Source organism: Hydrocarboniphaga sp. (assembly GCF_028291725.1).
Lineage (GTDB): Bacteria > Pseudomonadota > Gammaproteobacteria > Nevskiales > Nevskiaceae > Hydrocarboniphaga.
This window is the reverse complement of record NZ_JAQGNT010000110.1, coordinates 1-42238: the sequence shown is the minus strand read 5'-3', so window position 1 is coordinate 42238 and position 42238 is coordinate 1. Positions and strand designations below refer to the sequence as shown.

General features: G+C 65.1%; 41 protein-coding genes. 19 read left to right on the top strand and 22 right to left on the bottom strand.

Features of this window, described 5'->3' with window-relative positions:
* Positions 1 to 106 precede the first annotated feature (106 nt).
* Together JWQ90_RS28110 and JWQ90_RS28105 are read right to left on the bottom strand one after the other, a co-directional pair.
* Complete coding sequence (locus JWQ90_RS28110) at positions 107 to 1276, bottom strand: amidohydrolase family protein (protein WP_299698406.1); 1170 nt, start codon at positions 1274 to 1276, stop codon at positions 107 to 109.
* A 10-nt stretch (positions 1277 to 1286) separates the two neighbouring features.
* Complete coding sequence (locus tag JWQ90_RS28105; RefSeq protein WP_299698405.1) at positions 1287 to 2114, bottom strand: class I SAM-dependent methyltransferase; 828 nt, start codon at positions 2112 to 2114, stop codon at positions 1287 to 1289.
* Between the two features lie 84 nt (positions 2115 to 2198).
* On the opposite strand from JWQ90_RS28105, the gene JWQ90_RS28100 reads away from it, so the two are divergent.
* The 5 genes from JWQ90_RS28100 (at position 2199) to JWQ90_RS28080 (ending at position 6004) form a co-directional block, all read left to right on the top strand.
* Positions 2199 to 2933, top strand: coding sequence for a TorF family putative porin (locus JWQ90_RS28100; RefSeq protein WP_299698404.1), 735 nt, complete (start codon positions 2199 to 2201; stop codon positions 2931 to 2933).
* A 103-nt stretch (positions 2934 to 3036) separates the two neighbouring features.
* Positions 3037 to 3651, top strand: coding sequence for a sigma-70 family RNA polymerase sigma factor (locus tag JWQ90_RS28095; RefSeq protein WP_299698403.1), 615 nt, complete (start codon positions 3037 to 3039; stop codon positions 3649 to 3651).
* Positions 3635 to 4297, top strand: coding sequence for a zf-HC2 domain-containing protein (locus JWQ90_RS28090; RefSeq protein WP_299698402.1), 663 nt, complete (start codon positions 3635 to 3637; stop codon positions 4295 to 4297). The genes JWQ90_RS28095 and JWQ90_RS28090 overlap by 17 nt, the downstream gene beginning before the upstream one ends.
* Positions 4294 to 5607: a S8 family serine peptidase gene (locus JWQ90_RS28085; RefSeq protein ID WP_299698401.1), complete on the top strand. Its 1314-nt coding sequence runs from the start codon at positions 4294 to 4296 to the stop codon at positions 5605 to 5607. Before JWQ90_RS28090 ends, JWQ90_RS28085 begins: the two co-directional genes overlap by 4 nt.
* 76 nt (positions 5608 to 5683) lie before the next feature.
* Positions 5684 to 6004, top strand: coding sequence for a high-potential iron-sulfur protein (locus tag JWQ90_RS28080; RefSeq protein WP_299698400.1), 321 nt, complete (start codon positions 5684 to 5686; stop codon positions 6002 to 6004).
* Positions 6005 to 6037: 33 nt separating this feature from the next.
* Here JWQ90_RS28080 and JWQ90_RS28075 read toward each other — a convergent pair whose 3' ends face one another.
* The gene (locus JWQ90_RS28075) at positions 6038 to 7024 is read right to left on the bottom strand and encodes a diguanylate cyclase (RefSeq protein ID WP_299698399.1); all 987 of its coding nucleotides are present in this window, start codon (positions 7022 to 7024) and stop codon (positions 6038 to 6040) included.
* Positions 7025 to 7179: 155 nt separating this feature from the next.
* On the opposite strand from JWQ90_RS28075, the gene JWQ90_RS28070 reads away from it, so the two are divergent.
* Positions 7180 to 9105, top strand: coding sequence for a WD40 repeat domain-containing protein (locus JWQ90_RS28070; protein ID WP_299698398.1), 1926 nt, complete (start codon positions 7180 to 7182; stop codon positions 9103 to 9105).
* A gap of 471 nt (positions 9106 to 9576) precedes the next feature.
* Here the strand turns inward: JWQ90_RS28070 and JWQ90_RS28065 are convergent, their stop codons facing one another.
* Entirely contained in the window at positions 9577 to 11796 is a 2220-nt protein-coding gene (locus tag JWQ90_RS28065; RefSeq protein WP_299698397.1) for an acyl-CoA dehydrogenase, read from the bottom strand.
* Between the two features lie 349 nt (positions 11797 to 12145).
* Between JWQ90_RS28065 and JWQ90_RS28060 the strand changes: the two genes are divergently transcribed.
* The 6 genes from JWQ90_RS28060 to JWQ90_RS28035 all read left to right on the top strand — a co-directional run bounded on the left by JWQ90_RS28060 (position 12146) and on the right by JWQ90_RS28035 (position 17260).
* Positions 12146 to 13603 carry a DUF3500 domain-containing protein gene (locus JWQ90_RS28060; RefSeq protein WP_299698396.1) on the top strand — a complete coding sequence of 486 codons (1458 nt, stop codon included), beginning with the start codon at positions 12146 to 12148 and terminating at the stop codon, positions 13601 to 13603.
* The gene (locus tag JWQ90_RS28055) at positions 13603 to 14934 is read left to right on the top strand and encodes a HupE/UreJ family protein (RefSeq protein ID WP_299698395.1); all 1332 of its coding nucleotides are present in this window, start codon (positions 13603 to 13605) and stop codon (positions 14932 to 14934) included. Before JWQ90_RS28060 ends, JWQ90_RS28055 begins: the two co-directional genes overlap by 1 nt.
* Positions 14935 to 15623: 689 nt before the next feature.
* Positions 15624 to 15887, top strand: coding sequence for a type II toxin-antitoxin system RelE/ParE family toxin (locus JWQ90_RS28050; protein ID WP_299698394.1), 264 nt, complete (start codon positions 15624 to 15626; stop codon positions 15885 to 15887).
* Positions 15887 to 16180, top strand: coding sequence for a helix-turn-helix domain-containing protein (locus JWQ90_RS28045; RefSeq protein ID WP_299698393.1), 294 nt, complete (start codon positions 15887 to 15889; stop codon positions 16178 to 16180). The genes JWQ90_RS28050 and JWQ90_RS28045 overlap by 1 nt, the downstream gene beginning before the upstream one ends.
* Before the next feature lie 331 nt (positions 16181 to 16511).
* Complete coding sequence (locus JWQ90_RS28040) at positions 16512 to 16811, top strand: hypothetical protein (protein ID WP_299698392.1); 300 nt, start codon at positions 16512 to 16514, stop codon at positions 16809 to 16811.
* Positions 16812 to 16828: 17 nt separating this feature from the next.
* On the top strand, positions 16829 to 17260 hold the full coding sequence (locus tag JWQ90_RS28035; protein ID WP_299698391.1) for a type II toxin-antitoxin system PemK/MazF family toxin: 432 nt from the start codon (positions 16829 to 16831) through the stop codon (positions 17258 to 17260).
* 683 nt (positions 17261 to 17943) lie between these two features.
* Here the strand turns inward: JWQ90_RS28035 and glmS are convergent.
* Positions 17944 to 19779, bottom strand: coding sequence for a glutamine--fructose-6-phosphate transaminase (isomerizing) (gene glmS / locus JWQ90_RS28030; protein ID WP_299698390.1), 1836 nt, complete (start codon positions 19777 to 19779; stop codon positions 17944 to 17946).
* A 195-nt stretch (positions 19780 to 19974) separates the two neighbouring features.
* Between glmS and JWQ90_RS28025 the strand changes: the two genes are divergently transcribed.
* Genes JWQ90_RS28025 through JWQ90_RS28010 form a run of 4 tightly spaced genes read left to right on the top strand, consistent with a single transcriptional unit; the run spans position 19975 to position 24607 of the window.
* Positions 19975 to 20511 carry a MarR family transcriptional regulator gene (locus JWQ90_RS28025; protein ID WP_299698389.1) on the top strand — a complete coding sequence of 179 codons (537 nt, stop codon included), beginning with the start codon at positions 19975 to 19977 and terminating at the stop codon, positions 20509 to 20511.
* 13 nt (positions 20512 to 20524) lie between these two features.
* A complete protein-coding gene (locus JWQ90_RS28020) occupies positions 20525 to 21619 on the top strand; it encodes an HlyD family secretion protein (protein WP_299698388.1) in 1095 nt (364 codons plus the stop codon).
* A gap of 41 nt (positions 21620 to 21660) precedes the next feature.
* Complete coding sequence (locus tag JWQ90_RS28015; RefSeq protein WP_366919621.1) at positions 21661 to 23151, top strand: DHA2 family efflux MFS transporter permease subunit; 1491 nt, start codon at positions 21661 to 21663, stop codon at positions 23149 to 23151.
* Positions 23135 to 24607, top strand: coding sequence for an efflux transporter outer membrane subunit (locus JWQ90_RS28010; RefSeq protein WP_299698386.1), 1473 nt, complete (start codon positions 23135 to 23137; stop codon positions 24605 to 24607). The genes JWQ90_RS28015 and JWQ90_RS28010 overlap by 17 nt, the downstream gene beginning before the upstream one ends.
* 47 nt (positions 24608 to 24654) lie before the next feature.
* On the opposite strand, the gene JWQ90_RS28005 is transcribed toward JWQ90_RS28010, so the two are convergent.
* Positions 24655 to 25878, bottom strand: coding sequence for a serine hydrolase domain-containing protein (locus JWQ90_RS28005; protein WP_299698385.1), 1224 nt, complete (start codon positions 25876 to 25878; stop codon positions 24655 to 24657).
* Complete coding sequence (glmU, locus tag JWQ90_RS28000; protein ID WP_299698384.1) at positions 25878 to 27254, bottom strand: bifunctional UDP-N-acetylglucosamine diphosphorylase/glucosamine-1-phosphate N-acetyltransferase GlmU; 1377 nt, start codon at positions 27252 to 27254, stop codon at positions 25878 to 25880. The genes JWQ90_RS28005 and glmU overlap by 1 nt, the downstream gene beginning before the upstream one ends.
* A 151-nt stretch (positions 27255 to 27405) precedes the next feature.
* Between glmU and JWQ90_RS27995 the strand changes: the two genes are divergently transcribed.
* A complete protein-coding gene (locus JWQ90_RS27995; protein ID WP_299698383.1) occupies positions 27406 to 27942 on the top strand; it encodes a hypothetical protein in 537 nt (178 codons plus the stop codon).
* Here JWQ90_RS27995 and JWQ90_RS27990 read toward each other — a convergent pair.
* The gene (locus JWQ90_RS27990; protein ID WP_299698382.1) at positions 27939 to 28748 is read right to left on the bottom strand and encodes a class I SAM-dependent methyltransferase; all 810 of its coding nucleotides are present in this window, start codon (positions 28746 to 28748) and stop codon (positions 27939 to 27941) included. The two genes, JWQ90_RS27995 and JWQ90_RS27990, sit on opposite strands and share 4 nt — an antisense overlap.
* A gap of 307 nt (positions 28749 to 29055) precedes the next feature.
* Here JWQ90_RS27990 and JWQ90_RS27985 point away from each other — a divergent pair, with 307 nt between their 5' ends.
* Positions 29056 to 29934 (top strand): alpha/beta hydrolase, encoded by an 879-nt coding sequence (locus JWQ90_RS27985; protein WP_299698381.1) that lies wholly within the window; start codon positions 29056 to 29058, stop codon positions 29932 to 29934.
* Between the two features lie 124 nt (positions 29935 to 30058).
* Positions 30059 to 30511 (top strand): MarR family transcriptional regulator, encoded by a 453-nt coding sequence (locus tag JWQ90_RS27980; RefSeq protein ID WP_299698380.1) that lies wholly within the window; start codon positions 30059 to 30061, stop codon positions 30509 to 30511.
* Positions 30512 to 30591: 80 nt separating this feature from the next.
* On the opposite strand, the gene JWQ90_RS27975 is transcribed toward JWQ90_RS27980, so the two are convergent.
* The 14 genes from JWQ90_RS27975 to JWQ90_RS27910 all read right to left on the bottom strand — a co-directional run bounded on the left by JWQ90_RS27975 (position 30592) and on the right by JWQ90_RS27910 (position 42093).
* The gene (locus tag JWQ90_RS27975; protein WP_299698379.1) at positions 30592 to 31014 is read right to left on the bottom strand and encodes a F0F1 ATP synthase subunit epsilon; all 423 of its coding nucleotides are present in this window, start codon (positions 31012 to 31014) and stop codon (positions 30592 to 30594) included.
* Between the two features lie 63 nt (positions 31015 to 31077).
* Positions 31078 to 32484, bottom strand: a complete 1407-nt coding sequence (gene atpD / locus JWQ90_RS27970) for a F0F1 ATP synthase subunit beta (protein WP_299698378.1) — start codon at positions 32482 to 32484, stop codon at positions 31078 to 31080.
* A gap of 44 nt (positions 32485 to 32528) precedes the next feature.
* Positions 32529 to 33389, bottom strand: coding sequence for a F0F1 ATP synthase subunit gamma (gene atpG, locus JWQ90_RS27965; RefSeq protein ID WP_299698377.1), 861 nt, complete (start codon positions 33387 to 33389; stop codon positions 32529 to 32531).
* A gap of 219 nt (positions 33390 to 33608) precedes the next feature.
* Positions 33609 to 35165, bottom strand: coding sequence for a F0F1 ATP synthase subunit alpha (gene atpA, locus JWQ90_RS27960; RefSeq protein WP_299698376.1), 1557 nt, complete (start codon positions 35163 to 35165; stop codon positions 33609 to 33611).
* A gap of 113 nt (positions 35166 to 35278) precedes the next feature.
* Positions 35279 to 35815 (bottom strand): F0F1 ATP synthase subunit delta, encoded by a 537-nt coding sequence (locus JWQ90_RS27955; protein WP_299698375.1) that lies wholly within the window; start codon positions 35813 to 35815, stop codon positions 35279 to 35281.
* 18 nt (positions 35816 to 35833) lie between these two features.
* Complete coding sequence (locus JWQ90_RS27950; RefSeq protein WP_299698374.1) at positions 35834 to 36307, bottom strand: F0F1 ATP synthase subunit B; 474 nt, start codon at positions 36305 to 36307, stop codon at positions 35834 to 35836.
* A gap of 56 nt (positions 36308 to 36363) precedes the next feature.
* Complete coding sequence (gene atpE, locus JWQ90_RS27945) at positions 36364 to 36636, bottom strand: F0F1 ATP synthase subunit C (RefSeq protein WP_299698373.1); 273 nt, start codon at positions 36634 to 36636, stop codon at positions 36364 to 36366.
* Between the two features lie 92 nt (positions 36637 to 36728).
* Entirely contained in the window at positions 36729 to 37535 is an 807-nt protein-coding gene (gene atpB / locus JWQ90_RS27940; protein ID WP_299698372.1) for a F0F1 ATP synthase subunit A, read from the bottom strand.
* The gene (locus JWQ90_RS27935) at positions 37535 to 37882 is read right to left on the bottom strand and encodes an ATP synthase subunit I (protein WP_299698371.1); all 348 of its coding nucleotides are present in this window, start codon (positions 37880 to 37882) and stop codon (positions 37535 to 37537) included. Before JWQ90_RS27935 ends, atpB begins: the two co-directional genes overlap by 1 nt.
* Positions 37883 to 38039: 157 nt before the next feature.
* On the bottom strand, positions 38040 to 38903 hold the full coding sequence (locus JWQ90_RS27930; RefSeq protein WP_299698370.1) for a ParB/RepB/Spo0J family partition protein: 864 nt from the start codon (positions 38901 to 38903) through the stop codon (positions 38040 to 38042).
* Between the two features lie 16 nt (positions 38904 to 38919).
* Positions 38920 to 39720, bottom strand: a complete 801-nt coding sequence (locus tag JWQ90_RS27925) for a ParA family protein (protein ID WP_299698369.1) — start codon at positions 39718 to 39720, stop codon at positions 38920 to 38922.
* Positions 39717 to 40346, bottom strand: coding sequence for a 16S rRNA (guanine(527)-N(7))-methyltransferase RsmG (gene rsmG / locus JWQ90_RS27920; protein WP_299698368.1), 630 nt, complete (start codon positions 40344 to 40346; stop codon positions 39717 to 39719). Before rsmG ends, JWQ90_RS27925 begins: the two co-directional genes overlap by 4 nt.
* Before the next feature lie 133 nt (positions 40347 to 40479).
* Positions 40480 to 40692 carry a DUF3185 domain-containing protein gene (locus JWQ90_RS27915; protein WP_299698367.1) on the bottom strand — a complete coding sequence of 71 codons (213 nt, stop codon included), beginning with the start codon at positions 40690 to 40692 and terminating at the stop codon, positions 40480 to 40482.
* Between the two features lie 57 nt (positions 40693 to 40749).
* Entirely contained in the window at positions 40750 to 42093 is a 1344-nt protein-coding gene (locus JWQ90_RS27910) for an ATP-binding protein (RefSeq protein WP_299698366.1), read from the bottom strand.
* Positions 42094 to 42238 lie beyond the last annotated feature (145 nt).

Genomic DNA, 42238 nt, shown 5'->3' with positions numbered 1-42238 from the left:
CCCAAAGAGGGCGCATTGCGGCGTCTCTCCCTCCTTGTGTACGTCGAGTACACCGCGTCGGTCGATCCTTGCACTGCGCCCTCTTTGGGGCCAGCGCAGCGACCAATTAAATGTCAACAGGCCCTAGCCCGGGCTCCAGCGCGATCAGCGCCGCATCGGCCATGGACTTCGCCAGCAGCTTCGGCTTTCCGTCCAGTGTCACGCTGACGGTTTGGATGCCGCAGGCGGCGAACCAGTCGGCGAAATCGGCATCCGCGACCATCGGCAGGCCGCCGCGAACCACCGCGCGAATCTCGCCGCGGCCGATGCCGACCAGGCTGCGATAAGGATCGCCGCCGCGATCCCCGACGATGACCAGATCGGCCTGTTGTCCCGGCGCCAGGCCGCCCACTGTCGGCAGGCGCAGTATCCGGGCTGCATCGGTGGTCACCAGGCGCAGCAGATCCTGCGCCGCCAGATCGCTGTGCTCGCTCGCAAGGATCAGCTCCTGCAGCAGATCGCTTGCACCGCTGAGCCGCGAGTCGCTGCCCAGCGCGAGGCAGCCGGCCGCGAATAGCCGCCGCGGAGCCAGCGTGCGCCCGAGCAGGGACAGGTTGCTGCCCGGGCACCAGACCACCGCCGCGTTCGCCGCGATCACGCGCCCGACGTCCGCATCGCCCATGCCGACTCCGTGAATCAGCACGCTGTTCGCGGCCAGGCATCCGGCTTCGGCGAGTTGCCTCAGCTCGGCCGCCGCCGTCGCATCGGTGCCTTCGGCGAGATGCACCAGCCAGGGCCGATCACGGGCGGTGGCATGGAAGCTCTGCCGGATCGGCGGGCCGTAAGCCCGCCACCCCGGCGCATAACTCCAGCCGTAGTCGCGCAGCAGGCCCACCGGAAAATCCGCGGCGTCGAGCGCGGCATGCCAGGGGTCGTGATGCGCAACGCAGGTGGTGCCGGCGAGCAGGTTTTTCAGGCCGCCATGGCGGTGGCGCAGTGCCTTCGGAACCGACAGTGCGGCGATTACGGCCGGATCGTCGAAATGCGCCTGGAACGCGGCGATCCAGGCGTAGCTGTTCGGAAACGGCGCAGCCGACTTCAGCGGCGGAATGGCGTTCTGGTGCAGATGCTCGTGTGCATTGATCAGGCCGGGAAAAATCAGGTGATCGCGCAGATCGACCTGATAGCCACCAGCGACGGCCGCGGCCGCAGCAATGCGGCCTTGCGCCAGATGCAGCGGCGCTCGCGACACGCGCTGCGGCGATACTAGGGCCGCATTGACCAGGCGGGCGTCCATCAGGCGCCGCTCATCGCTTGCGCATGATCATCAGAAAGTGATCGCCCATGTCGCGTACCAGCGGCAGGGCGCCGAAGCGATCGTCGATGCGCCCGAGCCGCTCGCACAGACCGCGGCGGCGCTCGTAGAAATCCAGCAGATACGGCGGCGGCAGGAACAGGCTCAGCGCGCGGTAATGGTCCAGCGAAAACAGTGCCGAGAACGGCCGGTAGAACTCACGCGGCAGGTAGTAGTAGGTCCATATCGTATGGCGGTTCATGCCGACCGCAGTCACGCCCCGCGCGGCGCGCACGCTCGCCCGCCTGATGCGCCCGCGCAGCGCGTAGTGCCAGACTTCCCAGGGACACAGGCGGCCGATCACCGAGAACACCAGCCGGCCGCCGGGCTTGAGCAGGCGCGCGCATTGGCTGGCGACCGCGGCCAGGTTGGGCGCGCAGTTCAGCGGACCGAAATTGGAGTAGATCCCGTCGAATTTCTCGCCCCCGGGATCGAGTTGGTCGAGTTGCTGGATGCCGACATGGGCCACGGCCAGGCGCTCGTTGAGCCCGGCCGCGGCAGCGCGCGCTCGAGTGCGCTCGACCATCTGCGGCGACCAGTCGGTGGCCAGTACCGAATGCCCGCGCCGCGCCAGTTCGGCGGCGTCGATGCCGGTACCGCAGCCGAGATCGAGCAAGCGCGATCCGCCGGTAAACGTATCCTCGATGGTGTCCCACATCGTCGTCCGCATGCGCTGGATCAAGGCGTTGTTGCCCTTGGGACCGTCGTAATCGGCGGCGACACTGTCGAACGCGCGCTGCGTAGCCAGCAGCTGCGCATCCAGGCCCCCATTCAGACCCACATCCAGACCCCTATCCAGGCCGGCACCGTCGTTTGGCTTTAGAGTTGAGGCCGGCAATCGATTGCGGGTCATCGGGGAGGCTCGATGTTGTTTTCTGCTGTGACCGGCCCGCGTAGGCGAACCGGACTGTTTGCGATGCTGGCGCTCGCCGCATCGCCGTGCGCGCTGGCCGACAACTGGGGCGGCGCGATAGGAGTGAGTACCGACAATGTCGTCCGCGGTTTAACTGCGAGCGACGGAAAGCCGTCGCTGCAGATCGACGCGCACTACTCCGCCGATGCGCGATGGTTCGCCGGCGCCGGCGCGGCGACACTCGACCTCGGCGCCGACCGGGGCACCTCGTCGCAGCTCAGCGCCTACCTGGGCTACGGCTGGACGCTGCCTGCGAACTGGGGCGGCTGGTTGTCACTGAACCATTACGACTACCCGATGGACACACCGCGCAGCCTCTATAACTACGACGAGCTGTCCGGCACGCTGGCCTGGTCGAACCGGGTTTTCGTCAGCATCGCCTGGTCGCCGGACAAGGGCGCACCCACCCGCGACGGCCCGATCAGCGGCGAGAACGCGCTGTCCTACGACCTGGTGGTGCATCAGCCGCTGCTGGGCTCCTTGTCTGGCAATGCCGGCATCGGCTACCACCAGCTCCAGGGTTTCAGTGGCGACGCCTATACCTACTGGAACGCCGGCCTGAGCTACGCGCTCGGCTCGTTACAGGTCGAGCTGAGCTTCATCGGCACCGACCACCAGGCCAAGGCGCTGTTCTACGGCGACACCGCCGAAGACCGCTGGGTCGGCACGGTGCTGTGGCATTTTTGAACACCGGGCACAACTTTTTTTGCGCGCAGGGGCACTAACCGTCTAGCCAGATCATTTCAGATCATTTTTCGGAGTGCGTTCAAATGCAAGCGAGCCTCGCAGCATGAGTTCGGCGACGCCGGAGTTGCCGGCGGAACAGCAGGCCGAACGCGACATTGTCGATCGCAGCCTGCTGCGGGCGATCGCGCAGCAAGACCGGCCGGCGTTCGAGAAGCTGTACCGGGACTATCATCGCCGGCTCGGGCGCTTTCTGGCCCGCGTCACCCAGCGCGACGATCTGATCGAGGAGGTGGTCAACGACACTTTCTGGATCGTCTGGCGAAAGGCCGAGGAATTCCGCGGCCAGTCCCTGGTGTCGACCTGGATCATGGGCATCGCCTATCGCTGCGCGCTGAAGGCGCTGCGGCGCGCCGGGCCACCGCCGCTGGCCGACCCGGTACTGCCGATCGAAGACGAAACCCAGTGGGACGATCCGCTGGTTCAGCAGGATCGGCGCAGCTGGATCATGCAGGGCCTCGAGCGCCTGCCGCCCGATCAGCGCACGACGCTGCTGCTGGCCTACTACCTGGGGCATTCCTGCGAAGAAATCTCGGAAATCATGGCCTGCCCGGTCGGCACGGTGAAGGCGCGCATGTTTCACGCGCGCATCCGGCTGCGCAATCTGCTGCCGACCCTGGGTGGTATGAACGACGGAGCAGCTTATGAAGTCCACAGATGAGAGCGCCTCGCTGCACCCGAAGATCTGGGAACTGATTCCCTGGGTCGTCAACGGCCGCGCGACCCAGGCGCAGCGCCTCAGCGTCGAAACCCATTTGAAAGACTGCGCCGATTGCCGGCTGGAGCTGGAGTCGCAGCGTCGTCTGCAGGCGGCGCTGCGCCACGACCCGGCACCAGCGCAGGCCGACACCGATCCGCTGCCGTCGCTGGAGCGCCTTTGGCGGCGGATCGATGCGGAGCTGGCTGAAGACGAGGCGCCGCCGCGAAAAAAAGCCAGGCGATCGCCGCGCGTCTGGCTGCTGCCCGCCCTGGCCGCGGCGCTGATCGTCGAAACCGTCGGCATCGCCGCGCTGGCCGGCGCCATATGGCAGCGCTCCGCGCCGGTCTATCGCACCCTGAGCGCGGCCCCGACAATGCCGGCGACGGCGACGATCCGCGTGGTGCTGGCGCCGTCGCTGTCGCTCGGCGAGTTCCAGGCGCTGCTGTCGCAATCGCAATTGCAGATCGTCGGCGGTCCCGGCGAGGCCGGGGTCTACTCGCTGGCGCCGCTGGTGGCGCGCGACGCCGCGGCCGGGCAGCTCGCATTGCAGCAGCTGCGCGCCGACCCGCGCGTGCGTTTCGCAGAGCCGGTCGGCACCGCGCAATGATCGTGAATTGTTGGCGGGCCGCAGCCTGCTGCTGGTCGGCTGCGCTGCTCGCGGCCTGCGCCGGCGTTCCGACGAACCCGAGCGCGCTGGCACAGCAGGCGCAGATGCGGGCAGCGCCGGAGCGGCTGATCGTGCTGGCGGTGTCCAACCCGTCCGAACCGGTCGCGACGCATGCGGGCTCGACTCTGCGCGGCTACGACAGCCTGCCGCGCTATGCCGAGGGTGACGCAGCGCATATCGCACTGGCGGCGCTGGCCGCGGCTTATGGCCTGCACGAAGTCGCCGCCTGGCCGATCGCGCCGCTGAAACTGCACTGCGTGGTGTTCGAGATCCCCGAGCACAGCTCGCGCGACGCCGTGCTGGCCGGGCTTGCTCACGATCCGCGCGTGCGCCTGGCACAGCCGCTGCAGACCTTCAGCACACTGGGCAGTTCGTACAACGATCCTTATGTCGAACTGCAGCGCGGCTTCGCCGAAGTCGACGCCGCTGACGCGCACCAGTGGTCACGCGGCGACGGCGTGCGCGTCGCGATCATCGACACCGGCGTCGACGTTTCGCATCCGGATCTGCAGGGGCGGCTGTCCGGCCAGAAAAACTTCGTCGACGACAACGCGCAGACATTCAGGCTCGACCGTCATGGCACCGAAGTCGCCGGCGTCATCGCAGCGGTGGCGAATAATCGTGTAGGCATCGTCGGCATCGCACCCAATGTGCAGCTGCTGGTGTTCAAGGCCTGCTGGCCGCTGAAACCGGGCGAAGACGCGGCGCAGTGCAACTCCTACACGCTGGCCCAGGCGCTGGTCGCGGCGATTGAATCCGGGGCCGAGATCGTCAATCTCAGCCTCGGCGGCCCGGCCGATCCGCTGCTGGAGCAACTGGTGCACTACGGGCTGGACAAGGGGCAGATCTTTATCGGCGCGGTCCCGCCGAGTGGCCGCACGGCCGGCTTCCCGGTCGACATCGAGGGCGTCATCGCGGTGGATACCGAAGATCGTCCGGCTTCCGCTGCGGCGGTACTGCGTGCGCCTGGTCGCGAAATACTGACACTGACTCCGGGCGGCCACTACGACTTCGCTTCCGGCTCTTCGCTGGCGACGGCGCACGTCACCGGCGTAGTGGCGCTGCTGCTGTCCGAACATGCCGGTCTCGACGCTGCGTCTGCCCGGCAGATACTCAGATCCACCGGAGATTCGATCGATGCCTGCCGGGCTCTGGCCAGCGAGGCAGTACGTGTCCATTGCGATCGTTCCGCCAGCCGGCTCACGGTCGGCGGCAGCAATGAGCACGCACCCATTTCCATACCCAGATAGCAGTTCCCCTGCCCCTGTTCCGGGCGGAACCGGGGCTGTGGGAACCCCCTACAGAAGCAAGCATGGAGCAAGCAGCATGAACCCCGTTACCGACCCTTTCCGTCGCCAGTTGCTGGGCTCCGCGATCGCGATCTGCCTGATACCAATGGCCGGCATCCGCTCGAGCACGGCGTTTGCCGCCGACCTGCCGCTGGTGACCGCCGACGATGCGACAGCCAAGGCCGTCGGTTACGTCGACGATGCCAGCCTTGCCGCCAAAGCCAAACCCGGCAGCCGCTGCGGCAGCTGCATGCTCTACCAGGGCGCCGCGGGATCGTCGCAAGGCGGCTGTCCGCTGTTCTCAGGCAAGCAGGTCCGGGCCACGGCCTGGTGCACGTCCTGGACCGCGAAGTCCTGATTTTGTGCCGATAGGCCGGCCGCACCGCAGCGATCAGGCGATCGCGGCAGTCGGGCCGGCGGTGGCGGCAGCCGGCCGCTCGAACGGCCGCAGGCAGACGCGATTGCGGCCCTGGCCCTTGGCATCGTAGAGCGCGGCATCGGCGAACTTGAAGAGGTCGGCGGAATTCAGGCTGCGGTCCGGAATGCAGACGGTGACGCCGAGGCTGATGGTGACATGGGAGGCCACATCGGAATCCGCGTGCACCAGCGCCAGAGCTGCCACGGCCTCGCGCATCGCCCGCGCCACCGCCATCGTCACGGCTTCGTCGGCGTCGGTCAGCAGCATCACGAACTCTTCGCCGCCGTAACGCGCCAGCACGTCGGTGCTGCGGCGGGTGAGCTTGGCGATGGCTTCGGCGACGGCGCACAGGCAGGCATCACCCTGGGCATGACCGTAGCGATCGTTGTAACGCTTGAAGTAGTCCACGTCGCACAGAATCATGCCGAGCGGGCGGCCGCTGCGCTGGGCGCGATACCACTCGCGCTCCAGTCCGCCGTCGAAGGAGCGGCGGTTGGCGACGTTGGTGAGCGCGTCGATCTGCGACACCTTGATCAGCGCCCGATTGGCCGCCTGCAGCTCGGTGCTCAGCTCCAGCAGCCGGCGGCGCATGTCGGTGATGCGCTTCATCGCCTTGAGCTTGGCGCCGAGCACGATCGGGCTGACCGGCTTGAGGATGTAGCCGTCGCCGCCGGCTTCCAGGCCCTTGGCGATGTCCTCGTCGCCGACGCAGCCGCTCAGGAAGATGATCGGCACCCAGTCATCGATGCTGTCGTTGCGGCGGATCTCGCGCGCCAGCGTGTAGCCATCCATACCGGGCATCTCGACGTCGGTGATTACCAGGTCGGGGCGATCGCGCCTATAGATTTCCAGCGCTTCGATGCCGTCGACCGCCTCGGTGAGCGGGTAGCCCATCTCGAGCAGGTAGGCGGAGGTAACGCAACGCGAGGAACGGGAATCGTCGACGAGCAGGATCTTCATGGTGCGTCCCAATGCGCGGCCGCGCTGTACAGGTTGTAGGCAGCTATCGGCAGCCGGGCCGCAAAATTGAGACGCGGAGCACAACAGGCCCTAATGAACCGGATCGCGCTTTTTCGGCACTCACCCGAGGTGTATACCTGCTGCCGGAGCTGATCATGATGACAAGTCTCGTAGCGGCACGGCGCCTGGCCGCCGCTCTGTCGCTGGTACTGCTGACACTGACGGCACCGCCGGTGCAGGCCGCGGCGCCCGACATCGCCTGGTTCGGCCCCGGCCACCGCGCGCTCAATGCGGTGGCGATCTCGCCCGACCACCTGACGCTGGCCACCGGCAGTGCCGACGACTACACCGTCAAGCTGTGGCGCACCTCCGATGGCAGCCTGATCCGCACGCTCGCCGCCCACGACGGCGGCGTGGACACGGTCGCGTTCTCGCCCGACGGGCAAACCCTGGCGTCGTCGGGCGAATTCGTCGCCGGCGATCCGGCCGGCAATATCAAGCTGTGGCGCGTTGCGGACGGCACGCTGATTCGCAGCATCGACGGGCCGACGCAGATTTTCTCGCTGACGTTTTCGCCCGACGGCAGCACGCTCGCCAGCGGCGATCAACTCAAGACGGTGCGCCTGTGGCGGGTGTCGGACGGCGTGCAGATCAAGGTGCTCAACGGCCATACCGGCACGGTGTTCTCGGTGGCGTATTCGCCTGACGGCCAGTGGCTGGCCTCCGGCAGCGCCGACCAGACGGTCAAGCTGTGGGCGGCGCCGAACTGGACGCTGACGCGGACGCTGCGCGGGCACTCCAATTTCGTCTCCGGCGTGGTGTTTGCGCCCAACAGCCAGACGCTCTATTCATCCAGCTGGGACCGCACGCTACGTGCCTGGCAGGTCAGCAGCGGCAGCAGCACCCACGTGTTCCGCGGCCACCTGAGCATGGTCAGCTCGGTGGCGGTCAGCGCCGACGCCAAGACCCTGGTCTCGGGCAGCTACGACAATACCGCGCGGCTGTGGGATCTGCCTTCGGGATCGCAGAGCAAGGTGCTCAAGACATCCGGCCAGTCGGCGATCTTCTCGGTAGCCGCCGCCTCGGACAATGTCTCGGCGTTCTCCGGTGGCGCCGACAGCCATCCGCGGCAATGGAAACTCGCCGACGGCAGCCTGAAGCGCACCTACGGCCAGCATGCCGCCAACGTCGCCTCGGTCAAGTTCTCGCCCGACGATCAATGGCTGGGCACCGGCAGCATGGACTTCACAGCCAAACTCTGGCGCGCCAGCGACGGACGGTTTCAGCGCAGCTATCTGGGCCTGGACGACATCATCAACGAGGTCGCGTTCTCGCCGGACGGCGCGATCATCGCCGCGGCCGCCGGCTCGCCGCCACCCGACACGCGCGACAACCGCATCATGCTGTGGCGCGTCTCCGACGCCACCCAGTTGCTGGTGCTGGCCGGCAACAACGGCAGCACCCAGGCGGTCCGGTTCACCAATGACGGCACGCAGCTGATCTCGGGCGGCTACGACACGCTGATCAAGTTCTGGCGCGTATCCGACGGCACGCTGCTGAGGACGCTCAACGCCGGCGTGCAGTTCGCGGTGCTGTCACTGGCACTGTCGCCGGACGGCGCGACGCTGGCGGCGGCCTACGGCGACACCCGTATCCGGCTCTGGAACGTGTCCGACGGCAGCCTGCTGCGCATCATCGCCACCCCTGCGCTGCCGCGTTCGCTGGCGTTTGCGCCCGATGGGCTCAGCCTGATCGCGGGCGAGGAAAGCTACGGCAACAACATCCAGCGCTTCCGCATCGCCGACGGCGCGCTGCTGCAAACCTATGCCGGCGACCCCGACGGCTTTGTCGGCTCGGTCGCTTTCGCCCCCGACGGCCAGACCCTGGTCTGCGGCTCGGGCTACTCGCGCAAGCTGATGGTCTGGGGCGCCGCCAGCGGCGCGCTGCTGGCGACTTATGACCAGGAAACCGGCTGGGGCCGCACGCCGGTCACACTGTCCACCGCCTACTCGCACAGCGGCGACTCGCTGGCCTACGGCCGCACCGATGCGACGCTGGTGCTGGCGCGGTTTCCGTACTAGTACCGTGGCGCAGAGGTTTCGCAACAAAGGCGCGAAGGGATGGGGGCGCGAGACCAGGCGCGAGGAGGAGTCATAGCCGTCGCTATGGCGACGACGAGCAACGCAGTATCGCGGCACCAGACCGAGCGAATTTGTTTCGAAACCTCTGTGCCACGGTACTAGTCCGCTGGATCATTGGAATTGGCGGTGAGGGACGCCCGAGGCGGGATGCGGTGCAAGGCGCAAAGCACAGCGATACCCGTAGGTATCGCGAGCATTTGCAACGCAGCAGCGCGCCCGCATCGGGTGGACAGCACTGCCGATTTCAGTGATTCAGTGGACTAGGGCCTGTAATCGCTGAAAAGCATTTCCCGGCAACGGTAGGTCGGCAATCCCTTGCCGACGTGAGGCCTCGCTTGCACATCCGAGGGTACACGTCGGCAAGGGATTGCCGACCTACGTTGTCTTCAGGCACTGGACGCCGAAGCCGCCTCAGGCCCGGCTGCGCGGCAGGCCCAGGCGCCTCTCGGCCACCATGCTGCGCAGCACTTCGCTGGTGCCGCCGTAGATCGAGGTCGCGGTCGAATGGCGGTAGCCCTTCTCCACCAACCCCAGGCCTTGCTGTCCGCGCAGCAGCGAGCGCGGCGCGGCCACGTCGAGCAGCTCGGCGGAATCGACGATGAAGGCTTCGGTGGAGAAGACCTTCGAGGCGGGGCCGAAGGCAAGATCCGGGATGCCGGCCAGGCGCGAGCCGAGCACCCGGCCCGACAGCACTTCGCTGATGCGGCTGTCGGCATAGGCCTTGGCGATGCGCGCGAGCAAGTTGGAATCCTCGATCAGCGGCCGGCCGTTGCGCTGCTCGCCGCGCGCCCATTCCGCCACGGTGTCGGCCATCTCGCGGATCAGCAGGTGGTAGTAGCCGCCGCCCTGTTCCATCGTCAGCGCGGCCGCCAGCACCTTGGCACCGCCATTGATCTCGCCGAGGCGATACTTGTCCTCGACCCGAACATCGGAATAGAAAGTCGCGTTGGTGCGCTCGTCCATGAAGGTATGCACCGGCGTGATCTCGATGCCGGGCTTGTTCATCGGCACCAGGAACACCGTGATGCCCTTGTGCTTGGGCACGTCGGGATCGGTGCGCGTGATCAGGATCACGTAGCTGGCGAGCTCGGCGCCCGAGGTGAACATCTTGGCGCCGTTGATGATCCACCCCGCGTTCGGGTCATCGCCGTCGCGGACCGCGCGGGTCTTGGCGGCGAACACGTCCGAACCGCCGGAGGGCTCGGTGTAGCCGAGGCAGGCGCTGATCTCGCCGCGGCCCATGCGCAGCAGCACTTCTTCCTGCAGCTCCGGCTTGGCGGTCTTCTGCACGACGTGGCCGATCATCGAGGTGGTGCTGCGCGGCAGGCCGGCATAGCCGACTTCCTGCCACACGGTGAGGCTGGCGCGCGTGGAATCCGCGTCGGCGCCGCGTCCGCCCCACTTCACCGGCCAGTCCGGGTACAGCAGGCCGGCTGCGCCGATGGCACGGTGCACGTCCCAGTCGTGGGACTCGAAGTTGTGATCAACCAGGTTGTGTTTTGCCGGATCGAGGATGCGCTTGAACAGCGCGCGCGTCTCGTCGGCCAGCTCCTTGCCTGCCGTGGGCGGATAGAAGTCCACATCGACCAGCCCCGGGTCCGGCAGCGTCGCCGTCTCGCCCAGCAGCAGGCGACGGCCGGCGCGGACCAGCTCCGCCTGCGGATCGCCCAGCACCAGCGCCCAGGCCTTGGCGCGGCGGTGATACAGCTGGATGTCGTATTCGACCGACAAACCATAGCCGCCGAAGGTGTGCAGCGAATGCGCGACGCAGCTGGTGGCCGTGCGCACGCTCCACCAATAGAGCATCGACACCGTCGCCGCCGCGTCGGGGGCGCCGTCCGCGATCGCGCGCAGCGTCCACCACAGCAGCATGCCGCCGCCATCGGCATCGATCACGTCGATCGCCAGCGGATGGGCAATGCCCTGGTTCGCACCGATGGGCTGACCAAAGGCAATGCGCTCGCAGGCATAGGCGGCCGCCATCGCCAGCGCTTCCTTGGACAGGCCGATCAGCGCGGCCGAGGTCAGCAGCTTCCACTCCTCGATGCCGGCGGCCCAGATCTTGGCCGCGTCCGCACCGCTGGAGATGACCAGCCGCTGGCCCTTGCCGGGCTCGAACACGCCGATGGCCGAGCCGCCGAGCGTCGCAGGCGCGGCCAGCGGCGCAGCGGGGATTTCAATGGCAAGCTCATTGCCGTCGAAAGTCAGCACGGCCTTCGCCACGGCGCCGCCGGGCACCAGCTGCGCCACGCCCGGCTTGGCCTCGCGGAGCGCCAGGGCGAGCACCGTCTCGCCGTCGCGGATCTTGTCGATCCACAGGCGCGCCGCATCCCCGCCGAGTTCGCCGAGTATCCGCAGCGCGACCACCGCCTCCGCCAAGGGAGCGGAGGCCAGCCTGCGGCCGGCCTGGTCCATCATCAGGCAGGTATCGAACAGGCTCATGCCGCCGCCACCCGCATCCGCCGACAAGCGCATGAAGGGCGCCTCGATCGCGACCAGCTCGCGCCACAGGGCCGCATCGAAGCCCAGCGGCTCGGCGGCGCGCACGCGGACGGGCGTGGACTCGGCGGCGAAAAATCCCTCGAACATTTCCTGAATGGGCAGGCTGTCGTCCGGCAGACCAAGCTTCATACCATGGCTCCTCGATGCTCTATTGGTTGATCCATCGTGTTGGTTCGCCGCAACCGGCGGGACGCGCGCTCTTTGCTGCGCTGCGGTCCCGATCCAGGCCCGGCGAGCCCTCATCGAGTCCTCATTGTATGAGCTGCGGCGGTCTGGCGTCCTGATGAGCATTACTGTTGACTACTAAGATCCGTGAACCTGCGGGCGCCGCGAATTGACCCAGACAGCCGAGCTTTGTAAATCCCTTGTAAAGAATCCCGGGCGCTCCATCCCCAGCTCCTAAGCTTCGACACAGGTATCCGACCCGCTGCGCGGGATCCATCTTGTATTCGAGCTTGGCGCGAGCCAGGGGGCAACGATGCTTGTCAACACACGGCGTTTTTCGCTGGTTATTTTGCTTCTCCTGGGTCTTGCGGCTGTGACGGCCTGTGGCGGCGGCGGCAGTGACAGCTCCGACTCCAGCGGCACCGTTACCGCCCCGACGATCACGACGCAGCCCTCGTCTCAGACGGTTACCGCCGGCAGCGCGGCGAGCTTCACGGTCACCGCGAGCGGCAGTGGCACGCTGAGCTACCAGTGGTACAAGGCGTCCAGCGCGATCTCCGGCGCAACGTCTTCGACGTATACGATCGCAAGCACCGCGACCAGCGATGCGGGCAGCTACTACGTCACCGTCTCCAACAGCGGCGGCACCACCACCAGCAGCACCGTGACTCTGACGGTTTCGAGCAGCGACACGGCATCCTGCGATACCACCTACGTCGACAGTGTGCTCAGCGCCGTCAGCACTTTCGAAGCCGCACTCGGCAGCTCGCTGACGGCATCGACTCTCTACAGCGACTCGTCGTACTCGAGCTCGCAGCTCAATGTCTACAAGACCAACTGGTCCAACCTGCCGCCCGGCGCGATCAGCTTCAGCAGGCCCGGCATCACGCTCGCGGAGGTGAGCACGTCGAGCCAGATTTCCGCGTTCAACGCCCTTGCCAAAGTCGCGCTCAGCAGCGCGGGATACGCCGATTTCCAGGGTGTGATCGCCGCTGACGATTACCTGGGCTACACGAAGAATGCGAACGGCTATGGCGCGGATCTGTACCACGTCGCGTTCATCGGCACGCCCTCGCAAACCGGCTCGTGGACGCTGATGCTGGGCGGCCATCACATGGCGTTCAACATCAATTTCAACGGCGCCTGCGCCTATCCGACGCCTCACCATATCGGAGTCGAACCGAGGACCGCGTTCACTGCCAACGATCACACCAGCTACAGCTTCTATGATTCCGGCACCTATACGGTGCTCGCGGACAAGGCCGCCGCGATGGTGGCGATCTTCAGCAGCATGAGCAGCTCGGAACTCACCAGTGCCTTCCTCTCCGGGCAGACGTTCTCCGACGTGCTGATCGGCCCGGTCGAGGCCAACACCGGCAGCTACGCCAACGTCACCACCAAGTTCAACGCCATCGCCAGCAGCAGCGATCGGGGCTTGCTGGTATCGAGCCTGTCGACAACGCAGCAGGCATTGGTGATGGCCGCCATCGAACAATTTACCGATGACTACGACAGCACGACGGCGAGCCGCCTGCTGAGCGACTACGAGGCGGACTACGGCAGCACCTATGTGGCATGGGCGAATGCCTCCGGCTCCGTCAGCAGCTCGGGCCCGGATGTCTCCGCGAACGGCACGTACATGCGTGTCGACGGCCCGCGCGTGTGGATGGAAATCGCCGTGCAGAATGGCGTCGTGATCTCGGGTCAGACTCACTACCACATGATCTACCGCGACAAAACCTACGACTACTACAACCAGCTGAGCAACTGATGCGCTTGCGTGCAGCCTGTGCGGCGATGCTCTTGCTGCTGTGCGCGGGTGTGCCGCACCCGGTTCTGGCACACGATGTTCCACCGAGCATCGTGATGCTCGACATCGGCCGCAACGCGATCGATGTCGAACTGCAGCTGCCCGTGAGCGAGCTGGGAGCGGCCCTTTTGCTCCCACTCGCCTCAATCCCGGGCTCGGTGGTAGCGCAGCACGGGCCCCGGATCGAGCGGTACATCGGGGACCGCTTGCTGATCCGCAGCCAGGACGGCCGGAGTTATGCCCTGCACATCGAGTCACTCGCCATGAAGGCGACGGACAACGTCAACTGGACGAGCAACGACTGGCTCAGCGTGCAGGCCAGGCTACAGGCGCCGGCCGGCGTTTCGACGGAGGTCTTCGCGCTCGACTACGAGGTGATTCTGCAACAGGTGGTCTCGCACCAGGCGCTGATCTACGTCAGGCGCGACATCCGCAACGGCTTGCTCGGCGACAAGCCGATGCTGATCAGCACGGCCGGCTTCGGCAACACACACATCCAGGTCGACGGCTCCGACGGCAGCTGGTGGCAGGGCTTCCGCCATATGTTTTCGCTGGGCCTGCATCACATCGCCGAGGGCCCGGATCATCTGCTGTTCCTTCTCGCGCTGCTGCTGCCGTCGCCGCTGATCGCCAGCGCCGGGCGCTGGCGCGCACGCAAGAGCCTGGCGGCGAGTGCAAGGACCATCGTCGGCGTCGTCAGCGGATTCACCGTCGGCCACTCGATCAGCCTGGCGCTGGCCGCGATGGGCTGGGTCGTGGCACCGACTCGCATCATCGAGATACTGATCGCCGTCTCGATCCTCGTCTCCTGCGCTCACGCCTGGCGCCCGCTGTTCGCCGGCAAGGAGATCTGGATCGCCTCGGCATTCGGGCTGGTTCACGGCCTTGCGTTCGCCGAGGTGTTGGCGGGCCTCAACTTCGACGGAGCCACGCTGGCACTGAGCCTGGTCGGCTTCAATCTCGGCATCGAGGCCATGCAGCTGCTGGTGATCACGGCGACGCTTCCATTGATTCTGCTGCTGAGCACAACGAGAGCTTATGCGGTCATCAGAGTCGCGGGCGCCGCGTTTGCGGCCGCCTGCGCTCTGGGCTGGATACTCGAACGCGCTTTGGGACGGGCGAATCCGCTGCAGCTCGTCGCGGACTGGATGGCGCCGCCGCCGCTGTGGTTCGCAGTGACGGTATGCCTGGCGAGTACCGCGGCTCTTTGCGTGCTGGCTGGGTTGGTTCTTCGCCAGAGCCGAGGAGCCCATCGGCTAAGTGGTCCTTTCCACAAATACCGCCCCGTATAGGAATCCCTTCTCCCGCTTGCGGGAGAGACCACCGCAGCTTCATAGAAGCCAGCTTGATCCCCGGAATCGGCCAGCTCCTTCCCCCGCATGCGCGGGAAGGTTGGGATGGGGGCGAGACGATAGCGCCGCGCCTGCTCGCCCCCAGCCGCGTTTGGCTTGGTCCTGGGTAGCCCGGTGTTCCTTACGGACCTGCTCACGGGCCATGAACCGATGAATGTAGGTCGGCAATCCTTTGCCGACGTGTGCGCCCTGATCGCTTGAGCACGTCGGCAAGGGATTGCCGACCTACGTCGTTTGCGGAACAGAGCCGGGGCAGGGGTGAGAGGCTTTTCTGGCGCTGTACGAACGTCATCCGGCGCTTCGCGCGACCTTCTCCCGCAAGCGGGAGTAGGGGTTCATACGTCAGCGCAGTCACGAGGGCGTACTAAGCCGGAGGAGGGGCCGACGGCTCATCGCGGGGATGCAGGCGGATGCCGTAGGCCACGAACATGCCATTGCGCACGTCGATCCAGGTGCGCTTCTTGCCGACCGGCGCGCGCGGATATACCAATCGGCGCTGCGGCGATGGAGGCCGGCTATCGATTCCGAGTGTTCGGCGCGGAGCTGATCGTGAAGGAAACGAGAGAAGATCGCATGGTACGTAAACCAGTTATCGAAACCCGGCTTTCACCGAAGACCTCAAAGAGCTGATGCCCGATGAGTCGTACTCGGAGCTTCAGGCGCACCTCGCCCAGCATCCCGATGCCGGCGACATCATTGAGGGCTCCGGCGGGATTCGAAAGCTGCGGCGGAAGTTACCCGGCACCGGCAAGCGCGGCGGCGTTCGCGTCATCTACTTCTGGCGAGTTGCCGAAGCTCAGATCTTGATGCTGACCGTCTACCGAAAGGCGGATAAAGACGATTTGACCGAGCCTCAGAAACGGTTGTTGAGGCGTATCGTGGAGAACTGGTAATGGACAAGAAACTCTTTGCGCGACTCATGGAGAGCGTGACTCAGGCGGACGAGGTTGTTCGCGGCAAGCGCGCCCCGTCTCGCGAATTCGTCGTTGACGCCGCTCAGGTGCGCGCCGTTCGCGTCGCGACGGGTTTGTCCCAAGCCCAGTTCGCTCGATTGATCGAAGTGAACGTTGGCACGTTGAGAAACTGGGAGCAGGGCCTTCGAACCCCAACCGGTCCGGCTCGGGCTCTCATTAAAGCCTTGAAATCGAAGCCGGCCGAAGTGATTGAGGCTTTGAGGGCCGCTTAAAAAATATCGAGGCTCCGCGGTGGGGTCAGGGAATGATCAGGCCAGAGCAGCGTCAAGCCGGCCTGGACCTCGGGGAAGTCACGTAGTGCGCTGCCTTAGATGCAGGCGAGGGTTGTCGCCGAGTCCGCCGGCAGACCCGCGATCCTGGCCCGACCGAGGTCTCCGGCATCAGCTATCAAAAAGCTAGCTCCTGCGCTATCTTTTTGATATAATACTCACATGGGCAAATTCGCCCGCCCCGTTGAATCGAAATATCGGCCTAGGAGAAATGAAAATGTAGCCGACGTTAGCCCAACTTATCGACTCTTAGTCATTAATAGTGAAATTAATCATGAAAACCGCGAAAGCAGGCCCGCCTTTGACCATCAAACCGCCCACCACGCTGTTCAGGTGGAGGGCAAAGGATTCGACCTTTGGACTCACAAAAACAACTGCAGAACGAGCAGCCGAACTGCTCGGCATTAATGAAACCCAGCTCATACACCGCGCATTGGCTGAGTTCGTCTCACGCGAAGTCCCTCACTACGATCCGGATTTCGACGAACTCACCGACGAGCACTATGCAGCGATTCGCGCCAGCGTGCCGCAGCAGCTCCGCGGGAAAGTCATCGGGTCCTTCCTGGACGACTGATTTCGCCGGGGCCGTGCATGTCTAATCGCACGACCCCCACCCTCTACCCCAGGCCGAAGCCTGGCGATGTTGTGCTCTGCCATTTCCCGCAGAATTTGGCCCTCCCCTTGCCGGGACCTAAGCCTCGTCCCGCTTTGATCCTGGCGGCCAGCGAACTTGAACGCGGCGGCTACGACGTGACGGTGTGCTACGGCACAAGCCAAGCGCACCGCAGCTATCCGTGGGACTTCATCCTCGATCCTATCGACAACCCCTCGGCGTTCAAGCGCACCGGCTTGGTCAAGCGCACTCGCTTCGACCTGTCTCAACTGGTGACCTTGTCGTACGACAGCACATGGTTCCTAGTGCCGGAGCTCAAGCCTTACGGCCTGACGCCCAGACTTGGCGAACTCCAGGCTGATGTGGTGCCTGATCTGATGAAGGCGATCCAAGCCGCAAAGAGGAAATAGCCGGACAGCGGCGTGCATCAGCAACCACCTGGTACACGCCGCCTCCTTTAGCGTGCGAGCCCAACTCGAACGACCGGTTGATACCGCTCGATGACTTGGTCGATACACGGTAAGCGCATACCGGGAGAGGCTCCAACGCTGTTCAGTCTGCCCAGGTGCATGGCAGTTCGGAACGGTCAACTTGATGAGCTAACCAATAAGCGACTGACAGATCGCTTTGCGTTCTGCTTCGCTTAGTATTCCAGCCATCGGAGATGCTTGGCGTATGCATTCTCCGCCATCCGTGAGATGGGGCTATCCTCTGGATGCCGGGCAAAAAATAAACTTTTGTCCAATTTTTGCCAAATAGCGAATTTTCTTACGCAATTAAAAGTTACGCTAGGTAATCAATCGATCATAGTGCGAGCGGCATCGATGTACCGAGCGGGGCAGCATTTGCCGGACCGCACACGCACACACCTACCGCAGAGGCGACGCCACGACAGGGTTTTCTTACACTCTTTATAACTACTAGCCTAAAACCACCGCCGTCCGGCTTTCGTCGCACTTGTCAGTGCGCGTTGCGTAGCGTGATTTTTCATATAAATTCTTTATTATTAGTTACTTACCTTATTCTTACACCCCTAGTACAACGCTGACACCCTTTCTTCGAATTATCAAACCTCGTATCAGGTGACCGAACGCTATTCGACAGTCACCGACTTCGCCAAATTGCGCGGCTGATCCACATCGGTGCCACGCAACACCGCGACGTGATACGCCAACAGCTGCAGCGGAATCGTGTAGACCAGCGGTGACTGCACCGCGTCGATGTGCTCGGGCATCAGCATCACTTCGATGCCCTCTTCCGCCTTGAAGCCGGTATTGGGATCAGCGAAGACGAACAGTCTGCCGCCGCGTGCGCGCACTTCCTGCAGGTTGCTCTTGAGCTTTTCGAGCAGCGCGTTGTTCGGTGCGATCGCGATCACCGGCATGTCGGCGTCGACCAGCGCAAGCGGGCCATGCTTGAGTTCGCCGGCCGGGTAGGCTTCGGCGTGGATGTAGGAGATTTCTTTTAGCTTGAGCGCGCCTTCGAGGGCGACCGGATAGGTCGGCCCGCGGCCGAGGAACAGCGCGTGGCGTTTGTCGGCGAACTGCTTGGCCCACTCCTTGATCTGCGGCTCGAGCTTGAGTGTGCGCTCGACCATTTCCGGCACGTGCGCGATCTGGCGCACGTAGGCGGCCTCGGTGCTGGCGTCCATGCCGTTGTGACGCGCGAGCACGATGCCGAGCAGGCTCAGTGCGGCGAGCTGCGTGGTGAAAGCCTTGGTCGATGCGACGCCGATTTCGGGGCCGGCGCGGGTCATCAGCGTCATGTCCGCCTCGCGCACCAGCGAGGACTCCGGCACATTGCAGATCGCACAGGTGGCGAGGTAGCCAAGCTTGCGTGCTTCGCGCAGCGCGGCGAGCGTGTCGGCGGTTTCGCCGGATTGCGAGATCGCGACGAACAGCGTGTTCGGCGGCACCACCGGATTGCGATAGCGGTACTCGCTGGCGACTTCGACCGTGCACGGCAGCTTGGCGCCCTGCTCGATGTAGTAACGCGCGATCAGGCCGGCGTGATAGCTGGTGCCGCAGGCGACGATGTGCACGTTCTTGACGCGCGGCAGCAGCAGCTCGGCCTTGGGGCCGAGCGCGGCCTCTAACACGCGCTTGCCGGTGATGCGTTCGGCCAGCGTGTCGGCGATCGCGCGCGGCTGCTCGAAGATCTCCTTGAGCATGTAGTGCGCGTATTCGCCGCGCTCGACGCTCTCGGCCGACAGGCTGGATTCGCGGACCGGGCGCTCGGCCGGGTGGCCGGCATGGTCGAAGATGCGGATGCCCGCTTGGGTGATTTCGGCGACGTCGCCTTCTTCCAGAAACTGGAAGCGGCGCGTCACCGGCAGCAGCGCCTGCACGTCGGAGGCGACGTAGTTTTCACCCTCGCCATGGCCGACGACGACCGGCGCGCCAGCGCGCGCTGCGACGATGCGGTCCGGGTCGCGCGGCGACATCACGACGATCGCGTAGGCGCCGTGCAGGCGCCGCACCGCGGCCTGCACGGCGGTCAACAGACTGCCGCTCTGCTTGAGGTATTCGTTGATCAGGTGAGCGACGACCTCGGTGTCGGTCTCGCTGCTGAAGTGGTAGCTCTTGGCGCGCAGCTCGGCACGCAGCTCGTCGTGATTCTCGACGATGCCGTTATGCACCAGCGCGACCTGGTCCTCGGACACATGCGGATGCGCGTTGCGCTCGCTGGGCACGCCGTGCGTGGCCCAGCGGGTATGTGAGATGCCGCGAAAGCCCGCAATCGGGCTGGCGGCAATGTTGTCGACCAGCTGCTGCACCTTGCCCTGGGCGCGGCGGCGCTCGAGCCGGCCGCCGGCCGTCAGCAGCGCGACACCGGCCGAGTCGTAACCACGATATTCGAGGCGGCGCAGGCCCTCGACCAGGATGGGGGTGACGTCGCGCGCGGCGACAACTCCGACGATGCCGCACATGTCAGGCGGTCCGGCGCGGCGAGGCGCTTCTGCTGATGGCTGATTTCATGCCCGATTGTATCCGTGAGAGTGAGTTTGGCTCACGCCAGCTGCGGATTCCCGCCTACCTTCGCGGGAATGACCGATCGACCGGTATCAGTAGCACAACAATAAAAACATTTGATATGATATCGCCAGTTATCACTGGGCCATGTCGTGGATCGCAGTCGCATCTTCGGGTTTCTGGTCAAGGACGTTGCCCGCCTGTCCTCGAAGAACTTCGAGCGCCTGGCGAGCGGCCTGAACCTGACGTTGGCCCAGTGCAAGGTGCTGCACGGCATCGAGCGCAGCGAAGGCCTGTCGCAGGTGAAGCTGGCAGAGCTGGCCGATACCGATCCGATGGCACTGGTCCGGATTCTCGACCGCATGGAGCGCGACGGCTGGGTCGAGCGCCGCGCCGATCCGGCCGACCGCCGCGCCCGACAGTTGTTCCTGACCGCGGCCGCGGCGCCGGTGATCGCCGAGATGTGGCAGATCGCCGACCAGTCCCGCGCCCAGGCGCTCGCCGGCCTGTCCGAGGAACAGCGTGCGCAGTTGCTGGATCTGCTGCTGCACGTGCAACGCAATCTCAGTCAGCTGGTCCCCACCACCGCCGATGACGCTTGCGCGCCGCCGGCCTCCGAGGCGGCGGCGCCAGCCACCACTCCCGACGCTGCGCAGAACCCGCGCGCGGCGCGCCGCAAACCGACATGAAGGTTTCAACAATATGAGCACCGCGACTTCATTCCCCGCCGACGACTCGATCGGCAACGACAAAACCTTGGGCGAGCGCCTGCGCGTGCCGCTGATGATCGCCGGCGTGCTGGTCGTCGCGGTATTCGCGTTGGCGATGTATCTGCTCGGCGGCCGCTATATGTCGACCGGCAACGCCTACGTGCAGGCGGCGCGCGCGTCGATCAGCAGCAACGTCGCCGGCCAGGTCGCCGAGATTGCGGTGCACGACAACCAGCCGGTACATCGCGGCGACGTACTGTTCAAGCTCGACGACCAGCCCTACCGCATCGCGGTGGATGCGGCGCAGGCCAAGCTCGGCAGTGCGCGCCTGCAGGTCGGTGCCGGCAAGGCCGCCTATCGCCAGCAGATGGCCTCCGTGCGTTCGGCGCAGGCGACGCTGGCCTATGAGCAGAGCGAACTCGAGCGGCAGAAAAAGCTGCTCGCCTCGGGCATCTCGTCGCAGGCGCAGTTCGCAAAAGCGCAGAACGCGCTCGATACCGCGCGCCAGCAACTGATCGCCGCGCAGCAGCAGGCCGACAGCGTGCTGGCGATGCTGGCCGGCAATCCCGATCTGGACCCGGACCAGCATCCGAGCGTGCTACAGGCCAAGGCCGAACTCGATCGCGCGCTGCTGAACCTGAGCTACACCACGATCAAAGCGCCCGACGACGGCATCGTCACCAAGGTCGAGCAGTTGCAGGTCGGCGACTTCATCAATCCGGCGAGCCCGGTGTTTGCGCTGATGTCGACGCGTGATGTCTGGGTCGAGGCCAATTTCAAGGAAGACCAGCTCACCTACATGCGCCCCGGCCAGACCGCGACCGTGGAAATCGATACCTATCCGGGCCGCAGGTTCGACGCGAAAGTCGCCAGCGTCGCGCCGGGCACCGGCTCGCAGTTTTCGGCGCTGCCTCCGGAGAACGCGACCGGCAACTGGGTCAAGGTCGTCCAGCGCGTGCCGGTGCGCTTGCGCCTGGAGCCGGCCGGCAATAGCGATCTGCCGCTGAGTTCGGGCCTGAGCGCGACCGTGGAAGTCGACACCGGCCATAGCCGCACCGCGTTGGGCGGAGCGCAGGCCGCGCAGTGAACGCCGCCGTGACCAGCAGCAAGCCTGCGTTGAACCGGCGGATGATCACCGCGACGGTGATGCTCGCGTCGATCCTGCAGACGCTGGACAACACCATCGCCAACGTTGCGCTGCCACATATGCAGGGTTCGCTGTCGGCGACGCAGGAGCAGATGAGCTGGGTGCTGACCTCGTACATCGTCGCCGCGGCAATCATGACGCCGGTCACCGGCTGGCTGGCTTCGCAGTTCGGCCGGCGCCAGCTGTTTCTCGGATCGATCCTGGGTTTCACCCTCGCGTCGGTGCTGTGCGGCATCGCGCAGTCGCTGCCGGAGATGGTGCTGTTCCGCTTCATACAAGGCGTCGCCGGTGCCGCGCTGGTGCCGATGTCGCAGGCGGTGCTGTTCGACATCAACCCACCCGAGCGGCATGGCAAGGCGATGGCGGCCTGGGGCCAGGGCGTGCTGCTGGGGCCGATGCTCGGCCCGATTCTGGGCGGCTGGCTGACCGACAATTACAGCTGGCGCTGGGTGTTCTACATCAATGTGCCGCTGGGCATCATGGCCTTCGTCGGGGTGCTGCTGTTTCTGCCGAAGGACGAAACGCGGCCTTCGCAGTTCGACCTGTTCGGTTTCACGCTGCTGAGCCTGGGCATCGGCGCGCTGCAGATCATGCTCGACCGCGGCTCCACACTGGACTGGTTCGGGTCACGCGAAATCTGGATCGAAAGCATCGTCGCCGGCCTGGCGTTCTACCTGTTCGCGGTGCACTCGGCGACCAGCAAGAACCCCTTCATCCCGCCGGCGCTGTTCAAGGATCGGAACTTTTTGACCGGCAACGTCTTCATCTTCGTCATCGGCGTGGTGCTGTTCGCGACGCTGGCGCTGTTGCCGACCATGCTGCAGGTATTGATGGGCTATCCGGTCTACTACGCCGGGCTGCTGACGGCGCCGCGCAGTCTCGGCACGCTCGCGGCGATGCTGATCGTCGGTCAGCTGGTCGGGCGCTTCGACTCGCGGCTGATCATCGCGTCCGGTTTTGGGTTGACGGCGATCTCGCTGTGGCAGATGACGCAGTTCGACATGCAGATGGATGCCAGCCCGGTGTTCTGGTCGGGCATTCTCCAGGGTCTGGGCACCGGCATCATCTTCGTGCCGATGGCGGCGATGACGTTCGCGACCCTGCCCGGCAATCTGCGCAACGAGGCCTCGGCGATGTTCAGCCTTGCGCGCAACATCGGCAGCAGCATCGGCATCTCGGTGGTGCAGGCGCTGCTGATCAGCAACACCCAGGTCATGCACGCTTCTCTGAGCGAACTCGTCAGCCCGTTCAACCTGGCCAACCGCAATCCGCAACTCGCGGCACAACTGACGACGCACGAAGGTAGCGCCGGCCTCAACGCCGCGATCACCGGCCAGGCGTCGATGGTGGCGTATATCGACGACTTCAAACTGATGTTGATTCTGACGCTGCTGGCGCTGCCGCTGTTGCTGCTGGTGCGCGCGCCGCAAAAAGCCAATGCCGAGGATGCACCGCATGTCGCCGCCGAATAATGCCTTGCCGCTGCTGGCTGCCGCGCTGCTCGCGGCCTGTGCCGTGAGCCCGGACTATCAACGCCCGGCCACCACCCGCTCGACGATCTACGGCGACGAGTCGCTGAGCAGCCTGCAGGCCAATGCCGAACAGCAGCTGCTGCCCGGCCAGAATCCGGCGCCGGACTGGTGGACGCAGTTCCAGTGCGAGCCGCTGAATGCGACGATGCAGCAGGCGCTGGCCGGCAATCGCAGTCTTGCCGCCGCGAGCGCGTCGCTGGCGCAGGCGCGTGAAGCGGTCACGGCCAGCACCGGCCAGCTGTATCCGCAGCTCACGCTGGACGCCGGCGCCGGCCGGCAGCAATACGGTGCGCAGTTCAGCGGCCCGAACCGCGCGCCGCCGTTCAACTACTTCTCGGTCGGCCCCAGCGTCCGCTACCTGTTCGACTACACCGGCGGCCAGCATCGCGCGGTCGAGCAGCAGCAGGCGCTGGCCGAATCTCAGGCGTTTCAACTGCAGGCCGCGCAGCTGAGCCTGACCGGCAACGTCGCACAGCAGGCGTTGATGATCGCCTCGATGCGCGCGCAGATCGCGACGCTGGAAGGCCTGCTCGAAGAGGACCAGAAAAATCTGACCCTGGTGCAGTCCGCCTTCGATGCCGGCTCGGTGTCGCGCGTCGACGTGCTCAGTGCGCAGAGCCAGCTCGCCACCGACCAGACCCTGCTGCCGCCGCTGCGCCAGCAGCTGAGCCTCGCACGGCATGCGATGTCGGTGCTGGTAGGACACGCGCCGGGGGACTGGGCGCCGCCGGATTTCGAGCTCGCCGATCTGCAGCTGCCAGCCTCGCTGCCGCTGAGCCTGCCTTCGGAGCTGGCGCATCGCCGGCCCGACATTCTCGCCGCAGAATCGCAGTTGCACGCCGCGACGGCCGGCGCCGGCGTGGCGACTTCAAATTTGTATCCGCAGATCAACCTGACGGCGTCGGTGAGCCAGCAGTCGACCTCGTTATCGCATCTGTTCGACGGCGACAGCCTCGCCTGGGGTTTCGCCGGCGGCCTGACCGCGCCGCTGTTCGACGGCGGCAGCCTGCGTGCGCAGAGCCGCGCTGCGCAGAACGCGCAGCAGGCGGCGCTCGCGCAGTATCAGCAGGTCGTGCTGCAGTCTTTCGGCCAGGTCGCCGACGTGCTCGCCGCTCTGGATCACGACGCCGAACAGCTCACCGCACAGCGCAACGCGCTCGACACCAGCGAAGCGAACCTGAAGCTGACGCGCGAAAGTTATGCCGCTGGCAACGTCGGCGTGCTGCAGGTGCTGGATGCCGGGCGACTGTCGCAGCAGGCGCGGCTCGGTTATGTGCGTGCGCAGGCGCAGCGTTATCAGGACACCACGCAGCTGTTCGTCGCGCTGGGCGGCGCGGTGATACCGGTCAGCGCTGAGCCCGTAGGTCGGCAATCCCTTGCCGACGTGAGGCCATGATTGCGCATCGGGTGTACACGTCGGCAAAGGATTGCCGACCTACGGGCTCAGCCGGGCTCGTCGCAAGGCAAATGATGCTGATCCCGCGCCGACGGCTCGCGCAGTTCCGGATGGTCGTAGGGAATGTAGTTCTGCCAGAACCACGGCAGGCAGGTCGGACCCAGCAGATCGTCGGCCAGATATTTGAAGATGCCTTCGGCGTTGGAGCTGTTGGACAGCAGCATCAGGCAGGCCTGCCGGTTCTCGATGCATAGCACATAGTTGTTGGTGCCGTCGTCATGGCCTTCCTTGAAATACGCCGGCCCCTGCGACGAGCGGAACAAACCCCAGCCGAGGCCGTATGCCAGGGCGATGCCGCGATTGTCGGTGGTGCTGTCGGTCAGCTGCGGCGGAAACTGCTGGACGGAATCGATTTCGATCTGCGGCCGCAGCATCTCTTTTTTCGACGCGGCGCTGATGCCCTCGCCGCGCTGCAATCCGGCGAGGAAGCGCGCGTAATCCGCCGGCGTGGTATCCATCGAGCCAGCGGCGCGCGTCGAGCCGCGCCGCTTGTGTCCCAGCGCCTTGCCGGCTTCGTCGTAGCCGGTCGCGTTATCGGCGGCGAAATCATCGCGCCAGGTCGTGCTGCTGCGCCGCATGCCGAAGCGGTCAAAAACGCGCTGCTGCATCAGCTGCCCGACATCGAGTCCCAGACCCTGCTCGATCACAAACTGCAGCAGATTGATGCCCTCACCGGAATAGCTGAAGCGCGCGCCGGGCTCGAACCAGAAACTCAACTTTGCGTCTTGCCGATACACACCGTCGCGCGTGAAGAAGCGAAAGTTCGGAAAGCCCGCGGTATGGCTCAACAGCATGCGTGGCGTGATCATGCGCCAGCGTTCATCGCCAGCCAGGTCCGAATACTTCTCGTACTCCGGCAAGGGCTTCGGCAGGTACGCGGCAATGGATTGGTCGAGATCGATGCGGCCATCGTCGACCAGCTGCATCACCAGGTACGCGAACGTCGCCTTGGTCAGCGACGCGCCGTACATCACCGTATCCGGATTCAGCGGTGCCGCGCTTTCGACGTCGCGCAGGCCGTAGGTTTTCAGATAAGCAAGCTGTCCGTGCTCGACCAAGGCCACGGCCAGGCCGGGGACTTTCGCCGCGCTCATCAGCCGCTGCACGCTTTGGTCGATGTGCGGCCCAGCCGGTGCCGGACGCAAGCCGCTGCATGCCCCTGCGAGCAGAGCGCACAGCAGCAGTGATGCAGCAACGCCTGCGCGGCGCATTACTTCGGCTTTTTTTGCGGCCGTTTCCAGCCGGTGATGGTCCTCTGATCGCGAGCCCGGCAGATCGCCAGTGCGTCGTCGGCAACGTTGCGGGTGATCGTCGAACCCGCCGCAATGAAGGCACGATCACCGACCGTAACCGGTGCGACCAGCTGCGTATCGGTGCCGATGAAAGCACCGTCACCGATCGTGGTGACGTGCTTGTTGGCGCCATCGTAGTTGCAGGTAATCACGCCGGCGCCGATGTTGACGTCGGCGCCTACCAGCGCGTCGCCGATGTACGCCAGATGCCCGGCCTTGGTGGCGCGGCCGATGCGGCTTTTCTTGATCTCGACGAAGTTGCCGATATGCACCTCGTCGGCGAACTGCGTGTCCATGCGCACGCGCGCAAACGGCCCGATGCGGCAGTCCGCACCGGCGTCCAGATTCTCGAGCACGCAGTGCGACAGCACCTCGCTGCGCAGGCCGAGCTTGACGTTCTTCAAATGCGAATACGCGCCGATGCGAACGCCGTCGGCGAGTTCGACGCGGCCTTCGATGATCACGCCGACGTCGATGAAGACGTCGCGTCCGGCGAGCAGTTCGCCGCGCAGATCGAAGCGTGCCGGGTCGGCCAGCTGCACGCCGGCGCGCATCGCGCGCTCCGCTTCGCGCAACTGGAACAGGCGCTCGGCGCGGGCCAGCTGCACGCGGTCGTTGACGCCTTCGACTTCCGCGGCGTTGACCGCAAGCACGGTCTGCACGCTCACGCCTTCGGCCACCGCCAGCGCGACCACGTCGGTCAGGTAGTACTCGCCGCTGGCGTTGTGGTTCTGCACCTGCGCGATCCAGCGCTTCAGGCTCGCGGCCGGAGCGGCCAGCAGGCCGGTATTGATTTCGCGGATCGCGCGCTGCTCGGCGCTCGCGTCTTTCTGCTCGACGATGCCGATGACGCGGCTCTCGGCGTCACGCTGGATACGGCCATAACCGGACGGGTCGTCGAGTGTCACCGTCACCAGCGCCAAGCCCGAAGAAGCCGCGCTTTGCAAAGCGGCGAGCGTGCCCGCGCCCACCAGCGGAACGTCGCCATACAGCACCACCACCAGCGCATCGTCCGGCACCTCCGGCAACGCCTGCTGCACCGCGTGTGCGGTACCGAGCTGTTCGGCCTGCACCGCGATCTTCGGCATCGTGGTTGCGGCACTCAGGGTCAGCCAGGACTGCACCAGATCGGCTCCGTGGCCGAGCACCAGGTGCGCATCCGCATCCAGCGCGGCGGCGGCTCCGAGCACGTGCGCGAGCATCGGCCGGCCACCAACGGTATGCAGCACCTTGGGCAGCGCGCTGTTCATGCGCGTGCCGCGGCCGGCGGCGAGGATGATGGCGTGGGTCTTCATGGCGTCATGAGGTTTGTTGCAATGAGCGCAAGTTTAGGGGTTCTGGGCGACGGCGTAGCCCGGGTGAAACCCGGGACTGGGCGACCCCGCGTTTCACCCGGGCTATAGCACCCGGGCTACAGTAGGGGCGCACCTCCCCGACAGGGTTCGCATGGACGATTTCCACCATCAGCTTATGCAATGGAACAGCTTTTTCTCATCGACCGCGCAGGTCAGCGGCGGCCTCGTCGGCCTGGTTTTCGTTGCGCTGACGTTCAAACCCGAGGCGCTCGGCGTCGCCGGCAAGGCCGGTGATTCCGGCTTGCGCAAGCTGGCACGGCAGACATTCTCCGACTTCATCAACGTGCTGCTGGTCTCGCTGCTGATGCTGGTGCCGTATTCGAGCAACCAGATCGGCATCGCGCTCGGCATCGTCGGCGGCCTGGGGCTTTGGCGAGCCATACAGCGGATCGTCTCGGTCGCCCGCGGCCCGGTGCCGGGCGCCGCCCGTGGGCAGGTGATGCAGCGTTTCGGATTGTCGCTGCTCGGCAACCTGTTCCTGTTCGCTGCCGGAACCGGCACGGTCATGCGCCTGATCAGCGATCTGATGTTCTGGTCGTTCCTGTTCAGCAGCATCATCCTGCTGCTGATCTCCGGCACGCGCACCGCTTGGCTGCTGCTGATGCACGAGGCCGACGGCGACGCTTAGGGCTTGCGTGCAAACAGGGCGGTAGTGCAGGCAAGCTCGAAGTTCTTTTCTCGCGACAGCTGTTTGACGAACGGCTCCTTCAGCAGATCGATCGGATTCTCCAAAAATCGCGCCAGTTTCATCTGCAGGAACTCCTCCTTTTCGACGCCGGACAAGCCGCTGGCCCAGCCGCTGACCAGGGAGCAGAGCGCCCAGATCGGCAGGCCGCTGGCGAGCATCTCCTGCCGCTCGATGTGCAAGCCCGGCTCGAACAGGTTCCGCAGGCCTTGCGCGGTCATGTTGTAGTAGTGGTGCGGGAACGCATGGAGCGGCTGAAGAAACGGCACGACACAGTAGAGCTTGCCGCCAGGCTTCAGCACACGTGCGATTTCGGACGCGCATTTGAACGGATCTTTGACGTGCTCCAGCACGTTCAACGAGAGCACGCCATCGAAGACGCCGTCCTTGAAAGGCAGAACTTCGCCGACGCCCAGTACGTCGGTCGTGTCGTAATCGACAATCTCGAAGTTCACCACGTGGTCGTAATACCGTCCACGCTTTCCGGCGCCGCAATCGAGCACCCAGCCCTCGCTCGCCGCTTCGATCAGCCTGAGTGCGAACGGATCGTAGTCATGGGCCGACACGCCGTCGGTTGCGACGATCTTGAACTGCCGCTGCAACTCGGCGCTCAAAAAATCGTAGTTCCGCTGCGTCCGTCGATGCGGCATGTCGGATCGCACAATGGACGCAATGAGATCAAGCTTGCGCCGCTTCTGATCGAGGATGTCGCTGCGATCGACTAAGGGAATCTGCTCCGGCAGAGACATCAATACCGGCTCGCCGGAGTTCCGTCGGGCCAGCTTGCTCCAGCCCAGAGAGACGATGCGATCGAGCGATCGCCACCAAGGTCGCAGCCCACCTTTCTCACCGCTGTGCATGGTTATGGGATTGCGATGGCCGACGGGATCTCATCGCTTCCATTATGCAATCGCCGGTCGGGATGCGAGCGGGTGCGGGCAGCGCCGCATCGAACATGGCTGGCGCTGTCGCGCTCTTGCATTTTATTTCGCATACGAAATATATTAAGCGTACGCCAGCGTATTGCCGCGGTGCGGATGCAGGAGCAACGGCACCATGCCCATCACCGAAACGATTGAAATCCAGGCCGCCGACGGCTATCGCCTGCACGGCACGCTGCATCGTCCCGAAAGCGGGCCGCACGGCCTGGTGCTGATCCATCCCGCGACCGCAGTGACCGAGAAGCTGTATTTGTCGTTCGCCGAATTCCTGACCGAGCAGGGTCTGATGGCGGTCACTTACGACTATCGCGGCATGGGCCGCTCGGCACCGAAGTCCTTGCGCGGCTTCCAGGCGCGGATGCGCGACTGGATGGAGCTGGACGTCACTGCGGTGACGGAATGGGCGCAGCAGCAGTTCCCGCAGCTGCCCTTGCTCGCGGTCGGTCATAGCGTCGGCGGCCATGCGCTCGGCATCAGCGATGCGACGCGCCATCTGCGCGCGGCGGTGATGGTTGCGAGCCAGGCCGGCTACATCGGCAATATCGAACTGCCCTCCGAACGCCGGCGCGTGCACCTGCTGCTGACGGTGATCGCGCCGATCGCGCTGCGCCTGTTCGGCTATCTGCCCGGGCGCCTGGGCCTGGGCGGGGATCTGCCCGCCGGCGTCGCACGGGAGTGGCTCGCCTGGTGCTCGCAGCCCGATTATTTCTTTGAAGATCCGACGCTGCAGGCGCGGCGACGCTTCGGCGACAAGCATCTGCCGCTGTTCGTGATCGGCTTCGACGACGATCTGTGGGCGACGCCGCGCGGCATCACCGCGCTGGTCCGCAATTTCAGGCACTGCGATATCGACCGGCGCCAGTTCTCGCCGATTGAGGTCGGCGTCGAGGCGATCGGCCACATGGGGTTCTTCCGGCGGGCGATGAGGCCGCGGCTATGGCCGCAGGTCAGCGGCTGGCTGCTGGCGCAGCTGGAGCGGCACGAGGCGGCGTAGATCGATAACCATTGTAGGAGCGGACCTTGTCCGCGATTGAGGCCTTCAAGAGCACAATCGCGGACAAGGTCCGCTCAAGGTCCGCTCCTACAGTTGCGAAATCGGGAGGCACTATGATGTGCCGATGAAGCCTCCCACCGATCGACGGCTGTTCTTTCTGCTGAACGTCGGCCAGCGTCGCGTGAACCGCTGGATCGAATCGCGATTCGGCGCCGAAGGCGGCGCATCGGCGGCGCAGGCCGGCGCGCTGTTTTACCTGGCGAAGCACGACGGCGCGCTGATCGGCGAAATCGCAGAGGCGCTGGACCTGGCGCCGTCGGCGATGACCGGTCTCGCCGATCGCATGTGCAAGGCCGGCCTCGCCGAGCGGCGACGCGACGAGCAGGACGGGCGGGCCATGCGACTGCATCTGAGCGACACCGGCCGCGACAAATTGCAGACCGCGCGCCGTGGCCTGGAGAGCATCAACGCGAAGATCAGCGAAGGCTTCAGCGAGGCCGAGATGGAAGTCGTTGCGCGCTGGCTGGCGAGCCTGCAAACCAAATTCAGCAACGACGATCGCGGCCGCATTCCGTAGGTTGGGGTGAGCGCAGCGAACCCCAACATTTTGTCCGCGCCGATGTTGGGGTTCGCTGCGCTCACCCCAACCTACGCTTGCTAGTGGTGACCCGGCGCGTTGAGCTTGCGCACGAACTCTAGACGCGCCGCGGCCTCGATCATTTCCTGCTGGGCCTTGGCCAGGTCCATCTCGGTCTTGGCGCCGGCGAGCTTGGATTCGGCGTCCTGCTTGGCCTTCAGCGCGGAGGCTTCATCCGCATCCTTGGCGCGCAGCGCGGTGTCGGCGAGGATCGTCACCAGATGCGGCTGGATCTCGAGAATGCCGCCGGAGACGAAGAACTGCAGCTCTTCGCCGCTGGGCGTGCGCACACGCACCGCGCCCGGCTTCAACCGCGTCAGCAGCGGCGAGTGGCGCGGCGCGATGCCGACTTCGCCCATTTCGGCCGGGGCGAACACCATGCTGGCCTCGCCCTCGTGGATCTGGCCTTCGGCGGAAACGATGTCGACGTGGATCTGCGCCATAACTCAGTACCTCAAAAACCTGCTTTTAAGTCCCCTCCCCCGCAAGCGGGGGAAGGAGACAAACTACGCCGCCGCCATCTTGGCGCCCTTCTCGATGGCCTCGTCGATGGTGCCGACCATGTAGAACGCCTGCTCCGGCAGGTGATCGTACTGGCCGTCGACGATGCCGCGGAAGCCGCGGATGGTTTCCTTCAGCGAAACGTACTTGCCGGGCGAGCCGGTGAACACTTCGGCGACGTGGAACGGCTGGCTCAGGAAACGCTGGATCTTGCGCGCGCGGGCCACGGCGCGCTTGTCGTCTTCCGACAGCTCGTCCATGCCGAGGATCGCGATGATGTCCTTCAGTTCCTTGTAGCGCTGCAGCACGCCCTGCACGTCGCGGGCGGTGTTGTAGTGCTCGGCACCGACCACGTCCGGGTCGAGCTGGCGGCTGGTGGAATCGAGCGGGTCGACGGCCGGATAGATACCGAGGCTGGCGATGTCACGCGACAGCGTAACGGTCGAATCCAAGTGAGCGAAGGTGGTCGCCGGCGACGGATCGGTAAGGTCGTCCGCGGGAACGTAGACGGCCTGGATCGAGGTGATCGAGCCCTTCTTGGTCGAGGTGATGCGCTCCTGCAGCACGCCCATTTCTTCGGCCAAAGTAGGCTGGTATCCCACCGCCGACGGCATACGGCCGAGCAGCGCGGACACTTCGGTACCGGCCAGCGTGTAGCGATAGATGTTGTCGACGAAGAACAGCACGTCGCGGCCTTCGTCGCGGAAGTATTCGGCCATCGTCAGGCCGCTCAGCGCCACGCGCAGACGGTTGCCCGGCGGCTCGTTCATCTGGCCGTAGACCATCGCCACTTTCGACTCGCTCAGGTTCTCCTGCACGATGACCTTGGCGTCCGACATTTCGTGATAGAAGTCGTTGCCTTCGCGGGTACGCTCACCGACACCGGCGAACACCGACAGACCGCTGTGCGCCTTGGCGATGTTGTTGATCAGCTCGAGCATGTTCACGGTCTTGCCGACGCCGGCGCCGCCGAACAGGCCGACCTTGCCGCCCTTGGCGAACGGGCACAGCAGGTCGATGACCTTGATGCCGGTTTCCAGCAGCTCGGTCGAACCGGCCTGCTCTTCATAGGTCGGCGCGTCGCGGTGGATAGCCCAGCGCTCGGTGGTTTCCACCGGGCCGACTTCGTCGATCGGCTCGCCGAGCACGTTCATGATGCGGCCGAGCGTGCCCTTGCCCACCGGCACCGAAATCGGCTTGCCGGTGTTGGTCGCGATCAGGCCGCGCTTCAGGCCGTCGGACGAACCCAGCGCGATGCAGCGGACCACGCCGTCGCCGAGCTGCTGCTGGACTTCCAGCGTCAGGTCGGCGCCTTCGACGGTCAGCGCGTCGTAAATGTTGGGGATGGCATCGCGCGGGAATTCCGCGTCGATAACCGCGCCGATGATCTGAACAATCTTGCCGGTATTCATTGTCATTACTCTCAAAGCGGGGCCTGCGGCCCCGTCCTAAAAAATTAAACGGCCGCAGCGCCGCCGACGATCTCGGCGAGTTCCTTGGTGATGCTGGCCTGGCGTGCCTTGTTGTAGGCGAGCTGCAGACCCTGAATGATTTTGCCGGCGTTGTCGGTGGCGGCTTTCATCGCCACCATGCGCGCGGACTGTTCGGACGCGGTGTTCTCGATCACGGCCTGGTAGACCTGCGACTCGATGTAGCGCTGCAACACAGTGTCGAGCAGCTCGGTCGCGTTCGGCTCGTAGATGTAGTCCCAGTTCTTCAGCAGGCCTTCGGCCGGTGCCGCGACGATCGGCAGCAGCTGCTGCACGGTTGCGCGCTGCGTCATCGTGTTGACGAAGCTCGCGTAGACCACATACACGCGATCGACTTCACCAACGCGGAACGCGTCGGTGACGACCTTGATCGTGCCCAACACGCTGTCCAGCGTCGGCTTGTCGCCGAGACCGTGAGCGGTGGCCAGCACCTTGCCGCCGACGCGCTTGAAGAAGCCGATACCCTTGTTGCCGACGATCGCCAGGCTCGCGTCGACGCCCTTGTCTTTCCATTCCTTGATCGAACGGACCGAGACACGGAAGCTGTTGACGTTGATGCCGCCGGCCAGACCGCGGTCGGTGGAGATGATCAGGTAGGCGACGCGCTTGACCGGGCGATCGACCATGTACGAATGGCGATATTCCGGCTGCGCGTTGGCGAGATGGCCCATCGTGCGACGGATCGCCTCGGCATACGGGCGCGCAGCGAGCATGCGCTCCTGTGCGCGGCGCATCTTCGACATCGCCACTTTTTCCATCGCACGCGTGATCTTCTGCGTGTTTTTCACGCTCTTGATCTTGGTGCGGATTTCCTTTGCGCCGGCCACGTGCTCAGTGCTCCTTATTCGTTAGTGCCCATCCGAAACCCCGTTCCTCCCGAGTAGCCGGCCCGTTCGCCCCGAGTAGCGCCGCAGGCGCGTATCGAGGGGAGCGGCGTATCGAGGGACTGAGCGAATCGGAGGGCTGCCTCGATACGCGGGCTGCGCCCGCTACTCGGCACGAACGGCTAAAAAAATGACAGGAAGATGCTTGCATCTGATTCTGGCTTAGATCGCGCTCTGCTTCTTGAACGCGTCGAGCGCTGCTTTCAGCTCGGCTTCCAGCGCGTCGTTCCAGTCGCCCTTGACGTTGATCTTGTCGATCAGCGGCTTGTAGGTCGCGGCCAGGAACTGCTGCATGCTGGCTTCCCAGGCGCCGATCTTGTCGACCGGCACGCTGTCCAGATAGCCCTTTTCGGCCGAGTACAGCGAGGCCGCCATTTCGGCGACGCCCATCGGCGCGTACTGCTTCTGCTTCATCAGCTCGGTGACGCGCTGGCCGCGCTCGAGCTGGGCGCGGGTGGCCGCGTCGAGGTCCGAGGCGAACTGCGCGAAGGCCGCGAGTTCGCGGTACTGGGCGAGCGCCAGCTTGGTGCCGCCCGAGAGCTTCTTAATGATCTTGGTCTGAGCGGCGCCACCGACGCGGCTCACCGAGATACCGGCGTTCATCGCGGGACGAACACCGGCGTTGAACAGATCGGTCTCCAGGAAGATCTGGCCGTCGGTGATCGAAATCACGTTGGTCGGAACGAAGGCGGACACGTCGCCGGCCTGGGTTTCGATGATCGGCAGCGCGGTCAGCGAGCCGGTCTTGCCCTTGACTTCGCCGTTGGTGAACTTCTCGACGTAGGCGGCGTTGACGCGCGCGGCGCGCTCGAGCAGACGGGAGTGGAGATAGAACACGTCGCCCGGATAGGCTTCGCGGCCCGGCGGGCGCTTCAGCAGCAGCGACACCTGGCGATAGGCGACAGCCTGCTTGGACAGATCGTCGTACACGATCAGCGCGTCTTCGCCGCGATCACGGAAGTATTCGCCCATGGTGCAGCCGGAGTACGGCGCGATGAACTGCAGCGCGGCGGCCTCCGAGGCCGAAGCGGCGACGACGATGGTGTGCGCCATCGCGTCGTGCTGCTCGAGCTTGCGCACGACGTTGGCGATCGACGAGGCCTTCTGGCCGATGGCGACGTAGACGCACTTAATGCCGGTGGTCTTCTGGTTGATGATCGCGTCGATGGCCATCGCGGTCTTGCCGGTCTGACGGTCGCCGATGATCAGTTCGCGCTGGCCGCGGCCGACCGGGATCATCGCGTCGACCGACTTGTAGCCGGTCTGCACCGGCTGATCGACCGACTGGCGGGCGATAACGCCCGGCGCGATCTTTTCGATCGGGCTGGTGCCGACCGAGACGACCGGGCCCTTGCCGTCGATCGGGCGACCCAGGGCATCGACCACGCGGCCGAGCAGGCCCGGGCCGATCGGCACTTCCAGAATGCGGCCGGTGGTCTTCACCGTGTCGCCTTCCTTCAGATGCTTGTAGTCGCCCAGCACCACCGCGCCTACCGAGTCGCGCTCCAGGTTCAGGGCGAGGCCGAAGGTCGGCGCACCGCTCTTGTCGGCCGGGAACTCGAGCATTTCACCCTGCAGCGCGTCCGACAGGCCGTGCACACGGACGATGCCGTCGGCCAGCGAGACGATCGTGCCGGTGTTGCGCGCCTCGACGGTCGCGTCGAAGTTCTGAATGCGGGCCTTGATCAGGTCGCTGATTTCGGAAGGGTTGAGTTGCATGTCTGATGCCCTGATTGTCCGTAGGGACGCGCGTTGCTTGCGCGTCCGGCTGATTCTTTACGGGCGTTTTCGCGCCCGGCGTTCTGGTGCTTTTGCTGGTACTTACTGGGTTCTTACTGCGTCAGCGCGCTTTTCATCCGCGCCAGCTCGCCGCTGACCGAGCCGTCGATGACGAGATCGCCTGCGCGAACCACCGCGCCCGCGATCAGGCTCTCGTCCGTCTTCCAGTCGATCGCGACTTCACGATGCAAACGCTCGCCGAGCGCCGCGCCGAGGGCCGAACGCTGCGCGCCTGAGACTTCGGCGGCCGAGGTGATCTCGACGTCGACCCGCGACTCGGCCGCGGCGCGCAGCGCCTCGAACTGTTCCGCAATCAGCGGCGCCAGCGTCAGACGGCCATTCTCGGCCAGCAGCTGCGCCAAGCCCTGGCCGTCATGGCCCAGCGATGCGGCTAGGGATTTGCCCAGCGCGGCCGACAGCATCTGCCGGGTGACGCGCGGATGGCCGATCAGCGCGGCTGTTTCCGGCACCTGCACCGCGGCGGCGATGGTCGCCAGCCGCGCCGACCAGTCCTTCAAGTTGCCGCCTTCGCGGCCCAGCTCGAAAACCGCCTTGGCGTAGGGACGAGCGAGGGTTTGCAGTTCGGCCATGAGCGCATCAATCCTGTGTCAGATCCGCGCCGCGAGGTCTTGCAGGATGTCGGCGTGCGCGCTCGCGTTGACTTCACGCTTGAGGATGCGCGCCGCGCCCAGCACCGCCAGATCGCCGACCTGCCGGCGCAGTTCCTCCTTGGCGTGTGTGACCTGGCGCAGGACTTCGCCATTGGCGTGTTCGACGATCTTCTCGGCTTCGTGAGTCGCGGTCAGCTTGGCAGCCTCGACCATCTGGGTCGCCTGCTTGTTGGCGGCGGTCAGAATCTCCTGAGCCTGGATGCGAGCAGCCTTGAGGGCCTCATCGCTCTTGGCCGAGGCTTCCTTCAGCGAAGCGGCGCCACGCTCGGCAGCCGCCAGACCTTCGGCGATGCGCACGCGACGCTCTTCGAGCGCCTTGGTGATCGGCGGCCAGACGTACTTCATCGTGAACATCACGAAGATGAAGAACACGATCATCTGGCCAACGATGGACGGGATACTTGCCTGCATCGAGGTTCTCTTTAAAGACGAGTCGGTCGAACTCTGGAATCAGACGCCGGAGCGTCTTAGCCTGCCGGCTGCAACTGCGACAGCAGCGGGTTCGCGAACATCATCAGCAGGCCCATGGCGACGCCGATGATGGCGACGGCGTCGAGCAGGCCGGCGATGATGAACATGCGCGTCTGCAGCATGTTGGCCATCTCGGGCTGGCGGGCCGCGCCTTCCAGGAACTTGCCGCCCAGCAGGCCGAAGCCGATGGCCGTGCCCAGAGCTGCCAGACCGAAGATCAGGCCGATGGTGATGGCCGTGTTGGCCTGGATTGCTGCGACATACTCCATGGGATGCTCCGTCTCTATATCTATTGCGGTGGTTTAGTAGCGGTTACGACGTACAACATGCAACCAATCATTACAGCGGAAATCGATGCGGCTCAGTGGTGCTCGTAGGCCATGCTGAGATACACGATCGTCAGCGTCATGAAGATGAAGGCCTGCAGGGTTACGACCAGGATGTGGAAGATCATCCAGCCCAAGCCGGGGATCACCTGCGCCCACCAGGGCAGCAGCGCGATCAGGATGAAGATCAGCTCGCCGGCGTAGAGGTTGCCGAACAGTCGCAGCGCCAGCGACATCGGGCGCGCCAGGTATTCGACCGTGTTCAGCAGCACGTTGGCCGGCAGCAGGTACGGGCCGAACGGATGGAACAGGAACTCCTTGGCGAAACCGCCGGCGCCCTTGCCCTTGAAGCTGTAGACGAAGATCAGGATGAACACCGAGATCGACAGCGCGAAAGTCGCGCTCATGTCGGCCGAGGGGACAATGCGGATATAGGCGTGATGAGCATCGTGGCCGGCGGCGCCGTAGGCCAGCGCCCACAGCTTGGGCACCAGATCGACCGGGATCAGGTCCATGCTGTTCCACAGGAACACCCAGACGAAAATCGTCAGCGCCAGCGGCGCGACGAAGGCGCGGCTGCCGTGGAAGCTGCTCTTCACCGAGTTATCGACGAACTCGATGATCATTTCGACGAAGTTCTGCAGCTTGCCCGGTACGCCGGCGGTGGCGCGGACCGCGACGATGCGGAACACCGTCAGGAAGATCAGGCCCAGCAGCGTGGAAATGATCAGCGTGTCGACATGCCAGGCCGAGGCCGAAATGAAGCTGGAATCACCTGCATACGTCAGGTGCTGAAGATGGTGGGTGACGTATTCCGCGGGGGTAGGTGAAGCGCTCGCCATCACTCTTTCCAAAGCAGAGAGAACCAATAAATCGAAAGGGTCGCCAGATACGCCGAAATAAATGGCAGAAACTGATGCCCGAATATTTTAATCGCGGCGACGAAAATCACCGCCGCCAGCCCGTATTTCCAGGCCTGCGCGCGAAAAAAATCCGACAACATCGCGCCAGGGTCCTGATGCTTCCGCCCCAAGGCCTTGACGGCCGTGTACCAGGTCAGCAGACCGCTGGCCGCCCCTCCGGCAACTGCAGCAAAGGCGGCGTCGAAACCCGACCCCAGCCACCACAGCACACCGGCTCCCAGGCCGACCAGCAATTGATACCCGGCGAGGCGCGCACCCAGTGACATCCGCGTTACCGTCTGCAAGGCATCAAGCCCATCAAGTATACGGGGCGATAAACGGCCAGTTCAACTATGAACGGTTACGAATGCACAACGAACCGTTACAAATCCCGGCCAAATCCCGGCCAAATACCCGCCAAATCCCGCCCGATCGGCCTGCATTCTAACCGCCGCCGATGCGGCCGAGCAGGCTCTCCAGTTCCTTGGCATTGCGGAAGCTGACAGTCAGCTTGCCGCGCCCGGCCTGGTTCTGGCTCAGCTTCACCGGCAGGCCGATGGTCTCGCGCAGGCGTGCTTCCAGCGCACTGGCCGGCGCCGCCGGTTTGGCCGGCACCCTGACTTCACCCCGATTCTGCGCCGCCTGAACCAGCGCCTCGGTCTGACGCACGGTCAGATGCTCGTCGATCACCCGATGCGCCAGCGCGGTCTGCGCGGACTTGGGCAGGCCGAGCAGTGCCTTGGCGTGGCCCAATGTAAGCCGATTCTCACGCAGCCATTGCTGCACCTCGCCCTCCAGCTCCATCACGCGCAGCAGGTTGGTGATGCTGGCGCGCTTGCGGCCGACCGCGGTGGCGGCCTGCTCGTGGGTCAGCCCGCATTCCAGGATCAGCTTGTGCAGGGCCTCGGCTTCTTCCAGCGGATTCAGGTCGGCGCGCTGGATGTTCTCGACCAGGGCCACCGCCATCGCACCGCGCTCGTCGAGGTTGCGCACCACCGCCGGCACGGTCGCAAGGCCGGCCATGCGCGCCGCGCGCCAGCGGCGTTCGCCGGCGACGATCTCGTAGCGGCCGTTTTCGGCCGGGCGCACGACGATGGGCTGGACCACGCCCTGCGAGGCGATCGAGTTGGCCAGCTCTTCCAGCGCCTCGGTATCGAAGGCGCGGCGCGGCTGGTGCTTACCCGGCTGCAGGTCGTCGAGCAGCAGATGGCGCAGTTCTTCGTCGGCGTCCAGCGGCGCGGCGACCGCGTTGACGCTGCTCAGCAGTACGTCCAGGCCGCGGCCCAGACCTCTTTTCCTTACGCTCAAATCAGCTCCTCAGCACTCATGCAACCTCTTCCGCATTGAAACGCAATTGCCCGCCGTCGTGGCGGCGCAGCACTTCGCCGGCCAGCGCCAGATAGGCCTTGGCGCCAGTGCTGGCGGCGTCATAGAACATCACCGGCAACCCGTAGCTGGGCGCCTCGGCCAGGCGCACGTTGCGCGGGATGATCGTGCGATACACCTTGTCGGGGAAATGCTGGACCAGCTGCGCCGACACGTCGTTGGCCAGGTTGTTGCGCGGGTCGAACATCGTCCGCAGCAGGCCCTCGATCTCCAGCCGCGGATTGATCACGCGCTTGATCTTCTCGACCGTGTCGACCAGCGCACTCAGACCCTCGAGCGCGTAGTACTCGCACTGCATCGGGATCAGCACACCGTCGGCGCAGACCAGCGCGTTGACGGTGAGCTTGGACAGCGCCGGCGGGCAGTCGAGGATGATGTAGTCGAACTGGCTGGCGACATCGTCCAGCGCGCTCTTCAGCGCAAAATCGCCGGCGGCGACGTCGCGCAGCCGGATTTCGGCCTCGGTCATGTCGGCATTCGCCGGCAGCAGCCACAGGCCGAGCTGCGGCAGATACTGGATCGCGCGCGCCGCCGGTGTCTTTTCCAGCAGCACGTCGCGTGCGGTCAACTCCAGCGCGGATTTGTCGACGCCCACGCCCATCGTCGCGTTGCCCTGCGCGTCGAGGTCCACCAGCAGCACACGGCGCTTGGTGGCCGCGAGCGAGGCGGCGAGATTGATCGAGGTGGTGGTTTTGCCGACACCCCCTTTCTGGTTGGTGACCGCGATGACGTGCGTCATTGGCTTTTTAAAGTGAGAAGAAGCGCGTGCCGGTCCTCATTGAGACCCGGCACCTGCAGGCGGTGCGTGGCCTGGACCTGGCAGTCCGCCGGCAGTGCCGCGCGTTCGCCTGCGTCTAGTTTGCCCTTCATGGCCACCCATTGACCACCCGGCGCCAGCAAATGCCGGGTCAGCGACACGAAATCGGCGAGGCGGGCGAAGGCGCGGCTGACGATCTGCGGGAAGGTTTCGCCGGAGGCCAGATCTTCGACGCGGCCCTCGATCACACGCGCATTGTCGATATGCAGAGCCCGCACCGCATGGCGCATGAAGCGTGCTTTCTTGCCGTTGCTGTCGAGCGCGACCACCGGTAACTCCGGCCGCGCGATCGCCAGCACCAGCGCCGGCAGGCCGGCGCCGCTGCCGACGTCGAGCAGCGTTCCGTCGTTAAGGAGCGGCAGCAGGCTCAGCGAATCCAGCAGATGCCGCGTGACCATCGCCTGCGGATCGCGGATCGCGGTCAGGTTATAGGCGCTGTTCCATTTCAGCAGCTCGGCCTGGTAGGCGAGCAAGCGCGCCGGCGCCTCGGCCGGCAGGCTCAAGCCGAGCGTTTTGATCCCCTCGGCAAGGATCTGCGGCGGCTGCACAGCTGGATTTGAAGAACGGCTGCTGACCAAGAACGAAACGCCCGGCAATGCGAAGGGCGCGCAGTATGCCGCCTTCGATTGCCGGGCGCCTGAGAGATCACGACCCTCCGCCGTAGCCCGGGTAAAACCCGGGCTACTTCTTGCCGGCGCCGACCACCAGCAGCACGATGCCGGCAATCAGGATCGCGCCCGACGCGATCGGCGTCACCGGGAGCGAGTTGGTCTTTTCCTTGTTGATCTCGATCGGCCCGATATCGGCCACTTTCTCGGTATGCGTCAGCTTCACGCCGCCGAACACGAAGCCGAGGATGCCCAGCACAATCAGCACCACGCCGAATATTTTCACGGTGACACTCCCTAGCCTCGTTATAAGCGATAAGAGCCCGGAGTGTTGCCGAGCGCGCTAAACCGCTACTGAACGAGCGGCGCCCGGCAGCCACAGCCGCACCTCGAGCCCGCCCCCGGCCCGGTTGGCCAGCGCGACCCGGCCGCCATGGGCTTCGACAATCTCGCGGCACAAGGTCAGGCCCAGGCCGGTGCCGTCGGGCTTGGTCGAATAGAACGGCAGCAGCGCGCTGGCCAGCACCGTGTCGGACATGCCGGGGCCGCGGTCGAGCACGCGGATCAGCACCTGGTCGCCCGATCCAGGCTCTGCAGCGCCGCGAACTTCCAGCTCCACGGCTTCGGCCGGGCCGCCGGACTCGTGCGCGTTCTTCAGCAGGTTGATCAGCACCTGCTCGATCTGCGCGGCATCGAAATGCGCCGCCACGGCCGGCGGCGCGCCGATCGGCGCATACGGCACCGTGCGCCGCAGCCGCGCCAGAAACGCCGGCCATTGGATATCGGTCTTGCGCGGCTGCGGCAGCTTGGCGAAGCGCGCATAGTTTTCGAGAAACTGCTTGAGCCGCGCACTGCGCTCCTCGATCGTGACGAAAATATCGTCGAGCAGATCGTGGCGCTGCGCCTGCACCGCGAGCCGGCCCGAATGCGCCAGCGACGAGATCGGCGCCAGCGAATTGTTCAGCTCGTGGCTGATCACGCGGATGACTTTCTTCCAGGTCTGCAGCTCCTGGCGCGTCAGCTCGCGGGTCAGGCTGCGGAACTGGTAGAGCCGGTGCTCGCGCGTATTCAGCGTGAAGTGATTGCGCGTCACGTGCAGGATCTCGGCCTCCTCGCCTTCCTCCTCCACCGTATACAGGCCGTCGCGCTCGGCGGTTGCGGCTTCGCGCAGGCCCGGCGGCGCGTGCTCGAGCACCTCGTTGAACAGCAGGCCCTCCATGCGCCGGCCGCGATGAAAGCGCTTGCGCGCGGCGGTATTCGCATACAGCACATGGCCGACGATGTCGGTCAGCACCAGCGACTGCGGCGAGGACTGGATCACCGTGTCGAGCAGCAGTTCGCGCTGGTAGAGATTCTGGCGTTCGGTGCGCAGGATGTCGCCGACGCTGTTGTAGACGCTGGCGAGTTCGCCCAGCTCGTCGCTGCGCGTGACCGCCAGGCTGACGCTGAAATCGCCGTCGCGCAGCGAGGACACGCCGTCGACCAAAGCGCGCAGATGGCGGCTGACCGGCGCCATGAATTTGCGCACCACCAGCGTGGTGACCGGCAGCACGATCAGCGCCGCGATCAGTGCAGCCAGCACGCCGTCGGCGACGTACCGCGCCAGCACGATGCCGAGCAGCGCGCCGCCGACCGCAAGCAGGCTGCAGACGGCGAGCGTGCGGCCTTCGAGGGAGATGGTGGTCATGCGCGGCATAGTGCCCATTGTTGGGGTTCGCTGCGCTCACCCCAACGGACATGGCGACTCGCGCCACCCCTGATGATGAAAGAGACTCGTGGCGTGTTCGGAGAATAACGGTACATTGTTTTCGCCGATTACATGGGAAAACAAA

What these genes read in the sequence shown, in the direction of transcription:
- JWQ90_RS28110 (WP_299698406.1), bottom strand. Translation starts at nt 1,276, where the DNA reads ATGGACGCCCGCCTGGTCAATGCGGCCCTAGTATCGCCGCAGCGCGTG.
- JWQ90_RS28100 (WP_299698404.1), top strand. Translation starts at nt 2,199, where the DNA reads ATGTTGTTTTCTGCTGTGACCGGCCCGCGTAGGCGAACCGGACTGTTT.
- JWQ90_RS28095 (WP_299698403.1), top strand. Translation starts at nt 3,037, where the DNA reads ATGAGTTCGGCGACGCCGGAGTTGCCGGCGGAACAGCAGGCCGAACGC.
- JWQ90_RS28090 (WP_299698402.1), top strand. Translation starts at nt 3,635, where the DNA reads ATGAAGTCCACAGATGAGAGCGCCTCGCTGCACCCGAAGATCTGGGAA.
- JWQ90_RS28085 (WP_299698401.1), top strand. Translation starts at nt 4,294, where the DNA reads ATGATCGTGAATTGTTGGCGGGCCGCAGCCTGCTGCTGGTCGGCTGCG.
- JWQ90_RS28080 (WP_299698400.1), top strand. Translation starts at nt 5,684, where the DNA reads ATGAACCCCGTTACCGACCCTTTCCGTCGCCAGTTGCTGGGCTCCGCG.
- JWQ90_RS28075 (WP_299698399.1), bottom strand. Translation starts at nt 7,024, where the DNA reads ATGAAGATCCTGCTCGTCGACGATTCCCGTTCCTCGCGTTGCGTTACC.
- JWQ90_RS28070 (WP_299698398.1), top strand. Translation starts at nt 7,180, where the DNA reads ATGATGACAAGTCTCGTAGCGGCACGGCGCCTGGCCGCCGCTCTGTCG.
- JWQ90_RS28065 (WP_299698397.1), bottom strand. Translation starts at nt 11,796, where the DNA reads ATGAAGCTTGGTCTGCCGGACGACAGCCTGCCCATTCAGGAAATGTTC.
- JWQ90_RS28060 (WP_299698396.1), top strand. Translation starts at nt 12,146, where the DNA reads ATGCTTGTCAACACACGGCGTTTTTCGCTGGTTATTTTGCTTCTCCTG.
- JWQ90_RS28055 (WP_299698395.1), top strand. Translation starts at nt 13,603, where the DNA reads ATGCGCTTGCGTGCAGCCTGTGCGGCGATGCTCTTGCTGCTGTGCGCG.
- JWQ90_RS28050 (WP_299698394.1), top strand. Translation starts at nt 15,624, where the DNA reads ATGCCCGATGAGTCGTACTCGGAGCTTCAGGCGCACCTCGCCCAGCAT.
- JWQ90_RS28045 (WP_299698393.1), top strand. Translation starts at nt 15,887, where the DNA reads ATGGACAAGAAACTCTTTGCGCGACTCATGGAGAGCGTGACTCAGGCG.
- JWQ90_RS28040 (WP_299698392.1), top strand. Translation starts at nt 16,512, where the DNA reads ATGAAAACCGCGAAAGCAGGCCCGCCTTTGACCATCAAACCGCCCACC.
- JWQ90_RS28035 (WP_299698391.1), top strand. Translation starts at nt 16,829, where the DNA reads ATGTCTAATCGCACGACCCCCACCCTCTACCCCAGGCCGAAGCCTGGC.
- glmS (WP_299698390.1), bottom strand. Translation starts at nt 19,779, where the DNA reads ATGTGCGGCATCGTCGGAGTTGTCGCCGCGCGCGACGTCACCCCCATC.
- JWQ90_RS28020 (WP_299698388.1), top strand. Translation starts at nt 20,525, where the DNA reads ATGAGCACCGCGACTTCATTCCCCGCCGACGACTCGATCGGCAACGAC.
- JWQ90_RS28015 (WP_366919621.1), top strand. Translation starts at nt 21,661, where the DNA reads ATGATCACCGCGACGGTGATGCTCGCGTCGATCCTGCAGACGCTGGAC.
- JWQ90_RS28010 (WP_299698386.1), top strand. Translation starts at nt 23,135, where the DNA reads ATGTCGCCGCCGAATAATGCCTTGCCGCTGCTGGCTGCCGCGCTGCTC.
- JWQ90_RS28005 (WP_299698385.1), bottom strand. Translation starts at nt 25,878, where the DNA reads ATGCGCCGCGCAGGCGTTGCTGCATCACTGCTGCTGTGCGCTCTGCTC.
- glmU (WP_299698384.1), bottom strand. Translation starts at nt 27,254, where the DNA reads ATGAAGACCCACGCCATCATCCTCGCCGCCGGCCGCGGCACGCGCATG.
- JWQ90_RS27995 (WP_299698383.1), top strand. Translation starts at nt 27,406, where the DNA reads ATGGACGATTTCCACCATCAGCTTATGCAATGGAACAGCTTTTTCTCA.
- JWQ90_RS27990 (WP_299698382.1), bottom strand. Translation starts at nt 28,748, where the DNA reads ATGTCTCTGCCGGAGCAGATTCCCTTAGTCGATCGCAGCGACATCCTC.
- JWQ90_RS27985 (WP_299698381.1), top strand. Translation starts at nt 29,056, where the DNA reads ATGCCCATCACCGAAACGATTGAAATCCAGGCCGCCGACGGCTATCGC.
- JWQ90_RS27980 (WP_299698380.1), top strand. Translation starts at nt 30,059, where the DNA reads ATGAAGCCTCCCACCGATCGACGGCTGTTCTTTCTGCTGAACGTCGGC.
- JWQ90_RS27975 (WP_299698379.1), bottom strand. Translation starts at nt 31,014, where the DNA reads ATGGCGCAGATCCACGTCGACATCGTTTCCGCCGAAGGCCAGATCCAC.
- atpD (WP_299698378.1), bottom strand. Translation starts at nt 32,484, where the DNA reads ATGAATACCGGCAAGATTGTTCAGATCATCGGCGCGGTTATCGACGCG.
- atpA (WP_299698376.1), bottom strand. Translation starts at nt 35,165, where the DNA reads ATGCAACTCAACCCTTCCGAAATCAGCGACCTGATCAAGGCCCGCATT.
- JWQ90_RS27955 (WP_299698375.1), bottom strand. Translation starts at nt 35,815, where the DNA reads ATGGCCGAACTGCAAACCCTCGCTCGTCCCTACGCCAAGGCGGTTTTC.
- JWQ90_RS27950 (WP_299698374.1), bottom strand. Translation starts at nt 36,307, where the DNA reads ATGCAGGCAAGTATCCCGTCCATCGTTGGCCAGATGATCGTGTTCTTC.
- atpE (WP_299698373.1), bottom strand. Translation starts at nt 36,636, where the DNA reads ATGGAGTATGTCGCAGCAATCCAGGCCAACACGGCCATCACCATCGGC.
- atpB (WP_299698372.1), bottom strand. Translation starts at nt 37,535, where the DNA reads ATGGCGAGCGCTTCACCTACCCCCGCGGAATACGTCACCCACCATCTT.
- JWQ90_RS27935 (WP_299698371.1), bottom strand. Translation starts at nt 37,882, where the DNA reads ATGTCACTGGGTGCGCGCCTCGCCGGGTATCAATTGCTGGTCGGCCTG.
- JWQ90_RS27925 (WP_299698369.1), bottom strand. Translation starts at nt 39,720, where the DNA reads ATGACGCACGTCATCGCGGTCACCAACCAGAAAGGGGGTGTCGGCAAA.
- JWQ90_RS27910 (WP_299698366.1), bottom strand. Translation starts at nt 42,093, where the DNA reads ATGACCACCATCTCCCTCGAAGGCCGCACGCTCGCCGTCTGCAGCCTG.